We start from the raw sequence: 46999 nt of genomic DNA, 5'->3' as shown, positions 1-46999 counted from the left end.
TCTTCGCGCGGGCGATGCCGTCCTCGTCCATGTCCGCGATGTTCACGTCCCACAGGCATCTCAGCTCCGCGCCGGGGACGCGGTACTCCTGCATCACGTCCAGCGCGCGCTCGAAGTCCTGGGATATCTCGTCGGTGATGACTGACAGCTTCACTGCGCCCTCCGGGTACAAATTCACCCGCTCATAGTATAGGAACGGCCGAGCTTTGTCAAGCAGAGCGCGCTCCCCCAGGCCAAGGGTAACCCTCTCGATACGCCGCGGGAGCGGCTACTCGAGGAGATCCGTCGGAGTCTGATAGTCAGGCAGAGGCTCCTCCGAGAGATTCACTTGCCCCAACAGCTCGCCCCGTCCGTCCCGTCTCGAGTAGGTTTCGAGGAAACCGTAACGAGAGACCCCCTCCGTCAGGTCGCGCTCCCCCAGGCCAAGGGTAACCCTCTCGATACGCCGCGGGAGCGGCTACTCGAGGAGATCGGTCGGAGTCTGATAGTCAGGCAGAGGCTCCTCCGAGAGATTCACTTCCCCCAACAGCTCGCCCCGTCCGTCACGTCTCGAGTAGGTTTCGAGGAAACCGTAACGAGAGACCCCCTCCGTCAGGCCCCGCGCCCCCACCCGCTCGCGACGAAGGGCGCGGCCCATGCATCAGCCCGCGCCCTCCATCGCATGCGCCTGCAATCGCCCGGCTCAAGCCGCCAGGTCCATGCCCCGCGCCGCCACCGTGTTCGCCTCCGACTGCTTGCTCAGGTCGGCTTCCGTGGTCCCCCGGTAGCGCGCCACGTAGGTGTAGTCCGCCCCGTCGCCCGCAATGTAGTCAATGTACGGCGACGAACCGGAGAACCCCACGAGCTGGAAGGCCGTCTCTCCCGCCTTCTTGCGGTAGATGTTCGCCCCCTTCACGCCCGAGGGCTTCCCATTGATGCGCTCGTTCCCCGGGTACGGGCCCCAGTGGACCGTAACCTGCCCCGGCCACGACTCCAGCATCAGGATGGGCAACAGCTCGGTGATCGGCTCCGGCGCCTCCGCGAGGTCCGGCGTCCGAAGGCCGAGCAGTCGTCGAAGCTGGTCGGTCATCCCCGGGTGGTTGTTGACCCGGCGCACGAGCGGCCGCAGGATCTCGATCGCCTCGGCGCGCTTTGTATTCCTGAGGCCCGACGCGGCCGACGCGAGGCCCGCCTGCTGTTGGTAGCTCTGGTACGCGATGCCGAACGCGTCCGACGCGTCCGAGATAGGCGTCACGTCATCCGCTACCAGGCCCACCTGGGCCTTGTTGACGTCGAGGACGCTCGCGAAGTTCGCGAGCCAGTCCATCAGTTCACGATCGTTGTTCGGAAAGTAGTTTCGGGGCATCCAAGCCCTCCTTCGATTGATGTCAACACGCTCCGTTCAGACCTCCTGAAGCCCGTCCCCATTCGCTATCGAAACGTCCCCATTCGGCATGGAAACGTCCCTGTTCGCTATAGAAACGTCCCCATTCGCCATGGAAACGTCCCCATTCGCCATGGAAACGTCCCCATTCGGTATAGAAACGTCCCCATTCGCTATGGAAACGTCCCCATTCGCTTTGGGGCGCGGCCTGTTCGGGTCCGCCTGGAGCCTCAGGAAGTCAAGGAGCGTGCTGCGCTTCTATTCTAGGCAGACGAGCGCCTGATCTTTAGGGGTGTTTTTTCGAGGATGGAGGTTTTTCGCGATCATCGCTTCGCTAGTCACCTAACGCCCGATCACACGACAATTCCTCTTGCATCGCACCGTGTCCGGGTTGTATAATGACCGTACTGGAACCGGATGGGGTCGTACCCGGTGCCGAGCAGACCTTGCGCCGCGACTCTGTTGCATCATACTGCCGACAGCCGGACTTACGACGGGGCGTTTGACATGGATGTTTTCGACGCCATCACGCGCAGCCGCATCATGGCCCGAGTCAGGAACGCCGACACGAAACCCGAGATCGTCGTGCGTGCGCTATTGCATCGCCTTGGTTTTCGGTTTCGCTTGCACAGACGCGACCTCCCCGGGCGCCCTGACATCGTGCTGCCGAAACATAGGACCGTCGTGCTCGTTCACGGATGTTTCTGGCACTCACACGCCGACTGCAAGAAGGGAACGATCCCGCGAACCAACAGGCAGTTCTGGACTGACAAGCTTTCCGGAAATGTCGCCCGCGACAGACAGACGACTCAACGCCTGTCGCACTTAGGATGGCGAGTGGTGGTCATATGGGAATGCGAGACACGTAACCCGGACCGACTCATGGATCGATTGACCGCTGAACTGGGGGAGTAGCACATGACTAGTCCGACAGCCGACCTCGAAACCCTGCCCCTTCCCTGTCCGGAATCAGACCATTGCGCCTCTGAATCAGTCTATCTTGACTATCAGTCAGGCATTCGGTACGTCGACGTACGCAACCAGGACTCGGACCCCTTCCCGCAAAACAAGGTGCTGAGTTTGTTCTCCGGTGCCGGAGGCCTGGACCTGGGTCTGGAGATGGCCGGATTCGATACGGTTGCGTGCGTTGAGATTGATCCCGACTGTCGCGCCACGCTTGCGCACAACCGACCACATTGGGCGCTGGCGTCGGGTTGCGGTGAATCCGTCAAAGGCGACATCCGCGCAATAACACCAGAACATCTACTGGAAGTTGGTGGCCTCGAGATCGGTGAACCTGCACTGGTGGTCGGCGGTCCACCGTGCCAGCCATTCAGCAATATTGGGAAGAAAGAAGGCGAGGCGGATTCAGTCAACGGTACGCTTTACGCCGACTTTCTACGCGTTGTGGCCGGCTGCCTGCCTAAGGCACTGATATTCGAGAACGTAGAGGGATTCAGCCACGGCAGGAACCAGAGAATACTGGGGAAGATGACCGGCGAACTCAAGTCATTGGGGTACAGCTTGTCATCAATGACCGTCAATGCGGCGGACTACGGCGTGCCGCAACAGCGGCGGCGTTTCATCATCCTTGGCTATCGAGGAGACCGGATGCCAGCATTCCCATATCCTCTCAACTTTCCGGATGAAAGGGCACATGCGGTCTTTGCATCCAGGGTCGGATGTCGTAAACCCGGCCCCTTCACACCATGGGTAACTGTTCGTGATGCACTCCGTGAATCCTCAGAATGGGACAGATCACGGCGCGACTATTGTCTGATGAACATTTCCGAAGCGGTCAGGGAGCGTATGACACGCATCGGAATCGGAGAGAACTTCAAGGTGCTGCCACACGATATGCGTCCCGAGTGTTGGCGTTCCGGCAAGCATCAGGGGCACGACACATTCGGACGAATGCGACTTGACCGACCCGCTGTCACGATCCGCACTGCGGCATACAACCCCGCGAAGGGAATGTACATTCACCCGTTGGAGGATCGAGGACTTAGCACCCATGAAATGGCTGTCTTTCAATCCTTCCCTCCGGAGTGGGAGTTCGTCTGCCATGGTCGTGAGAGGGTGACACTCGTAGGTGCGGGGCGACAAATAGGAAACGCCGTTCCCCCGCTGCTGGGCCGCGCACTGGGCCTAGCGACGCGTTGGGTACTGACTAGGCCAAAATCTGCTTGAAGGTTTCGTCGATGTCTGTCAGTTTCTTCGTTTCGAATACCGCGTCCACGGCTTTCTGAGGCAGACTCAGAACGGTGGTGATGGAGTGTGTCGCAACCGTAGTGAGTGCCTCACGATCAGCATCCCCTACCTCCGCCGCAACCGCGTAATACGTGAGGCCGGGAGGGTTCGTAACCCAGAGCCTAGTCTGCAAGTGAACATACAAAGCCTTCATCAGGCTGCCTTCGTGGGGAATCTGGAGACGACGATCGGGCCTGAAGGAATACTTTGCAGCGAGGAAGCCTACGATGGACTCAAACTCGCACTTACCTGCGAAGGACGCATAGGCTCCATCCAGTTTTCTAATGGTATCTTGATTCATCGCTCCTATCGGTCTGGGAAGTTCTAAGTTCTCGATGCTATCGTGCCGGAGTATGACGAAGTCCGGATTCGACGTTATAAGGCTTACTTGCGATGTATTCCTCACTTCATCGCGCAGATGGACGACCATTTCCTTGAGATCTTTGACGTAGAGGGCCGCCACGTCGAACTGACTGATGTTCGGCATCGTAAGGGCCACCTTGCACGTTTTTTCGGTCACGTGTATATTCCAAGCACGCACGGCAAGCAGCCACTCGTACCAGTCACCGTGCGCGTTGCTGAGCGCCTGTGGTGTAACGCTACTGTTCTCCTTCAAGACAGCGTCGTCCAAGCTCTGCATGCAGTTCGCGATCTCTGTGTCATCTCCGGGCAGACCCCCAGCAAAGACCTCTACGAAAGTGCCCAGCTTGTCAATCCTCGGCTTCCCATCTCTCATCGCAACACATGCCATCGGCTCAACTCCTCGTCACCATCCAAGCTAACACATATTCATTCTACCGGCTACTATCGGGAATCTCAAGGCCACACACTGCACCAAATATCCAACCTCTAACCGCGCCTGGGACCAGTTGAGTAACACAACTCCACTGCGTTAGGATGGCCTCGGCACATAACATCGGCCACGTCACTCGATCAGGCGGAAGCGGTCGAGGAGGGAGTCGTCGCCGGCTAGGTCCTGCGCGTATTCCAGATGCTTGAGCGCCTCAGCGTTGGAGGGGTCGAGGCTCAATACCCGACGGAACTGGAATACGGCCTGCGCGTACCTCTTCTCCGCGTAGAGCTCCATCCCCCGCGCGAGGGCCTCATCCCGCCGCGCCTCTGAGAGCTTCGCGCGGACCTCATCGGACGGGCGGCGCTCCCATGCCTGCTCCCACAGGCGGGCCGCTTCCGCGCACGCCCCGGAAGCCGAGGCCTCCTCCGCCGCGCGCGCCAGCCGTTCGGAGGCGTCGGCCTTCGCCTGAGCCACCAGGCGGCGCGCCTCAGCGTTGCACGGGTCGAGGTCGAGGAGCGAGCCGAGCGCGTCGAGCGCGTCTTCCGGCAGGCCCGACTGGAGCGTGTTGCGCACGAGGTCGAGCATCCGCGCGGACGCCTGCTTCCGCGCCTCGATCAGCTCCGGCGCGGCCCCGGGCGCGAGGCGCGCCCTGCCCCATGCCTCGTCGAGCAGGCGCACCGCCCCGGGGAGGTCGCCCTCCTCCAGCGCCTGATCCGCGAGGCGGACCGAATCCCTGACGACGCCGGCCGCCGCCTCCGCCAGCATCGAGGCGGCCTCCGCGTTCGACGGATCGAGGCGGAGCACCGTCTCGAGGGCCGCCGACGCCTCCTCGCGCCGTCCCTCGTCAATGAGTCCGCGCACCGATGAGAGAAGCTCCTGCGCCCGCCGGGGATCGGCCTCCCGGCCGAGCGACGCGTCCATCTCGACCACCAGGAGCGAGCCGTCGGCGCACGAGACCGCGAGGTACTTGCCCGACTGCGACCACGCCGCCGATAGGACTCTCGCCGGGGCGTGGAACGAGTGGAAGACCTCGCCCGAATCCGAGACGCACTCGACCGGCCAGTCCCCTTCCCCGTCGTCCCGCGCAACCGCGATCTTCGAGGCGTCGGCCGACGCGATCAGGGCGGTGACCTCGCCCGCCCCCATCAGGCTCCACCGCTTCTCGCCGTCCTCGAGCATCACCGCCAGGCCGGACTCCGTGCCGAACAGGGCGCATCGTCCCTGCGCCGGAAGGGAGAGCGCGGTCACCTTCCCGCTCGAATCGAACTGCCAGACGAGCCGGCGGTCGGCCGCGTGGAGCGCTACCATCCCCTGCTCGGTGCCGTAGAGGAGGAGGGAGCCGTCCGGCGAGATCTGAACGCGCGAGATCGCCCCGCCGATGTCGAGCGTCCAATCGACCGATCCGTCAGTAAAGGCGAGGGTGAGGGCGTATGCCGACTGGAGCATGTCCGTCGAGGCGACCGCGGCCTCGGCGCCCGAGGCGGAGAGCGACGCGCCGAGGAATACGTCGCGCCTGTCCGCCAGGAGGCGCGACTTTTGGCCCGCGCGGAAGGCGTACAGGCAGTCGTCGGTGGCGGCGAGGACCACGTCGGCCGCCTCGGAGAGGTCCCAGCAGACCGGGGTCTCGACGGAGAAGCCGCCGACCGCCTGCCACTCGCCCGCGAGAGACAGTGAGCCGAGCTCGTAGGCGCGCGGGCGGTCCGGGTCCGGCACGGCGAGCGTCACGGACCCGTTGTCGGCGACGGCAAACCGGGATACGGGCAGGTGGCCCCGAACCCGGCGCTGAAGGATCGGCACTGCGGACGGCGCGTCGCTCATGGGGCGCGGCTCCTGGCGGGGGATGCCCGCGTCTACAGGGTGACGGTCTTGCCGGAGACGGACGACTTCTCGGCGGCGTCGAGCATGGCGGTCACCTCGAGGGCATCGGCCGTGGAACAGGGCGGCTCGGCCCCCCGGAAGAACTCCACGATGTGCTCGAGCTGGTCTGAATAGAGCCTCTTCGAATCAACGATGAACGGCTTCACCAGTTTCTTGTCCCTTACCAGGCCGCCGTACGAGTAGACCCCCGTAGTGAGCTCCACCAGCCCCCGGCGGGCCTCCGGGTAGTCCACCACGGCGACGACGCCCGCCTCGTCCTTGCGCGCGAAGACGGCGCGGGCGCCCCTTCCCATCACGCGCTCGAGCATCTCGAAGGCGTGGACTCCGTACCAGACTATGGAACTTCCGGCGGGGGCGACACCGACCGGCCCGTACATCGAAGCGTACATCGCCTCCGGGACCTCCTTCGCCGCCTGCTCTACCTGGGGCACATAACGCAGGGAAGAGGAGGAGAACATCCGGACGCCCTTCTCCTCGGCGAGCTGAACGATCGCCCTTGCGTTCTCGATGGTGTCCGCAAGCGGCTTGTCCACGAAAACGGGGCGCTTGAGATCGGCGACCCTGCGGAAGTACTCGAGGTGGTAAGAGGCGTCGTTGATCTCCAGCATGACGGCATCGCATCCGTCCACGGCCTCGTCGAAGTCGGTCGTGACTTTGACGCCCCACTCCTCCAGCTGGGCCTGCCGCTTGTCGAGGCCCTCCGCGTTCTGGAAGGGGGTCTCGAACCTGAGGCAGGTGACGGCCTCCATGCCCTCGACCTTCTGGTCCTCGGGGCAGTCGGGGGCCTGCATCCTTCGGGCAAACTCGACCGTGTGGCTGGTATCGAGTCCTATGAGCGCTACTCTGATCTCTTCGGGCATAGTCAATCCTCCGATGTGCTGTTGGCGGTTCGTTCGGTCGGGCCGGCGCTCGACATGCGGGCGCGGTGGGCGGCCCACGTTCGCAAGCCGTCAATCTGTTCCTTCATTGTGCTGGAGAGCGGGACGGAGACGGACGCGGCGCAGGCGATGTCGTCGGTACTCAAGTCGCGCCCCTCGGCGAATGCGTCGTATAGGGCGGACACCACGGCGGCCTCGATCTCCGCTCCGCTGAACCCGGGCGTGCGGGATGCGAGGAGGGCGAGGTCGAAGTCCCTTGGGTCGCGCCCCCTCTTCCTCAGGTGGATCGCGAAGATGTCGGCGCGCTCCCCCTCCGAAGGAAGGTCTACGAAGAAGATCTCGTCGAAGCGCCCTTTTCGCATCAGTTCTGGCGGGAGCTGGGAGATGTCGTTCGCCGTCGCCACCACGAAGACCGGGGCCGTCTTCTCCTGCAGCCATGTCACGAAAGAGGCGAACACCCTCGAAGTAGTGCCCGCGTCGCTGAAAGGAGAACTCTGCGTGCCCGCGAAACCCTTCTCCAGCTCGTCTATCCAGAGGAGGCACGGCGCCACGGACTCCGCCACGACGATCGCCTTGCGGATGTTCTCCTCCGAAGAGCCGACGAGACCGCTGAAGATGCGCCCCACGTCCAGGCGGAGGAGTGGCAGCTTCCAGAGGGAGGCGGCGGCCTTGCAGCAAAGCGACTTCCCGCAGCCTTGAACGCCGAGCAGTAGAATCCCCTTCGGCTCGGGCAGGCCGAACTCGCGCGCCTTCTCGCCGAACGCCCGCGACCGCGTCTCCATCCAGCGCTTGAGCAGGTCCATGCCGCCGACGTCGGCGAACTCCTCGGACGCGCGGTAGTACTCGAGCATCCCCGACTTGCGGATGATCTGCTCCTTCTCCGACGTGATGGCGTCCACGTCGAACCGCCCCTTCTCGACGAGCGACTTGGCGAAGACGTTCTCCGCCTCGTTGGCGGTCAGTCCCCGGGCGGCCTGGAGCACCTGCTCCCTCTCGACGGGCGCGAGGGAGGGATCGAACCCGGCGTTCCCCTTGACGCCCTGTATGATCCCTTCCAGGAGGCGGTCGAGGTCGTCCATCGCGGGGAGCGGGAAATCGACGACGGTGACGTCCTTCTCCAGCTCGGCGGGGAGCCGGAGGACCGGCGAGACGAGGACCAGCGACTTCGCGCTCGCCTTCAGTGACTGCGCGATGTCACGAAGGCGGCGCACCACTGCCGGGTCCTCGATGAACGGGTGGAAGTCCTTCAGAAGGAAGACCGCCTGCTCGCGCGACTCCTGGACGAAATCGAGCGCGGCGACCGCGTCGCGCGTCGAATCGTCCCGAACGTTGCGCCCCGTGCTCATCCCCTGGGTGACGCTCCACGAGTAGAGGCGCTTCCCCCTGTTCGCCGCGATCTCCCTAAGCGCATCTTCCACGCGTTTCTCCTCCCAGGAGACTACGTAGATGATGGGGTATCGCGCGCGGATCAGGTTCTCGATCTCAACGTTCACGATTCCATGCTTCGCGTTACCGTGCAGTTCGGATCACCTCCGGGTGGGGTGGATGATGAGCATCGGAGGCATTATACCCCGGAGAACACGCGCATAGCAACGCGCTTGAGCAGCCGGTCAGGCTACTTCCTGTGCCTGATCTCGATCCGACACGGCTTCAGGGAAGTCGAGACGGTAATGTTCCCCTCGCCGTCCCGCTTCCATCCGCGGAACGACTTCCCGTCGAGGAGAACCTCGAAGCGGCCGGAAACGCCGCGGAACGTGACGCTCAGCCTCAGTCCACCGGGGTTCGGAATCCGGCTGCCGTCGAGTGATACATAGCCCCTGCCGGCTTCGATATCTAGGTGGTTGCGCCGGTAGAAGACGTTCCTGACGACGATCTTATCCAGCCGACTCGGCACAGATGGCACGATCGATAAGATGCCGTCCTTGTCTGCGCTCAGACCGAGGAACGCGAACGGCAGGAACGCGGTGGCGAGACTGCCGTCAGAGAGGAACTCCCGATCAAGCCCGAGACCGCCCGGCATCGGACTCTGAAGGCGCCCTCGCTCGGGATGACCGTCGTAGTACCGCCGGTAGTAGTCCCTACCTTCGCCGGCCGCCGACTTGACGTCCGCATACCACGCCTCTATCTCCTTCACACGGTCGTAGGCGGCATCCACATCCGACAGTTTGCCTGTGCTCGTGCGGAGCAGCAAATCGTAGAAGGAGGTGAATGGGACAGTGCCTCCGTCCTGCACCTGGTTGCCCCACTCGCGCATCCATTTGAGGTCCGGCGGGTCGCCCTTTCCGTCCTCGAGCCATGCCCAGTAGTACCATTCATTGTTCCTCTTCGTGGTGATGTGCGGGCCGAACCGCCAGCGATAGATGTCCGCACCGACAGACGTGTCCCCTTCGATAATTCTGCTCCCATCGAGCCATGAGAGGATGGAGGAACGCTGGTCCTTCGTGCCGACCCCGTGCGCCAGTGCCCAGAGGTTGAAGTGCAGGAATCCGTAGTCGTGCTTCTTGCCATTCACGTCCACCGCCTTGCAGAACCGACCGGTCTCCGGGACCCAGAAGACGTCCTCGATCCGCTTCCTCACGCGGTCAGCGAGACTGTCCAGAGAACGGGCATCGTCGGCATAGGACAGCCTCGTTTGATCGTCCGGACCCAGCACCTCGACCTTGGACACATGCCAGCCCTTCGCCTTCACGACGCGCTCAAGCTCCGCCATGGAGCGGAGCGCGGAGTAGTAATGGACGCTGCTCTCGATATCGAACACGCCTGCGGGAAGGAGATCCCAATAACTGCCGTACATACTCCTGCCGACCTCACCACCGAGACCTTCCTTGCCCACCATCCATCCGCTGTGAATGAGGCCGTACTTCCGTCCCCCGAGATGATCGTTCATGTAGATCATCGCCTTGCGAAGACGAGGCATGATCTCGCGAAGGAAGTCGTCGTCCCCCGACCACATGTAGTACCGAAACGCGCTGTTGATCAGGATGCCATTCGTTGTGTACAGGCGCACATCGTAGCTCGCGCGCACATAGTTCAGCGAGACGACTACGTCCTCCGCGCCGTCGCCAGCCGGCACGATCTTCAGTTTGGTGATGCGCCTTCCCTCCCTTCCCCACTTCGGGTGCTGGCACATCAAGAAGTAGAGTGGCAATCGCACCGACGAGTCAGTGTGGAAGGAGGCGTATTCGCCAGGGAACTGCCCAGGCGGGAGGTCCGCGAAATCGGCAGATATCGACTTATCTTCACTGAAGAACGGCGAGTCGCTCGTCTTCCAGTAGATCCTGAGGCCACCGATCAGATCACCCGGTTCACGGCCCTCGAGTCCCTTATACTCGATATCGAGCTCTATGATCGGGACCTGGTAGACATCCGCGTCGAAATCCGGCGAAACAAGCTCCGGGCGCGGGCCAACGATCCTTCCCTCGAGGCTGTGATCCACGTATCCCGGCGAGAGATCGATATCCCAGGCCTTCCACTTTCCGCGTTCACCGTCGCTAGGATCGTTGAACTCCCAGCCGTGAGGGAGCGGCGAGGAAGTATCGCGGTTGTACTTCGGCCACGGCCATCCGAGGAGAGGCTTCCAGTGGCCGAGGCGATCCTTCGGTTCCGGACTGAAGATAGCGCCCCACACCTGGCCGTATTTGTTAATCGGCACGCGAAGCAGGTAGTAGTACTGCCAGTCAACGTCGCTACCGCCCTGCCGATCCATACCCATCGCGCCGCGGTCGATCCACGGGAGGTACCAAGCATCCCACTCCACGCACCAAAGATGGTCCGTCGCGCCCAGGACGACTCCTCGACCGTAGTCGTGCAGGGCGCGCTCTCTGTCAACGCTCAGGTGACGCATGAACCACTCGTTAGCGAAGCTGTCCAAGGAGGGATCAGAGGTAACGAATACCGGTAGTCGGGAGAGGTCCGCGGTCGGCGACGCATCGGGCAGGCGGAACAGCGTCTCGGAAGACCCAGCCGTAACGATTAGAACGACCAGAAGGAGCACGAGCGGCATGCACGACCAGTTCACAGGACGCCTCCAGGAAGAGCGGCGCCGGATGACGGACGTCACTCCAGCACCCTCTCCATCATCGTACACTCGAACGTGACGCCGTGCGCGTCGCAGTGTATACCTGTCCTGACGACGCGATAGCCCATCCGCTCGTAGAAAGGTACTGCATTCAGGGAACTGCGGAGATGGACCTCAGCGATACCCGCGTCCCTCGCGGCCGCTTCCGCGTGCCGCATCAGCGACTTCGCGACGCCCCGACGGGCGTACTCAGGTGAAACATACACCATCGAGACCTCACGATCGACAAGGTTGATCTCAACGAAGCCGATCGCCTGTCCTTCCGATTCGGCTACGTAGGTACTGCCCCGGCCGATCATGTCGCGCACCTGCTCGACGGAGAACCCTTCCGACCACGACTCGATCTGAACAGAGTCGTAGTGATCCTTTGACAGCTCCTGAATCGAGGAAGCGAATATCGCGCGCAGCGACTCCGCATCGTCCGTGACCGCCGGGCGTATCGTCATCATGACTCTCAGCCCTCCGTTTCGACCACCTGCCCGGTGTTCAACGATTCGATCGCGGCGTGGATGACGCCCTGCGCGGCCAGACCGTCCGCGCCGGAACCGTCGATCTCATCCGGAGGCACACCTTCGGAAACCTGCTTGAGAAAGCAGTGGATCCTCTCTCGGAACGTATCGCGGAAGTCCCTGTAGCCGCCAAAGACCGGATTGGTGTAGACCCGCTTCACCATGCTGTCCGACGGGAAGAGAGTCGCCTCGCGCCACATATCCTCGAGCACGAAACGACCGTTGATACCGGCGACCTCGCACCGCTCCATCGGATGTCCCCGGCCGATATCGTAGCTGCTTGTGAGATGCCCCACAGCGCCGCCGGCGAACTGCATGTTCATCGAGGCGGTTGACCAGATATTCCGCCCGCCAGCCTTCATCGCGAAACATTGCACACGGGCTATGTCCCCGCAGAAGTATCTCATCATGTCCACTGAATGGGGATTCAGCGCCTTCAGATGATAGTACGGCGACTCGAACTCTCCCTTCTTTCCGATCCAGAGCGCCATGTTGCAGAACAGCAGCTCACCTACGGAGCCCTCGTCGAGCCACTCCCTCGCCAGGCGCGCGGCCGGAGTGAAGCGGTGGTTGAAGTCTATCCCGAAGCACCGTTTGCGGGCGCTTGCAAGGCGCACCATCTCTCTGGCTTGCCCCAGGTCATTGCATATCGGCTTCTCGCACAGGATATGCGCGCCGGCCTCCACGGCCTGAACCGCAGGCTCGAAATGGTCGCTGCAATACTCGTACCCGCCAGTAGTAATGCTGCAGACGTCCGGAGAGAGCGCCGCCAGCATCTCGGGGGCACTGAGGAACCAGGGAACGCCCAGACGCTCCCCGGCGGCCTGAGCGCGCTCGGGAATAATGTCGCACACCCCGACAAGCTCAGCCAGGTCATCATTCTTGTAGATATCGGCATGGAGGTTTCCGATCGGCCCCATTCCGATTACGCATACACGCAACATGACTGGTGGTCAGTCATCAACTGCAGCTATCAGTCCACAGGCATTGGACAATTTCCTGACAATCGCGACTGATTACTCCTTCCTACAGCTCCTTCTGCCCTCGCTGGGTCTGAAGTTCCTTGGCCTGGAGCGCCTCAGCAGCCTTCGGGGATCCGATGTGCAGGGTGTCGTATGCCTGCTGAGACGACTCGAACGGCGCGCCGTGACCGTGCCAGTTGAGGTTCGTGTAGATCGGATTGGTGCGGCCGGTCTCCTTCTCGCGCTTATTGATCCAGGACTGCATTCGGGACTCCAGCATTGCGACTACCTCGGGCTCCTTTTCAGCTATATCGCAGTTTTCGCCAGGATCCTTCACCAGATTGTACAGCTCGACCTCCGGTTTGAAGTGGAAGTCGGGCTCGAGCGCGTGGATCAGCTTCCACTCCGGGGTCCGCCATCCATGCTTCCGCATCCACGTACACTCAGTGATGTAGAACTCGGGCTCCGGCTCTCGGCACTTGCCCTGCATAAGCGGTTCCAGGCTGCGGCCATCGAACTTGGGCTTGACCTTGACGCCGAGCAGATCGAGGATCGTCGGCGTAACATCCTTCATCTGAACGATGTCGCTGAAGCGCTGGCCGGGCTTGACCTTGCCCGGATAGTGAAACACAAGCGGGATGTGTAGCGTCTGGTCGTACATGCTGTGATGGTCGTACCAGCACTCGTGATCGTGAAGCGTCTCGCCGTGATCCGAGTCTATGACGATCAGCGTATCCTCCTCTATGCCCAGCGACTCCACTGTGGCGAAGAGGTTGGCGATGCAGGCATCCATGTAGGCGATGGCGCCGTCGTACTGCGCGATGATATAATCCTTGTCCTTGCAGTGCGGCGGAAACCAACTGGCGAAGTAGTCGCAGAAAGGCTTGAATGCCATTACGGGATCGAGCGATCTGTTGTTCGGGTCGAACTCGTCACCATCGTAGAAGATACGCTCAAACGGCTGCGGCGGCAGATAGGGCGAATGCGGGTCCATGTGCCGCAGGAAGAGAAAGAACGGATTGTCCTCGGCCGCAAGAGCCTTCAACTCAGGAATGGCCACGGCATTGAGATTCTCGGCCTTCCGACTGCGGCCTTCCTCGTTCGACCCCCAGCCTGGAAAATCGAGATACTTCTGGAAGCCTCTCGAAGCCGGGTTGCCGCTGAAACCGACGCAGGTAGTGTTGAAACCCTCGTCGCCCAGTATCTCAGCCAGCGTCTTCATATGGCCGCCAAGCGGTCCCTCGTGCCGCAGCGCAACGACATCCGTGCCGAAGACGTCAAGACCCGTGAACATCGAGGTGTAACCCGGCGTCGTCGGGATGCTCGGGCTATAGCACTGTTCGAACACAGCACCCTTCGAGGCAAGCTTGTCAATGTGCGGCGTGGTCAGCCGATCGTAACCGTAAAGACTCATGTGATCCGCACGCAGGCTGTCAATGCCAAACAAGATCAGATTCGGTCTCTTCTTCATCTCCACTCCGTAAGTCCATGATTGTCTTATGAGCCGGACTCTCACAGCATTGTTCTAGCTCTGCGCGACGATACCTTCCCCGAACACGTGACGTATGATCATCCATTTGTGCCGCGGTCGAACATCACTCACGAGGATAAGCGCCCCACTATGCTGAATGATAGTGCTGCAGGCGTGGAGATCACCGCTATGGAGGATGTGCTTGAGGAATAAGAGCTACCTGCTCGATATGGACGGAGTGCTCGTACGGGGTCGGACACCGATTCCCGGAGCGCAGGACTTCATCGGTCGTCTTCTGGAGACCGAGACGAAATTTCTGATCATGACCAACAATCCGCAGTACACGCCCCGGGATCTCCAGCACCGCCTGGCGAGCGTCGGCCTCTGCGTGCCCGAGGACAGACTCTACACATCGGCCATGGCGACCGCAGGATTCCTGGCGAAACAGCGTCCGAGAGGCACGGCGTTTGCCATCGGGGAATCGGGTCTCACGAGCGCGCTCCACGATGTCGGTTATGTGCTGACCAGTTCCAACCCCGACTACGTGGTGCTCGGGGAGACCAGTTCATACAACTTCGAGCAGGTCACCCAAGCGATCCGTCTGATAGCGGCGGGATCTCGTTTCATTGCCACGAATCCCGATCCGACTGGTCCGTCCGAGAAGGGCGTCACCCCAGCGTGCGGTGCGATGGCCTCGCTCATTGAGGCGGCCACCGGGGTCAAACCTTACTTCATCGGCAAGCCGAACCCCCTCATGATTCGAAGCGCACTGAACTTCCTCGACGCGCACTCCGAGTCGAGCGTGATGGTCGGCGATCGGATGGACACAGATATCGTCACGGGGATCGAGACGGGCATGGAGACGATTCTGGTGCTCACCGGAGTCACCTCCGAGACTGAGGTCGAGCGGTTCGCCTACCGCCCGACTCGAGTGCTTGCCTCGGTGGGAGATATTGAGATCATGTAGGGAATACCAGGTCGAGGACGACGCAGGGTCCGGGTCTTTACGCCTCCCTCAACCGTTCACTATCCCGTCAGTGCATATGCTGCAACCCGACGTGTGCGAAGAACGTTCCGACCGCCAGCATCGAGATGAACCCGAGCGCGACGTAGACTAGTATCGAACCCTTCTCGTGCGCGTACATCTCCTTCAGCAGAGCGAACCCCACCGTGTAGACGAAGCTTCCGGCAACGAGACCGAGCACGATCCCAAGCACAATCGGTGACTCGCCAGGCACGAACACAAGCCCGATCAGCGCCCCGAGCGCGGTCGTGAACTCAATCAGCACCATTATCCCGAGCGCCGTCCACCGCCCATAGCCGGCAAGTCTCGCAATGCTCACAAGCGCCAGGCCCTCCGGGACCTTGTGGTACGAAACCGCTATCAGGATCATCGCCCCAACGGTCGAGGTCGCGGCCGAACCGGCCCCTATTGCAAGGCCGTCCACCGTGCTGTGGATGCCCATCGCCACCATCAAGAGAACACCCAGCCGAAGGTAACCCTTCTCGCTGGCTGAGGCCGCACATGCGGGGCAGACAACGGATACATACCGCCCGATCCCGGCAAACAGGCCAATGCCCGCCAAGAGCGCCGCCGCGGCTATCCACGGGCCAATCAGTTCCACGGTCTCCGGCACGATATGCGCGGAGGTCACCGCGAGAAGCGATCCCGCCGCAAAACTCACCAGTGCGCACAGAACCCTGTGGCCCACCTCTCTGCGGCCGATTGCGAAGAGCCCACCGACGGCGGCCGCAAGAATGGCGATGACAGAGCGAAGGACGACTGTGTTTGACGTTGATAACTCTTGAAGGTTGATGTCACTACCTCCCTTGCAGGCACATCGCGGCTACTTGTATCTCAGCAGGCGCATACCATTCGCTATCACCAGAAGAGCGCTGCCTTCGTGCGCGAAAACCCCAAACGACAGGCGGAGATTCCCCGCCAGAGTCGTGCCGATCAGGGCGACAATCACGAGAAGCGAGAACGCGATGTTCTGGCGTATCACGGAGAGTGTCCTTCTGCTCAGGCGGATCGCGTAGGGCAACCTGCGGAGATCGTCCGACATGAGCGCAACGTCGGCGGCTTCCAAGGCGACATCGGAGCCGGCCGCTCCCATCGCGATCCCCAGACTTGAGACAGCCAGTGCAGGAGCATCGTTCACACCATCGCCCACCACTGCCACTCTGCCGTACTGCCTGATGAGTCTTCGGACGATGTCCACTTTGTCTTCCGGCAGCAACCCCCCGTAGTATTCGTCGGCGCCAAGGCGGAGCGCCGCCCGACGCGCCGCCGACTCGTTGTCTCCGCTGAGCACGAGCAGGCGGGCGATGCCGCTCTTCTGCAGCTGCGCAAACATATCCCGAGCGGACTCCCGAACAGTATCCGCGATCCCGACAACGCCGACGATCCGACCGCGCGTCGCAACGAGAACAGCGGTATTCCCCTCTTCCTCGAGGCGGGCTACCGTCTCGGCCTCAGCCCCGCAGTCTATTCCCAGATTCGACATCAGCCTGGCATTCCCTACCGCGGCCCGCGCGGAGTCGAGCACCCCTGATGCTCCCATGCCCGGCAGAGCTTCGAAAGCCGTGATCTCGTTCGAGGTGATGTCTCTGCGCCTTGCCTCAGCGACAATCGCCGTCGCAATCGGATGTTCTGATCTGCTCTCAACGGCTGCGGCTACCCGTATCACCTCCTCCTCGGTCGAGCCTGCCGAGGGGATGATATGCGTCACCGACGACTTGCCGGTAGTGAGCGTTCCGGTCTTGTCGAACGCAATAGCGGCCAGACGGCCTGCGGTCTCAAGATGAGCTCCACCCTTTATCAGCACCCCGTTCCGCGCGGCGTTTCCGATCGCTGAGATGATCGCCACCGGGGTCGAGATCACAAGAGCGCACGGACAGGCGACAACCAGCAGCGTCAGGCTGATGTAGACCGCTTCGACCCGCGTGACTCCCGCGATAAGCGGCCAGACGCCAGCGACGACGCCTGCAAGGATGATGACGGCAGGAGTGTAGTATCGTCCAAAGATCTCCGTAAAGCGCTGAGTCGGGGCCTTCTCCGCCTGGGCCTCCTCCACGAGATGGATGATCCTAGCAAGTGTATTGTCCGATGAGGTCGCCGTCGCGCGAACCTCAAGCGCGCCCTGCTGGTTGAGGGATCCCGCCATCACTGCGTCGCCAACGGACTTCTCAACTGGGACGGACTCCCCTGTGACCGCAGCCTGGTTAACGGACGAGACGCCGCTCGTGACGATACCGTCCGTCGCGATCTTCTCACCGGGACGTACGACCATCAAGTCGCCAACCTGGAGTCGGGCAATCTCAACCGACTCCTCCTTACCTCCGCGGATGGCAGTCGCCCGCGGAGGAAAGAGGTCCGCCAGAGATCGTATCGAACGCCTTGTACGTTCGATGGAGCGCGCTTCCAGCGTGTTTCCCAGCGCAAACAGGAACATGACGGCCGCGGCCTCGAACCATTCGCCGATCACCATCGCGCCCGCAGCCGCGATCGTCATGAGGACGTTCATGTCCAGAACAAGGGAACGGAGGCTGTAGTAGGCGCCGCGAACGGCGTATGCGCCTACGGCAAGCCCCGCAACAGCATACAGCGCTTGAGACGGGGCGTCCCACCCGGAGAAGGAAGTCAACAAGCCAGCCAGGATCGCGACCCCGGCGATGGCCGTCAACGCGGTCCTTCCGTCAATCTGGAAAAACCCACGGCGATGCGCTTCTGTCCTGTCATCGGCCGCATCGGTACTATCCAGATCGACACCGAGTTCGCGGATTCGCTTCCGGATAGCAGAGATGTCGACTTCAGTGGGTTCGTACTCGACGCTGATCTTCCCCGCAGTGTAGTTGGTCGAAGCCCACAAGACGCCGCGCATTCTGCCGACGCCCTTCTCCACCTTAAGGGCACAGTCGAGACAGTCAAGGCCCACCAGGGTGAGCGTCTCGTGGCGCAGGTTCTGCTCCAACTCGATGCCGATACGCCTCGCTCGCCGTTCGACTTCTTCGATACTTGCTGAATGAGGATCGTACCCGAGAAGAAGGGTCGAGGTTTCGCGGTCAAGATCTGCAGACGATACGCCGCTCATCTGCAGCAGGGCATCCCTCAGCCGCTCCACGCATCGGTCGCACTCCTCTACGGCAGGAGGAAGCACCACCCGAAGACTCAGCGTCTTGGTGACATGCATCAGACAACCCTACGCGGAAGCCTTGGTCTACGGTTGAACGCCGAACAGGGATACCGCATTTCTATAGAGTATTCTCTCCAGATCCTCAGTTCCGAGAGAGGCTTCCTCGTAGGATCCCGCTATAAACCCCGGATGGATCAGATCCAGGTCGGTGCCGAATAGAATACGCTCCGCGCCGGCGATCCCCACCGAACGCCCCACCTTGTCTGTTTCCAGCCCGCTGCAGCAGAACTCCATGTAGACGTTCTCGGTATCCCTGATGACTTCGGCGGCCTCTCTCCAGGCATCCGCGCCGCCGTGTCCCATGATGAACGGCAGTTCGGGGCACTCGCGCGCTACAGACTGAATCTGAGACGGCGTCCCCGCGCCATAGGTGTGTATCAGCACAGGCCTGCGGTATTTCTCAATCTCGCGCAGGAGAGCCAGGGTCTTGGCGGAGTTGATCCCGAGTCTGCAGTACGCCGGATGAATCTTCACCCCGACGAAGTTCGGCCGCGCCAGGTATTCCTCGAGCTCTGCACAAGAGGCTTCGAAGTAGTTCGGATTGACGGTAACATACCCGAGCAGTTCCGGGTGGCCTTGAATGGCATCGGCCATCTGCTTGTTCCCCTCCCGAAAATCATAGACGATCGCGTAACTGGATGACATGATAGTCTTGTTGATGCCACGCCGCCGCATGAGTTCGAGAGAGTACTCGATCCCCCCCCGCCTCATCGGGAACGGCCACTTGCCGTAGTGCGAGTGCACGTCAATGATCGGAATGCCCTCAAAGGGATGATCCAGACTCAAGCTCAAGTCACGAACGCCGATTCCCAGGATGCGCCTCAGGTTGCCGCCGAATATCAGGGTCTTCTGATCATCCGTCAACTCGGCTTCCGCTACGCCATTGAGCGAGGCACGCATCGAGAGCGACGGGCTGTTCGATCCATACACCACCCGATCGGCCCCAATGGCATCGACCGTAACCCGCATTGAATCAGGCGTATCGTTGATCTGCGCCTCCAGGAGCATGCTCGGATGTTCGCGGGCCGCGGCTATGCCCTCGGCGAGATTGAAGTACCCCACCCCTGTGACGATCACGGGCACGGTGGTATCCTTGATTGCAGCCAGCACATCGGTAGGGCCGCCCGCACCCGCGCCGGACACTATCAGGGGCATGCCGAGGCGCTCGCACTCCGCCATAATCGGCTTGGACAATATGGAGTTTATCTTCCATCCTTGCTGCTCTGGAAAGAGCCTCAAGGCGACAAAACCCTCGCTCCTTCGCCTGCCGATCTCCTCCAATACGCCCAGGTGGCGACGGGGATCCACGGTCGCCACCGGCACCAACTCCGGGTTCGCCCGACAGACGGCCAGCGTCTCGTCGTTGCCTTCCGTGAAGTCGTATGCAACCCCCTTGAGCGAGTAGGCTAGAGCCGCCGCAACACCATACCGGCTCATCAAGGACTTCAGCTTCTCCACCGACACATCGGTATCTCGATACGGCATCGAGCCGAAATGCGTATCCGAGTCTATCACCTGGTAGTTCATGCTTCTCTCCGTGCGAAGTGGTGCGCGACCTTTCGGACAGCAGCGACTATGTCATCCACATCCCGGTCGGTGTAGAACTCGTTGCAGGCGAGAATGACGATAGTCCTCAGAATCTCCATCGTGTTGGGGCAATCGCTCTCCCTGTATTCGCGCTTGTTGGCACGGTGACAGGTGAAGGGACATCCGGAGTCGCCGTAGGTCATGGTGTCCAGAAATATCGGGTTCATATATATAGGCTTGCCGATGTACCCAACACCGGCCGGAATCCCTTCCTTCGTGAGAGCCTGGCCGAACTCGACCGGAGTGCACGTCAGCGCCGATTCGTCAATCGTTATCGCGTACTGCCACCAGGAATGCTTGCAGCCTTCCCTCACGACCGGAACCTTGACGCCGGGCGCATCCGAGATGCCTCTCGTAATCGCCTCAGCGATCTTCCTGCGCCTGCGCACGACATCTTCGACCTTCCCGACCTGCGCGGAGGCCACCGCGCCGGTGAGCTCGTTCATACGGTAGTTGATGCCCAGAAACGGGTAGTCGCGAGCGCCGGGCTCCCTGGGCCATCCCTTGTCCGAGAACAGGGCGGCTCTCCGCCCCAGGTCATCATCGTTCGTTACAGTGATCCCACCGTCGCCGGATGCCATGTGCTTCGACTGCTGCAAGCTGAAGCAACCAATGTCTCCCATCGTGCCCACGAGACGACCCTTGTACTCCGCAAGGTATGCCTGGCAGCAGTCCTCGATCACCTTCAGATTGTGTCTGCGCGCGATCTCCAGAATCGGGTCCATATCGGCGGACTGACCGAAAAGATGCACGACAATGATCGCCTTGGTCTTCTCGGTTATCCGCTCCTCAATGCTCTCCGGAAGCATGGTATACGTCTTCGGATCGAGATCCGCGAACACGGGTATGGCATTCTGAAAGAGTATGCCGACCAGAGTGCCCATATCGGTGATCGGAGCCGTGATGATCTCATCCCCCGGATTTGGATTGACCGCTCCGACCGCTATGTGTATGGCGGAAGTGCCGGATGTGGAGGCCACCGAGTGCTTGACCCCGAGCATCTTCGAGAAATCCTCTTCGAACTTCATCACGAACTTACCGCCGTACCGGAACAGATTGCCCGATTCAATAGCTTCTCGAAGATTCAACAACTCCTCTTCGCCGAAACCGCGACCGGACTTCCCGCTCACCGAAGGCAGTGGGTCCGTGCGAACCGGCGTGCCGCCGTCTATCGCCAGTCTCTCCCCGTTCAATGCAGCCACCTCGCATCGTCTGATTTGCGCGGGCGTCGCCGCCCGCATGTCTGGAGTTAGGTTACAGATGCCGCCACAAAAGTCCTCTGCCGAATACTGAACCCGCAGGCGATCAGTCGAGACTGAGGCCCCGGTCGGGAGAACCGGGGCCTCAGGACTTGGGTATGAGGTGACGAGCCACCGATGACGTCTATGCCGCCTTGCGCGGCTCGAACTTCGGCTTGTAGTTCTCGCACTTGTACGAAGCTGAGCTGTCCTGCGGGGACTCAGCCTCAGAGAGGTAGACGTAATCCCCTGAAACCGAGCAGCGCTGGTATGCCTCATCATACAGACCGCAGTCCACGCACCTTCGGAGAACCGTCCAACAGACGGCACACCTCATGCTGCCGACCAGTTCTATGCGGCCGCATAGTGGGCAATGGATATACACTTCCTTGAATCCGTGATCGTCCTTCCGAAGTGCGCATCTGAGCCTGTTGCAGAAGCCCTCCAGTTCTCGGAAAGCCGTGTCACACGTGCTCAACAACTGGTTCATCTCGTCCATCTTGAGATACTCGATGAGCCGCTCGTCGGCCAACTCCGCAAGCTGGTCCGCCGCCTTCTCCAACGCCTGAACGTGCTGCTTGGAGGTTTGTGCCTTGAACGGCTTCGTCTTCTTCTGCGCCTTCCCGATCTGCTTCAGCATCTCCTCGATCACGCGGATGGGCACGCGCAGGAAGGCTTCGGTCTTGGCAGGAACTTCGCGGATCGCGTCCAGAATCTTCTGCGTCTCGCCCACTGAGAGATTCTCGTCCTTGATCTTTCGCAGAAGGCGAGACTGCAGCGACCGATCCGAGTTGAGGCTCTTGAGAAGCCGGGCATGGGCCTCGCTGAATGACGCGCCGGATGAGCCATTGAAAGATTCGACGAGTTCGCGCTGAACCTCGTCCGGAAGTTCTAGAAGTTCAAGATGCCGGCGGAGCGTACTCTCGCTCACTCCCAGCGTCTTTGCACACCTGTCCCACGTCATGAAACTGAGCAGGCTCTCAATAGCCTTTGCGCGGTCAATCGGGTTCAGGTCCTCCCGCTGGAAGTTCTCCAGGAGCGCGTCCGCGGCGGCGTCTTCATCGGTCATATCGCGCACCACCGCCGGAATCTCACTCAGTCCGGCAAGTTGGCTAGCTCGGTATCGGCGCTCACCCATCACTATCTCATACTTGCCGTCCTTTGGCCGCACAACAATCGGTTCCAGAACGCCGCGCTCCCTAATTGACTGCGCCAGTTCCTCCAGACTGCTCTCATAGAAGGTCTGTCTGGGCTGTTTGCTGTTCGTGGTGATCTGTTCGATGCTGATACTCTGCAAGTTTGCACCCCCAAGCGTCCCCGGAGCCAAGACTCCCAAATGATATTATCGGACGGTCCAGTTCTTCTGATAGCCCTTGCCCCGCCTACTGGCCAAAAAACGGCATTTCTACCGGGTTCATGGGGTAGTACTGGCGCGCTAGAATCCCGCGCGCGAGAGTGTGGTTCGAACCGTCATGGCGCCGCCTACGAACCGCACCGTGACGGCACCGTGGTGATCGGTACGGTATATTCGCACTCCACGCGCTTCCAGTCGCGACAGAACCTCTCTCTGAGGGTGGCCAAAGGAGTTGCTGCGCCCGACGCTAATCACCGCAATCTTCGGCCGAGCAGCATCGAGCCAGTCAGCGGAGGTTGCATCGTTGCCGCCATGGTGACCGATCTTGAGCACGTCGCACTTCACGTTCATCCCCGACCGCATGATGTCCATCTCGGCATCATATTCCGCATCACCCGCGAACAGGATGCGATGCCCCTGGGATGAGAAGCGAAGCACCACTGAGCCGTTGTTGACATCATCCTGAGTGCCCGACAGCCGCTGGCTAGGCGGATTCAGCACTTCAGCCTTTGCTCCGTCGCCGAGGTCAAGCGTCTGACCTCTTACGGCCTGCCGGTAGAGAGCTCCACGATCCTTCACCACCTGCAGAAACTCACTGTAGAGGGGCGAAGGATGCGGGATGCACGGATCGAGCACCATACCGACCCGAAACTCGCGCACCACTGCAACGAGTCCCGACAGATGATCCGCATGGGGATGGCTAAGCACCAGCACATCAATGCGATTCACTCCCTTTCGCCTGAGAAACGGCGCGATGACGTTATACCCGACGTCGCTTCCACCGTCAGTCCCACCATCAATGAGCATCGTGCGACCCGAAGGGGTGCGCAGGAAGGCACAGTCTCCCTGACCGACGCTCAGGAACGCAATCTCGAGTGCATCGCCCCCGTGGACAACGAAGACCCTTAGAAGCGCCCAGCCCACGGTCAGCAGGATCAGCAGACCTGCGACTAGCAGTCCCTTACGAGGCATTCTGGTGTCTGTCATTATCACGAACCGGGCCGTGTCTGCGGCGATGAGTCAACTCCACCAACACCATGAGGCCGACATAGTAGGCCAGAATCACTATCCATGACGGTGATCGGACCGACCACGATGCCCACCACAGGTCGCCCATCACCGTCACGACCCAGAGCATCGAGCCCGCCGTCCACGAACTGAACACCGCCAGCGACGGTCCAAGCAATGGTATCCAAGAAGCGCTCAACGAAGCCAAGCCGAAGGCCGTCAACGCCACCACGAGAAGCGCCACCGCCGCATTCGCCGCGATTGACACGACCGAGACATAGTTGAAATAGTACGCCGTGATCGGCGCGGAGCCGACCGTCGCGGCGGCTGAGAGAGTCACGGCCGCGAACACATTCCTCCACGCCCAGATGCCGCCCCTCGCCACCGCACTCTTCACCCCGCCGGAGTTCTGGGATGGCGAGGACACCATCAGCCGCTCCAGAAACGGCGCTATCGTGATGATTGCAAGCACCGCGGCAAACGAGAGCTGAAATCCGACATCGTACAGATTGAGCGGGTTCGCGCCGAGGATCACCAGCCCCGACAACAGCACGATGTTCAACAGATCAGGAGACCGCCACAGGAGATACGCCGATAGAGACGCCGTCACCATGGCCGTGGCCCGCACGATCGAAGGACCCATGCCCACAAGCAGCGCGAAGGCCCACAGCAGCGCAATGAGCAGGATGTGCATCCACGCCCTTGGAACGGTCAGCCTGCGCAATATCCATCGGAATATCAGGAGGATCACGCCGCAGTTGTATCCGGAAGCCGCGAGCAGGTGCATGGTCCCTGTGCGCATGAAGGCTGACTGCACTCCGAGCGGCAACGAAGCGTAGTTGCCGAGCAGGACTCCGATCAGCAAACTACCCCTGTCGCCAGGCAGCATTCGCGCAATCCTGCCCATGATGGCATGCTTCATCACAGCCGCGAGGTGTCTGACGCCACCTCCGGCGAACCCAACGCGAGATATGTCACCGGTCGAGGCAGAGAGCGTGCAGTATATACCCCTCCGCATGAGGTAATCTCCGTAGGACCCGGAATCCGGGTTGGCGGCAGGGCCGGGAACTCGGAGCCGGCCGTGAACCATCACCCGGTCCCCGTGGAAGGGAACGTAGCCCGAACCGGACTCCTCCCAACTTGACCGGTAGATGGAAACCATCGCCCTTCCGGTAACCGGGTATCGGCTCGTGTAGGTCTCTGCCGATTCCGCGCGGACGACGAACCTCACGCTGCCGTCATCCCGCGGCTCAGGGTCGGAGACGATAACCCCTGTGACATGGACCATCTTCCCTTCGGCGAGACGCGATACGTCGTCCGCAGGCACCACCCAAGCGGCGGAAGTCCTGAGCATGCCAAGCAGAAACACTCCGGCAGCGAGCAGTGCCACGGCGCGGGGCAGCTTCCCGGTCGGCATGACGGCCGCCGCCAGGACGAGGGTCGTTCCGAGGAGCAGAGCAACTGAGGGAGGCAGACGCGTCTCGGCCGATAGAACGATACCGGCTATGTACACGACTGCGATTGGAAACAGCGGCCGCCTATGGAGGTTCATGCGAACCTCACAGCTTCACAAATGGACGCATCTTCTCGAGGGTCTTCGGGCCGATGCCCTTGACCTCCTCCAACTCGTCCACCGACTTGAATCCGCCGTGTTCGCGCCGATACTCAAGGATTCTTCCGGACATCGCGGGGCCTACACCCGGGAGCTTCTGGAGTTCTTGCTCACCTGCACTGTTGACACTGACCGTACCGTCGCCAGGATTCTTGAACTTGTCCGATGCCGACGCGGTCGCTCCAGCCGAAGGTGCCGGCGGCTTCCCGCCCGGCCCGGGATCGCCTCCCCTCACAACGGAAGTGGCCGGGGCCGGCGTCTTGCCTTTGAGGGCGATGTACACCTGCTGACCGTCCGAGAGCTTCTCGGCGAGGTTTATCGTCTCCAGGTCGGCACCCGAGGTAGCGCCACCTGCCGCCTCTATCGCGTCCTCAACTCTAGTACCAGGCTCCAGATCGTAGACGCCCGGCTTCGCCACTTCTCCCGCAACGTGAATGCGGAATGCCGGCGGGTCGTCCGGAGCCTCCTCCGCAATCACCGTCTCGACGCCACCCCCGTTCGGCTCGATCAAGCGCACGGGTCCTGTGATCGAACCGGCAGCACGAGATCTAGCCAAGTTCACGACGGACGCGGTGATACCGGCGGCGAGGATGAGGACAAGCACCACGATCTGAGGGCGCTTGTATGCAGGCATTGCGACTACACCTCCAACAGGAAGGGCATGAGATGTTTTTTCACGGCATTCTATCACCTGGGGCGGCGCAGCGCAATGACGCATGTGGCACTGGGCTGCCTGCACAACGATCCGATCGGGGACCGGCCGGACAGTCTCTGAAGACCAGGACCCCGAAGTTCTTCGGTTGATGGAATACTCCCGGCGACAGCGACCAGGCCAGGAACTGATCGTCTTCCACCCCCGGGCCAAGACGGTCTATGCGGAAGAAGTTCACCCGCCAAGAATCGCCATCCCGTGGAGGTGAGTTCGTGGCGCGTCCCTTGAACTCAGTCCATGGGATCGCGTACTCCGCCGTCCACCCACGGTCCACGTCCGTCCGATCGTCCACGGTTCCGTAGACCTTGACGCCGGTGTGCAGACCCAGCACGTTGTACTTGTTGCTAATGGAAGCGCGCCCCTGCCAACCCGCCGCAATGACCATCAGGTCCGCAACAGTGTTCCTAGGGCTGACATTGACCTCCCAGTAGTGCCGTCCCGTCCAGTCGGGGTCGATGAACATCTCGGCCGCCTCCTCAACGTAGATCGGATCGTCGCGCTTCGTATAGGTGCCCCAGATGTCATTGTCCTCAAACTCGAAGGCGACATACAGACACCGATCGTCCCAGAGCGCTCTGACGTACGTCGCGTGAACAGGCTTGTATCCGGCCTGGAAGCACTCCGTGAAGCCACTACCTACCGCCGCGAACGCCCACTCCTTCTCACCGATCACACCGTCAATACGCATGCAGGACGGCGCCCGGTACACGTCGAGATACGACCACTGGTTGGGGCTGACAATCTGCGGCTCTACGGTCACCACCACCTGACCGATCGCCAACAACGCAATAAGGAAAGCTATCATGCCAATCACTCCCTTCACCTCAACCGAGAACAAGAATCGCAAGCAACACAGCCCGAACTCACCGCGGCGACACATGCCCCATCTGAAGGACGCCGACGGATGGCGAGCGAGAGCTACTCTCGGTATAGCCAGCTCTCTGCAGCCCGAAGAAGCTCGATCACCTGCTCATCGGTGGTCTGTTCGAAATGATAGTACCATGAACCGACAGCGTAGAACGGTTCCGGCGTCTCCAGCACGATAAGATCCTCCACTTCGGTTCTGAGGCGCGAGACCGCGTCTGGAGGAGCGACCGGCACCGCGATCGCAACCGTACTCGGCTCATGAGAATAAGCCTCGCGGGCGGCGGCCGCGATCGTTGCACCGGTGGCGATACCGTCATCAACCAGCAGCACCGACTTCCCCTTCAGAGACGGAAAAGGCCGACCGCTTCTGTACACGACCCTCCGGCGAGCAATCTCCTCTCTCTGGAGGGCCACCTCCTCACTGATGTAGGATTCGCTGACACCAAGATGGCGGATCGCCTCCTCGTCGAGTACAACGATGTTCTCGCCGGCGACTGCCCCGACTGCCAGTTCAGACTGACCAGGCGCGCCGATCTTGCGCGGGATGATCACATCGAGCGGCGCCCCCAGTGCAGCTGCAACTTCATACCCGACGACAACGCCGCCTCGCGGAATCGCCAGCACGATGGCATCCGGGGCATCGTAATCCCGCAGTCTACCAGCAAGCCTTCGCCCCGCGTCAACGCGATTGTCGAAGATCATACCGAACTCCCATGGTTCAGGGTGCCAATAGCATTTGAGAAGCGCGCCAAGAAAAGAGCATCCAACGCGGTCCAGGAACTCATTCGGTCAGCGCCTCGGAAGAGACCTCCTCAAACTGCATATCGTACAGTTTCGCATAGACGCCGCCACTATCGAGCAGTTCCTGATGCGTGCCACGCTCCACGATCTCTCCTCCCTCGATCACGAGTATCATGTCCGCCTCGACGATCGTGGAGAGCCTATGAGCTATCACGAAAGACGTCCGCCCCCTCAGCAATTCCCTCAACGCCTGCTGGATGATTACCTCGGTCTGCGTGTCCACGCTCGACGTCGCCTCGTCGAGAATCAAGATTCGAGGATCCGCCAGAAGAGCCCTGGCGAATGAGACCAACTGCTTCTGCCCCGAGGACAGCTTCGTGCCGCCTTCGCGAACATCGGTCTCGTATTTCTGGGGCAGTTCCATGATGAACTCGTGCAAGCCGACCGTCATCGCCACGGCCTCGACCTCTTGATCCGTCGCTTCAAGCCGCCCGTAGCGGATGTTTTCCTTGATGCTCCCCGGAAAGAGGAACGCGTCCTGCAACACCACGCCCATCTGTCGGCGAAGCGACCTGATCGTAACCTCGCGGACGTCGTGACCATCGATGGTGATGCTTCCACCCCGGATGTCGTACTGGCGGCCGAGCAGGTTTATGATCGTTGTCTTGCCCGCGCCGGTCGGGCCGACGAAGGCGACGGTCTGCCCCGGGGCGACATCGAAGCTGACGTCCCTGAGGATCGGCGTCTCATCATAGGCGAAGTCCACCTTCTTGAACTCGACGTATCCATTGATCTGCGGAAGGTCCTTCGCGCTGGGTGAATCCTTGATCTCCTGCTCGGTGTCGAGGATATCGAAGATGCGCTCGGCACCGGCCATCGCGCCCTGCATGGTCTGGTAGAGGGTGCTCATGTCTCGGATAGGCGCATAGAAGAGATTCATGTAGGCGGCGAACTCTACGAGCACGCCAATGGTGAGCACCCCCGCGATGACCTGCAGTCCCCCGTACCAGTAGACCGCGCAGATGCCGCACATGGTCAGCACGGTGATCAACGGGCCGAAGACCGCTTGAATCCTGGCAGCATACAGGACGGCCTGCCGGTTATCTTGGTTGACCTGCTTGAACCGGCGCAGGTTCTCGCCTTCCCGCGAGAACGATTTGACTACACGCACGCCCGACACGTTCTCGGCCACCGATGCGGTGACGGTCGCGACCTTCCTGCGAACGTCCCGATACGCCAGCCTCGCCTTGGCCCGGAAGAGACTCGTCACGATCGCCATGACAGGCACCAGGGAGAAGGTGATGAGCGCCAGTTGCAGGTTCTCCCGTACCAGAATGACCACGATGCCGACGACCATGAAGATATCCGTGATGATCGACAGCGTGCTCGATGTGAGCAGGTCGTTGACGGCATCTACGTCGCTGGTAAGACGCGCGATAATCCGACCGATCTCACGTTTGTCAAAGAAGCTGAGAGATAGATTCTGCAGGTGAGAGAAGACGGTGTGGCGGATATCGTGCAGCACACTCTGACCCAACCTCTGGACGACGATCGTCTGTATTACCTGGAAGACCCAGCGCACGGCGAAAACACCGAGGTACATCAGCGCGACTCTGACCACGACATCCATGTCGCGCTTTCCGATTCCCTCGTCGATCGCCATCTTCCACAGCTTCGGCTGTATCAGTCCGATGCCAGAGGTAGCTAGTACCACAATGGCTGCAAGGGTCAGCAGGCCTTTGTAGGGTTTGACAAAGACGAGCGCTTTGCGCGCCAGCCTCGGATCAAACGCTTTCCCCAGTATTTCATCGTCGTATACGTGCTTGGCCATCTATTCCTCTCCACCGAACTGGAGACGGTAGATCTCTCTGTAGAGGCCGCCCTTCGCGAGCAGTTCCCTGTGCGTACCCATCTCGACCACGCGTCCCTTGTCGAGGACGACGATCTTGTTCGCTCGCTGGACGGTTGATATCCGCTGGGCGATGACGAACGTCGTGCGGGACTCGGTGAGCGATACGAGCGCCTTCTGGATGAGCAGTTCAGTCTCGGTATCAACGCTTGAGGTGGAGTCGTCCATGATCAGGATCGGCGGGTTCATCAGCAGTGCGCGGGCTATCGAGAACCGCTGTTTCTGACCGCCCGAGAGGTTGACCCCCCGCTCGCCGATCTGAGTCTCATATCCCTCAGGGAGTCCCTCGATGAAGTCGTGGATATTCGCCGACTTCGCCGCCTCGATGACTTCCTCCAGGTCGGCATCGGGCTTTCCGTAGGCGATATTCTCCTTCGCCGTGTCGCCGAAGAGAAACGTCTCCTGCGCGACGATACCGATGTGCTTGCGGAGGGACTTCAGCTTGTAGTCCCTGATGTCTACACCATCGATGAGGATCGCCCCTTCGGTCACATCATAGAACCTCGGCAGCAGGTTGATTATCGTGCTCTTGCCGGACCCAGTAGGACCCACGAAGGCGACCATCTCACCCGGCTGTACATCGAGGCTGACGTTGCTAAGCACCTTGCTCCCGTCATCGTAGCTAAACGACACATCGCGGAACTCAACACATCCAGTGCAGGTAGAGAGCACCTTCGTCCCGTCCTTCACGTGCGCTTCAGGGTGAGTATCCAGAATCTCGAAGACTCGGTCCGCCGCCGCGACGGCGTTCTGAGTCATGTTGACGATCCAGCCCGACATCCGCACAGAGCCGATCAGCCGCATCAGGTACGCATTGAATGCCAGCAGTTCGCCGAGCTTCAGCGTCCCGTTGACGACCTGCTTTCCGCCGTACCAGAGTATCAAAGTCGTGGCAACCGCCGTCGTGAAATCCATGAAGGGCATGTACTTAGCGGAGACCACCGCCGTCTCCATATTCCGCTCGAGCAGAGCGTAGGACTGCTTGTCGAACTTCTCGATCTCGTGGTCCTCACGCGCAAACGCCTTCACTACCCGGATGCCCATGAGGTTCTGCTGGATGGCGGTCGTCATATCGCCGCGCTGGTTCTGGACTGCGGTGTAGAGCGGACGGATCGTCCCGCCGAACTTGAAGACCGCCGCGATCAGGAACGGCGATGTGGACAGGGCTACCAGCGCGAGTCTCCAGTTCATCAGGATACAGATGGTAAGCACCCCCAGGAACACGAGGGTATCGGTCACCAGGTGGGTGATGCCGTGACCCAGAAAGCGACTGAGCGCCTGCACGTCGGAAGTCGCCCTCGAGATAAGCTGGCCGGTCTCCGCCTCATCATGGTAGCTGAACGAGAGCCTCTGTATGTGGTCGAAAAGCCTGTTACGGATATCGTAGATCGTCTTCTGGGCGGTAAACTCCGTGAAGTACTGCTGCCCGAACCGAAACACCCCCGTGACGGTCGCCAGGACGACAATCCCCAGAGCGTAGTATGGGAGCATGTGGTAGCGACCGCCCTTGAGGGCATCGTCGACAATGAGCCTAATCAGTTGGGGAGCGAGTAGTTCGAGGCCGGCGACAGTGATCAGGCAGGCGACGGTCAGAAGCAACCAATGCCAGTACCTGAGGGCAAATGTTAGTAATCTTCTGACGGTACGCATAACAAACTCCGCCTGCAACGTTAGACGAGAAACAGAGAACCGTAGGCCAGCGTTGTCAGAGTTCCGGGGGCTACGATCCGCAGCTCATGCGTTGACTTTCCTTTGTGATATTCCCCAGACAGATCGAATCTCCCTCCGTGACATCCGCCGTCAGCACCGCTCGAAAGACTCCGCATCTCAGGACAGATGAAAACCGCATTGCCATGACGAACCCTCTTCTGAATGTCAACCGACTTGTCGGGAAGGGAGCGTACCGTCAATGGCTAGACGCAGTCTGCTTGTGCCCATCTTGATAGCTCTGTGGATCGCCACCGGTCCTTTGCACGCCCAGTCTGACCGCACTTACCCTGAGGTAGGCCCGGGTCTGCAGTACACCCACGAGCGGATCGGCGACGTACCCTGGGCGATACACGTTCTCAAGATTGACCGTCGCTCTCCAGACTTCCGGCTGATCTCCACGCTCGGGCAGGGTACGATCTACGGGCTCAGCGGAATCAGTAAGCATGTGGCTTCGGTGCCCTCGGACCTCGGGACGCCGGCTGCCGCCATCAACGGCGACTTCTACCGGATAGCCGTCGGTCCGTATCAGGGTGATCCGACCGGCCTCCAGATAGTGCTCGGCGAGCTCGTAAGCGCTCCGACCGGGCCCAGCTTCTGGATAGACCCATCCGGCAGGCCTCAGATCGGCGAGGTCCTGTCGCAGATGAAGATCACCTGGCCGGACGGGAGCACGACCCCTATCGGGCTGAACGAGGAGCGCAGGGATGACGCAGCGGTTCTCTACACGCCGACGCTCGGCCCGTCCACCCGCACAACCGGCGGCCGGGAGTTGGTGCTCGAACGCGTCGAGGACCCGTGGCTCCCCATCCGCCCGGGACAAATGTGCAGGGCGCGGGTGCGCGAGGCGAAGGAGAGCAGTGATACGTCGCTCACGCCGGACACGATGATCCTGTCGCTCGGGCCTAAGCTCATGGAGACCGTCCCGTCGGTGAAGGCCGGCGACATCGTCCGTCTCACCATCGCCACATCGCCCGACCTCACCGGCGTGGATGTGGCGGTCGGCGGCGGACCGATCCTCGTGGCGAAGGGGAAGAAGATGCCGTTCGGGCCGAACGAGCCCCGCCACCCACGGACGATGATCGGGTGGAACGCGCACTACCTCTTCTTCGTGGTAGTGGACGGGCGGCAGCCGAGTCTCTCCGCGGGGATGACGAATGCGGAGATGGCCTCTCTCATGCGGCGGCTCGGGTGCACGGACGCGATGAACCTGGACGGCGGAGGGTCCTCAACATTCTGGCTCGGCGGCAGGGTGATGAACGTCCCATCCGACGGACGCGAGCGCAGCCTCGCGAACGCGCTGATCCTGCTCAGAAAGCCCCCGGCTGCTCCGTCCGAATAGCCGAATGCGGTGCCGCTGTTACTCGATGCCGCGTTGAGCGTCCCAACGGCTCGTCGGGAAGCCCCGATTCCTTTTCGGGAAGCCCCGATTTCTTTTCGGGATGCCCCGACTTCTTTTCGGGACGCCCCGATTTCTTTTCGGGATGCCCCGACTTCTTTTCGGGACGCCCCGATTTCCTTTCGGGACGCCCCGATTTCTTTTCGGGATGCCCCGATTTCTTTTCGGGATGCCCCGACTTCTTTTCGGGATGCCCCGACTTCTGGACGCGCTTGCGGCTCCACCGCGCTACTTCACAGCGTAGACGTCAACGCCGCACGAGAAGTAGACCGTGCCGTCCGGGCCGAGGGCGACGTTCTCCACCCTGGCTGGCGCGTCGGCCAGGTGCTCGTGCCCGCCGGTCGCAAGATCGAGGGCGATGATTGAGTTCTCGCTGCCGTAGATGAGCCGGGCGTCTGGAGTGGACGCGATCGAGTTGCAGGTATGCACCGGAATGTCGGAGGGGATGCCTTCGACCCACTTAGGGCTCGCCGAGTCGAAGATGCGCACCTTTCCCGATCCGGTCACCGCCGCACGACCGAGCTTGTCGCTGCACCCCAGTGGTCGTACCGACGTCGCGCCTTCATAGACTTCTTTGTAGACGATCTCACGCGTCGCAACGTCAATGACGCAGAACCCGGCGGATTCGCCCTTCTTGTTCGGCAGACCGTTCCCGGCGAGCGACGTGCCGGCGTAGATGTACTTCGAGTCGACGGCGATGCCGGCCATCGCCTGCTCGCCGAGCGGGTTCTCGATCAGGTCGGTCTTGTCCCTGGCGGGGTCGGTGATGGAAATGGCGCCGCCGTACCTGCCGTATTGCGCCATCCAGCCGGTGTAGAGCTTCCCATCGGGGCCGAAGACCGTGCCGCCGATCGGGCGGATGTACCCTTTGCTGCCGAGATGCGCTATGACGCGCGGGTTCTCGTTGTCCCACTGATTCCACGGCTTGTCGGCGTTGTAACGGACGATGTCACCACCGGCGTAGGCGACCGCGAAGGTCTCCCCGCCGTGGAAGGCGACGTCGTAGACCTCCCCGCCGCCGTCGCAGATCGTGCTGGTATTCGTCACCTTCTTCGTGGCGGGATCCATGAACCAGAGCGTCTGGCCAAAGGTCGGCCCGCCCCACAGGCGGCCCTTCTCGTCCGCCCGGAGGAAATGCGTCTGTCGCGGCGCGGACTCCCCGGGAATGCGCCGGAGGTTCAGCTTCGTGTCGCCGGGTTTCATGACGAAGTAGTCCTGGCCACGCACGCCGAGCAGGTTGCCCTCCCGATCGTATGCGAGCACCCGGCCTCCGCGCAGATTGATATCGGCGATGAAGCGCAGATCCTTCTCGCCAAACCTATAGGTATAGCGACGGTTACCCTGGTAGAGCACGAGCATGTCGTCGTTGCTGGCGTAGCTATCGACGCTCCACGCGCCCTTCTCGGCGGGCGGAGTCGGGAACGGCGCGGGGACCTCGTAGAGCGTCTTGCCCTTGTACGCCTTTCCTCCCGCGAGGAAGTATCCATGCCACGACACACCGTTCAGCACCCCTTTGATGCTCTTCGGCACGGGGATGAAGTCCTTCTTCGCCGGGTCGAAGATCATCGTCGTGTTCTTCTCCTGGCCGAAGCTGCAGAGGATGCGCCCATCCGGGAGCGCGGTGACGTACCGCAGATACATGTTGGGAGGAGCAGGGTTGCCGAGATCCTCGACCGAGTAGGCGTTGAGATCGAGCGCGCCGAGCTTGCCGCCGCCGTAGGTGCCTCCGTAGACGCGCCCGTCGCTCCCGATCGCAAGGTTCCAGATGTAGCTCTCACCAGGGAACTCGGAGACCTGCGTGAACTCCATCTTCCTGAGGTCAAACACCATGAAACGCCCGTCGTAGAACGTCCCAACCACCAGCCGATCGCCCGAGACCTCATTGAGCGCCCACGAACCGGCTCCGGCGGGGGCGGTGAAGACTTTGGCAAAGTCCTTCTCGGGGTCGATGAATATCAGCTCGGCCCCCGCATTCTCGTTCATGTTGCTGAGAACGAGCATGTCGCGGCCCGATGCGCGGTCAATGACCACGCGTCCCGCGAGCACGTTGCGGGCCTGGCACGGCTGGCCGAGGTGCACGATCTCCGCGGAGGCTGTTGCGGCCAGGCAGAGTGCGGCAAGAGCGATAAGCGCGGTAGTGTTCAAAGATCATACTCCTATGCGTTTGTCAGCGCCTGGGCGGCGGCGTACGCCTGCGTTGATTCGATCGGAACGTCATTGAGGATCGATGCCTCGCGGGCGAGGCGCATGCACTCGTCGTATGCGAGGTGCCGATCGATCGGTCTGGGCGTCGGGCCGACGAGCGACTCGAAGTTCAGGCGGTAGATCTTCGCCAACACCTCCGGTGTGAGGGCGATCCCACGCATGATGCCATCCTCCGGCGGGCCGAGCACGAAGTCGGCGCCCTCCGGCACGCGGTACTCATCGGACGTCGAAAGCCAGCGGGTGATGATCCCCAGCCGCTTGCGAGCCTCGTCGTCGGTATGGTTGCTCGATATGTCGGTCCCAAGGATCAGGCGGTCCTGGTAGCGCATGAAGAACTCGCAGGCGGCATCCACGTCCATGGACATGTTGTAGAACATCTCGATGCCCGGGCACACGTCGAGCTTCACGTTCGGGTAACGATCAAGCAGCCGGGCCGCGCGTGGGAGATCGGCGGAAAGGAAGTAGAAGTGCGCGAACACAATGTTCAGGTCCGGGTGGCGCTCGAGGACGTTCCCGACTTCGGTGTAGAGTTGCTCCTTGGGTATCCACGTCTGGTCGTAGCCCCAGTCCCTGGACTTCGCCCAGCCGGGAGTCAACTCTGGATACCAGAACTCCTCAGGGTCGTTGACGTGCCAGATAATCGGGACGCCGAGCGCCTCCACGTGTTCGAAGTACTCCGCGAAGTACGGGCCGTCAATGGGGACGTCCACCATCCGGCGGTGGGTCGGCTTGTTCTCGAGCATCTTAATGCCGTCGCAGCCGATCGCAACCAGGCGCTCTACCTGCTCGACAAGGGACGGCGCTCTGATCTTGCCATCGCTCCAGTAGGACGAGTGATCGAGCCCACCGAAGACGTAGAAGTTGCCGGGGTACTCCACCTTCGTGGCATAGCCGGAGGGATTGTGGTTGATCACTTCGCGGCTGTAGATGCAAACGACGTTCATCCGCTCGACGCCGACCGCGGCCCGGATGCGCTCCATAGCGGCGCGCTCGCTGACATGGCGAAGGTGGACATGGCTGTCGATGATGCGAATGGGACACATGAGACCTATAGGACACGCGGGACTCTGAACGTGTGCCTGCCTGCTTCCGTAATGGTGATCTGCGGTTGGCCGGGGAGCGTGAGATCGGCGGTCATGTCCTCCGGGATCGTGAAGGTCATGATGAACTCGTCGCCAATGATCTTCCACTCGGCCTTGATATCGCCGAGCGGAGTCGGAACGATCCCCCTAGCCCACCTGAGGTCGGCGGTGTTCGGGGCAATCGTCACATGTTTGAACCCCGGCTCTGCGGGTCGGACACCGAGGATGTACGCCGGCAGATAGGCCGTCGGCGCGGAGGCCCATCCGTGGCACAGCGAGTTGTTCGTGTTCCACTGCTCCCAGAAGGTCGTCGCGCCCCAATCGAGCATCACGCCCCAGTTCTTACGCATGTAGTCCAGCGACTCCTGCACCATTCCGTGCCGCAGAAGGGCCTGGAGCCAGTAGTATGCGAAATACGAGCCCGCCGGGACGACCTCTTTGGACGGGTCCATGCAGTACCGCAGGATCTCCATCCGTCGGTCCATGGGCGCGATGTCGTACGCCGCCACGAGCGCGTTTGGCATCTGGCTCGTCTTCGGCGAGAACGCCTGCTTCTCCTCTGACCAGTACTCGGGGTACGCGCCTCTGGCCGGATCGTAGAGCCGAGTGTTGATCGCCGTCTGGAGCGCGGATGCCATTGCGGAGTACTTCTCGATGCCCCCGGAATCCCCCGCGACACGCGCCATGTTCGACGCATGAGTGAGCGTCTCGTAGTAGAAGCAGTTCAGCACGGAGACCGCACCCTCGTACTCGGTCTGCGTCCACTCGATGAACATCCAGCCGGGGACGTTCGAGATCAGGCCGTTCCTGTCCCTGAACTTCTCGAAGAAGCCGATCAGCTTCTCGACCTTCGGGTACATTTCCCGCACGAGCTCAGCGTCGCCCGAGTAGGTGTAGTAGTCCCAGATCGAGCCGACCCAGATCAGGCTGAAGGAGGGGATATACTGATCGAAGACGCCGGGATAGAAGCAGGCGGTCTGGCCGTCATCGCCTTGCGACTGGCCGATCTGAACAATCCCCTGGCGGATGAGCTTGTAGTCGCCGAACGCGTGGTAGTTGCTCATCGCCTCGAGCCGCGCGTCGCCCCACCACTGAGTGCGCTCCCTCCACGGGCAGTCGGTGTAGGCGTCCTCCATGTTGAGCTGGACGGTATATGCTCCGATTCGCCAGATGTCGTTCAGCCGCTTGTCGGAGCACCGGAACTCGCCGTTCCATCGGACGGGATAGGTGCTGAAGTTGACACTCACGGACTCGACGGTCACCGGCTCGGTGATGTCCCGGAAGTCCATCTGCATGTACCGAAACCCACGGCGGTCGAAGACCTCCCATTCCTGGCGGCCCGGCTTGATAACGTACCGGTCGGCGTAGTTGACGCCGTGCCGATTGGGATCGACCTTGCCGTTGGTGAGGAGCTCCCCGTATCCGAGGTCGATCATACCCGTGCCCTTTGTCGAGATCTTGATCCGAGGCATTCCGGCGACCTCCCAGCCGAAGTCGAGGACGAGGTAGACGGCTTTCCCCGCAGCCCGTTCCTCGGGCGAGAGCGGGTAGACGGTGCATAGCCCCCTGCCCTCGTTCAGGGCCTGCCACTTCTTCCGCGCCTCCGATTCCTTCATCCCGCGCGGGGCAATCGGCTGGGCCTTGAAGATATCCTCCACATTCGGCCTCAAGAAAAGCGCCGACGTGTTCGATGCCATCCTGTCGGAAGGCGTCTTCTTCTCGCGCGACATCAGCGGCGCGACGTGGTTCTTCGGCACATCGACGCCCGAGGGATCGGCGACACCGACCTCGACGACGCCGACGGGATGGATCTCCTTCTCATAAAGGAACGGGATCGTTCGCTCGGTCAGGTTGCTCCACGGCAGAGGCCCTCTGATGACGGTCGCACGCTCCCACTTCGAGTCGTCGAAGCCGACCTCGGTCCAACCCTGAGGCGCCTTGTTCGCGTCGAAGACCTCGTAGAACTCCTGCTGGATCGAGATGCGCGGGATATCGCTCTCCCAGGCATCGGCACGCCTCACCCGCCAGAAGTCGTCGGAGACGATACTGAGGCTCTTGTTGCCGGCGTAGGAAACCTTGCCGTCGAAGAGGAATCCGCCGCGCCCGAGGTGGTAGGTGAACGTGTTGATCCCGTAGTGGTGGACGAGCGCCGCGATCGAGTTCTTGCCCTTGTGGAGGCTCTTCGCCAGGTCGTAGGTGTCGTACTGCTGCCAACGCGGGTCGGAGCGCACCGGTCCGCGCCCGACGAGCCTGCCGTTGACGTAGAGCTTGTACCGACTGTCGGCGGAGACGTAGACGATCACCTCCGTCGGCTCGGCGGGCAAGTCCACGACCCTGCGGACGTACATGTAGCTGTTGACCGGTTGCTGAGGACTGGAATCCCAGATCCAGGCGGTATCGGCGGTTATCACAGAAATCTCCTCGGAGAGCGCTGATCCATCACGTCTTGCGACACGAGGAATCCAAGGATCAGATTCCTCGCTCCGCTCAGAATGACAAGACGTGGCGCGGAAGTATCAGTCGCCGAGCATACGAAGCTGCTTCTCTATCAGGGCGACGTGATGCACTTCTTCCATCATGATCTCGTCAATCCTGTGCCGTCCCAGGCGCTCGGGCACCATATCCCGTATTCCCGCATAGAAGACGACCGCGTCCTTCTCTCTGTCGAGCGCAACTTCGAGGATGCGCTTGTACGTCGGATTCTCGCAGAGCATCTCCTGCGGCTTCATCCTCGAGGTGAATATGGCACGATCAGCCATCGCCTTCAAGTACAGTCCTACCTCGTTGTCCGGATCGAACACCGTAGGCTCTTTCTCCTCACGATTCAGCCCGTCGCGCATCTTCGCGAAGAGCTCCGCGTGCGAAACCTCCCAAGCCGCGAGGTCGGTAAGGAGTTGCTTGTGCTGGGGATTCTCGATGCAATCGGCCGCCGCGGAGTAGAACTTGATGCCGTTCTCTTCCACCCGCTGCGCGATCTCAAGGATTTCGTCTGCGCTGAACTGGTTGGACATGTCAGCCTCACTTGTTTGTGGGTTCTACGCCAGAGTATACCACGGAGAGGATGGGAAGGCAAAGAGCCTCACTCCCCCATCAACACTACGCGCCGAACGAGAATCCTCACCCCCACCGACGAGCATGGGTCAATGCGCAGGCGCAAGAGCGGCGTCCCCATCTTCTCCCAGCAGACTACCTCGGACACGTCAATCGTCGGGCTGCCGTCCGAAGGCCACGCCGCCGCCGCCGAGGCAAACTGCGTGAACGCAGGCAGCAGCCCCGTCGCCCAGAAGACCTCCATCTCTCGACCGCCGACGCCCTCCGGGGCACCTCCGAGCAGCCTGCCCTCCACCACAATGCGCCGGATCTGCCGCATCGCAACCTTCAGCTCCGGAAGCACGATCTGCGGATCCCCGCCAGTCGTCACGAACCATGAGCCTGCCGAGTCCCGTTTCTCCATCGACATGTCGGCGAGTGATATCTCCTCCGTCGAAACCCCGCCCTCGGCCAGATCGAGCACACAGGGCATTCTCACGTCCGGTACTTCGAAGCTCTTTCCCGGCGGGTTCAACTTGGGGGTCTTACTCGGCCACGGCTTCGATTCGTTCTCCTGCGCGATCTTCAATTCGTCCGGAGTAAGCACGCTCCACGACACGATCTCCTCCGCCGTCGGAAGCCGCTTGTCCGGCGACTTCTTTCCCACAACCTCGGCAATTGCCTCGAGAAACCCGAAGCCGAACTCCTTCGACGGCTCGACGCATGCGCCCTCGCCCCACTCGTTCCATGCCTCGACAAGCACAACCGGCGATTCGGGGTTCGTGTTCTTCATCGCTCCCTTGAGCATTTTGGCGAAATCCGCCGGATTGTTGTCCGTGTTAATGAACGCACGCTCCACTCCCGCGCGTGGACGATCATCCCAGCCGGAGAACGTTGTCGGCCAGTAGGGAAGTCCCACCTTCGCGCCGCTACGCGCGAGGGTCGGGTAGTGACATTCCGCCATGAGTGCCGCAAGTTCGGGGTACGGGACTGCCTGTGTGTCCCAGGCGATGCTTGGAGGGCGCATCCAGCAATAGGTATACGCACAGAAGGCATCGAAGCCGAGCGACTTGAGCATGGCTATGTACGCCGGGGAACTCCCCGAATAGACCGCCACGAGGTAGAGATCACCTGCGCCCTTCTCCTGTGCCCGCGCCCGCATCGCCTTGAGCGACTCACGCAGCGCATCCTCCCCGCCAAAGCTCATCAGCTGTCCGATATCGTAGATCATGAAGACCGGACGTCCGTCTACCCTCAGGTAGTTTGGCCGATGGAAGTACCTCGAGCAGAGAAGATCGGTCATTTCGAGTACGGCGCGCTTAGACTGATCGAGCGGCCTGAGCCACCAGGAGCCACCGTGGTTGCACCAGTGGACGCAGAACCTGACATCGTTCGCCTGCTTCGATTGGAGAAAGCCCCGATCCAGAGATTCGTAGAGGAACTCCTGCCCGGCGTTGTAGTACCAGTCGAATGCGATAAAGTCCAGGCCATGAGTCGTCATCCAAGGAATGTAGTAACTCCACAATCGCGGATCGGCGTCGTTGTAGAATCCGCACGACGCACGCGGGACGGCGGCCTTCATGATCGCCGTTCGCCATTCGCTCGACTCACCGGCTGGATTCTGGGCGGCGCGGTACCATCCCGGGAAGTAGTATACTCCGACCAGGGGCTTTGCACCCGCGCCAGACGCACGAGCGACTATCATCATCGCGAGAAGCAGCATGGCGATTGTCAACGATCTGTGCATAGCGTATCCTCCGTGGATAGCGCGAAGCGATTGAGCCCGGCACCGCAGCTGTCGTCACACAGGCGGTTCCGTCTGTTTCGGTTCAGGCTTACGGATTGTCTTGCCGGCGACGACGAGGGCGTCTATGACGCTGTATACGTAGGCGACGATGAAGATCAGGCCGGTGATGAGAACGAGCGGGTTCGTGTAGTAGAGCAGGTTGTTCAGGTTGCTGATACCCGACGGATAGCGCTGAAGGAGAGCGTAGGTCGTGACGAACAGGAGAAAGCTTCCAAATATGACCGACGATTTCACGATCTCGCCGTTATAGAACTGGCCCAGCCCGGGTATGAGCGCACTGAAGAACGCGATGCTCGGGCTCCTCTCCTTTGGCGCGTACTCATGGGGGTTGAGAAGCATGTCGCGGGCGAGTGCCTTCTCCCGCTCGCGGTCCGCTATCTCCAGGGTAACCTTTGCAAACTTCTTTTCGAGGGAGTCCCTACCCGGAGCGTACTGGAGGCCCGTGCGGTACTCCGCAAGGGCGGCGTCGAGCTTGCCTGATTCGTGAAGGATGTCCGCAAGCATCTCCCTGAAGACGACATCCTCCCGCGCGATCTCCAGGGCTTTGCGGCACGTATCCTCGGCTTCCAGAACCTGGCCTCTCAGCCGGTGGAGGTTGGCCTGTCCGAGCAGGCGCTCCAACTCACGCTCGCGGTCAAGCTGCTGATCCTTGCCCATCTACGAGACCCCCTGCGACTCATCAGGCGACATGGGTGGAGGACTGCCTTTCTCGGCGCCTGACCAGTATGCCTCGAGCCGATAGAAATCCCTCTCCTCCGGGGCGAAAACGTGGACGATGACATCACCATAGTCGAGAAGGACCCAGGTCGCGTGTTCATACCCCTCGAGGCGCTTCTTCTTTGCACCATTGTCTCGTAGTTTCTCGATGACGGCGTCGGCGATCGTACGGATATGTATGTTGGAGTTGCCGCTCGCGATGATCAGGTACTCTGTCATGATCGTACGCTCGCGAACGTCTAGTCGGACGGGTGCAACGGCCTTCTTTTCGTCCATTGCCTCAAGAATAAGCGAGGCCTTGTCTTCCGATGTCATGCGGTTCCTTTCGTATCGGTGCCGAGCCGTCGTCTACGTCCCGGAAGCCAGAGCCACGTAGTCGCGTCCGACGATAACGGTCACGTCCGCCGGAGCCGTCTCATCCGGCTTAAGTTTTATGGTCTGCGAGTTCAGCAGTGCCGCGAGTTCGCGCGCGCCGTCCTCGCTCCCGTTGTGCCGAATGATCTCGCTGGAGACGTAATCGAAGCTCTCGGCATTACCGACAGACTCGACCGCGTAGCCCTTCTCTCTCAACATTTCGGCAACCCTGGCGGCCGCCCCGCTCACGCCACTGCCGTTCAGAACCTCCACCGTCGGCAGCTCTCCGTTCGGCGGATAGAAGAGGTTCTGGACGACTCGCGCCGTGTCTGCCCTGTCGGCAACCCAATAGCTCAGCCCGCTAATCGTATCCGGAACACCGGGAAGAGTCGCCATCTCCACGGCGGAGAGGTCGAGCTTCGAGGCGAACCTGGCGAGGTGCATAATATCCTTCGGACTCATGTCCGTGCGTACGTTCTTCAGGACGGCGTCCATCATGCCGGGGAGCCTCGGCAGGTTCGCCGGCTCGACCGCTTTTGATGCAAGAGCCTTGAGGAACTTCTGCTGTCGCTGTATGCGGGTGATATCTCCCATCGTATCATGGCGGAAGCGGACGTACTGCATCGCCTTGTCGCCGTCCAAGACCTGAAGGCCCTTCTTGAGGTTGATGTATAACCCACCGCGCCGGTCCGTGTAGCGCATGTTCTTATCAACGTCTATCTCGACGCCACCTAAGGCATCCACCGTGCCCTTGAAGCCTTCTATATTCGTTACAATGTAGTAGTCGGGGCGGACACCCGTCAGTTCCGAGACGAGAAGGCAAGTCGCCGCAGGACCACCGCTTACATACCCGGCGTTGATTTTGCCGTACCTGCCTCCACCATCGAGATCCACGCGCGTATCCCTCGGTATCGAGATCGCCGCAACGCGGTTGGCGTTGAAGTCAATGGAGGCGAGGATGATGGTGTCCGAGAGTCCGCGACCCTGCTTTACACCCGTGTTGTCTTCCCCCAGAACGAGTATCCTGACGACAGGCGCTCCGTCAAACGGCCGGTCGAAGATCTCGCTCACGTTGAAGTTCATGCTGCCCCTGGAGAGATAGAACCCGAGGAACGACCCGACGGCGCCCGCCGCAATCAAGCTGATCAATACCATGATGACCGTGCCGATGCGGCCCATCCCTCGCTGATCTTGCAGTACGTGTAATATGCGTCTCATCATAGGGGTTGCAGGTAGAGACCGTTTCTCCTTATGTATTCTTCCACACCCGCGGGTACGAGATGGCCTATCGGACGCCCCTCGGCGACTCTTTGACGAACATCGGTCGCTGAGACGTGCATCTCGCGCATCGGAGGCATGTCAATACTCGCAAGGAACTTCGCGGGCAACTTACTCTCCAGCTCACCAAGATCGAATCCCTGCCTCGGGAGCGCGACGAACCGGGCTAGTTCCGGCAGCGCCTCCGCTTCATGCCAGTTCTCGATGTCCAGTATCTCGTCGGCTCCCGCTATGAAATATATCTCCGCCTCGGGCCCAAGCTCCTCCCTGAGCGCCCGTAAAGTATCCACCGTGTACGAAGGCCCCGGGCGGTCGATCTCCATCCTCGACACCTCGAACTGCGTATAGCCTGCTATTCCGAGCCGCGTCATCTGATACCGGTGCTCCGCATCGGAGACCGCTCTGCCCGCCTTGTGAGGAGGCTGACCTGCGGGCATGAAGATCACCCGATCGAGGCCGAACCGCAGCCGCGCCTCTTCCGCCGCGGCGATGTGCGCCATGTGCGGCGGATCGAACGTCCCACCCATGACTCCGATCCGACCCCCGTCGCTCATACTCCGAGTACCAGATTGTCCCGGTGAATGACTTCGTCGAAATCCTTGTATCCGAGGATCGCCTCAATGTCCGAACTGCGTTTCCCTTTGATCTTCTCGATCTCATCCGCACTGTAGTTGACGAGTCCGCGGGCGAATTGGTTTCCGCGCACGTCCAAGACACGCACCAGATCGCCGCCTGTGAAGCTTCCCTGGAGACCGGTGATCCCTGCGGCGAGCAAGCTCTTTCCGCCGTCAAGGATCTTCTCCCTCGCGCCGTCGTTCACGGTAATGCTTCCACGACACGCCGCGCCAAATGCGATCCAGCGTTTGCGGCTCCGAAGGCGACCAGCGACGGGAAGGAACTTAGTGCCGACCTGCTTGCCGGCGAGTATGTCCGCGAGGACCGCCGGCCGTCTTCCATCGGCGATGTGCATCGTCACGCCTGAGTTCACTGCGACCTCGGCGGCCTCGATCTTGGTCCTCATGCCGCCGGTCCCGCTGATGCCGTGCGTGCCGCCAGCCATCTCGTAGATGGCAGGGTTGATACGCTCCACGACGGGGATGACCTTCGCGTCCTCGCATTTGCCGGGATCGGAGTCGCAGAGGCCGGGAACGTCAGACAGGATGATGAGTGTACCTGCCTGAAGAGAAGAGGCCACGAGAGCTGCGAGGTTATCGTTGTCCCCGACCCTGATCTCGTCAACCGCCACGGTGTCATTCTCATTGACGATGGGGACTGCGCCGCGGCGTAGAAGAGTGAGCATCGTGTTGCGGGCATTGAGGAATCTCTTGCGGTGACCCAGGTCCTCTTTCGTCAGCAACACCTGCCCGACAGTCAGCCCGTGGGCGTTGAACAGGTCTGCGTACATTGCCATCAGGAGGCCCTGCCCGATAGCCGCCGCCGCCTGCTGCTCTGGAATGGTGCGCGGTCGGACCGTCAACTCCATTCGCTCCATCCCGGCGCGAATCGAGCCGGAAGTGACAAGCACGACCTCACAACCTCGCGACTTTAGCTCGGCGATCTGCGATACGAGTGTGGCGATGTACGCGCGATCGAGACAGCCACTGCCGTCCGTCAGGGTGCTCGATCCGACCTTTACGACTACGCGCTTGACTCGTCTGGTCATAGGGTAGACTGGAGACGGTGGGCCGCCTATCGCTCAGCAGCCTGGAACTGCTTCATTCTACCTCATTTTCAGAGGCGTAGTCAAACTCGATTTCCCCTATCCTGACCGTATCTCCGCGCGCGGCTCCGAGTTCCTCCAGCCGCTTGATCACACCAAGGCGAACCAGCTTGCGGTGGAGGCGCCTCACGGCTTCGTCACTGTCGAGATTCGACATCGCCACCATGCGCACGATCCCTTTGCCCCGCACGACGAACTCGCGCTCGCCGACTCTCTCGGCCTCAAACCGCGATTCGTCCTGCCGCCGGGGGGCGATCCTGACGACCTGATCAGACTCCGACGCTACGGGAACTCCCCGTTCCATCTCTGCCAATCGTTCCATAAGATGGTAGACGACCGGCTTGACGCCCTGTCCGGTTGCGGCGGAGACCTCGAAGACCCTCATGCCTCGCGACTCAAGTGAGCGGGCCAGCGGACCCGCGATCTTCCTCGCACCCGGCACGTCCAACTTGTTCAAGGCGACGACTTGTGGCAGATCGGCGAGAACGGGGCTGTAGAGCGCAAGTTCGCGGTTGATGGCGTCGAAGTCCTCCGACGGGTCGCGGCCGGTGCAGCCGGAGACGTCAATGATGTGGAGCAGCAGGCGCGTGCGCTCTATATGACGCAGGAAGCGATCGCCGAGTCCGGCGCCGGCGTGAGCGCCCTCGATCAGCCCGGGGATGTCCGCCATCACGTACGAGCGCTCCTCATCCACCCGCACGACCCCAAGGTTCGGCACGAGCGTGGTGAAGGGATAGTCCGCAATCCTGGGGCGCGCCGATGATACCTGGGCAATCAGCGTGGACTTTCCAACGTTGGGAAAACCGATCAGCCCAACATCTGCGAGGAGCTTAAGTTCGAGCCGCACGTGGAGTTCCTCGCCAGGCTCGCCGTTCTCGGCGATCCTGGGAGCCTGTTGCGTAGAAGTTGCGAAATGTTGGTTGCCGCGACCGCCGCGACCGCCCCTCGCGATCACAAACGCCTCCCCCTCCGCCATGAGATCGGCGATTAGAGCGTCGGTATCGGTGTCGTAGACCTGCGTGCCGACGGGCAGCTTGAGCACGAGGTCTTCCCCGTTTCGCCCGGTCATGTTGTTCGGGCCGCCGTCGCCGCCTCTCCCGGCCTTGTACTCGCGCTTGTACCGCAGGTCCACGAGCGTCGTCAGCCGCCCATCGGGGAGAAGCACGACATCGCCCCCCTTCCCACCATCGCCTCCGGAGGGCCCTCCGCGCGGGACGAACTTCTCCCGCCGGAACGCTATGACGCCGTTCCCCCCGGAACCGGATCTCAGGCTGACCGTGACTTCGTCAACGAACATCTGTCGTATGTGCCCTGCCGGGCTGCGCATCACCAGAAACACGAAGGGCTCGATCATCGCAATGGACAATCGAGCCCCGAGACGGCTGACCTCCAGTCACTCGGCAGCCGGGTATACGCTGACCTTCCGGACCTTCTTGCCCTCAAACTTCACGGTGCCGGCGATGAGCGCGAACAGCGTGTCGTCGCTCCCCTTGCCGACGTTCTTGCCGGGATGGAGCGGGGTGCCCCGCTGCCTCACGAGGATACTGCCGGCCTTGACCTGCTGTCCGGCGAACTCCTTCACTCCAAGCCTCTGCGGGTTGCTGTCGCGCCCGTTTCGCGAACTGCCTACGCCTTTCTTATGTGCCAATCTGATTCACCTCCAAAGCAAACTGCCGCGACGCCCATCCGATGCCCCGGCGATTCCCACCGGCAAGGCGCGGTACCCGGGCGGTCAGCCCGCGTATTCTATCTTCTCGATCTGAAGAGTGGTGTGCGGCTGGCGATGCCCGTACCTGCGCCGGACGTTCTTCTTCGCCTTGTACTTGAAGCCCACGATCTTCTTGCCCAGGCCGTGCCGGACAACCTTGGCGGTGACCTTCGCGCCCGTGACGACAGGGGTGCCAATCGTCGATCCCTTGTCACCGCTGACGAATAGCACGCTTTCGAGCGTAACGTTCTCGCCCGCCGCCACTTCGAGCTTCTCGACTTCGAGAAGATCCTTCTCGCGAACAGCGTACTGCTTTCCGCCGGTTTTTACGATAGCATACATGAACGAGATTCCTTTCATACCGCCGGTATCCCGACGCTGAGTCCTTCCGCATTCGCAAAATGACGTTGTATGTTATCACAGTCCACGCGCTTTGTCAACAGCTTGAGCAGTCAGGTTTCTGGGTTTACCATACATATGTGACACTTGGGGTTGCGGGAGAAGGACGCTCTCTGGTATGGGTATTGTTGACCGACAAACCGACCAAGGAGGTCCCTATCCCGCATGCCTAGTTTACGACAAATGG

Annotated in this window: 38 protein-coding genes; 4 read left to right on the top strand and 34 right to left on the bottom strand. The window is 61.2% G+C overall.

What is annotated here, in order from left to right:
• Nucleotides 1-682: 682 nt before the first annotated feature.
• On the bottom strand, nt 683-1345 hold the full coding sequence (locus KBC96_11380; protein MBP6964997.1) for a hypothetical protein: 663 nt from the start codon (nt 1343-1345) through the stop codon (nt 683-685).
• A gap of 525 nt (nt 1346-1870) precedes the next feature.
• Here KBC96_11380 and vsr point away from each other — a divergent pair.
• A complete protein-coding gene (vsr, locus tag KBC96_11375) occupies nt 1871-2278 on the top strand; it encodes a DNA mismatch endonuclease Vsr (protein ID MBP6964996.1) in 408 nt (135 codons plus the stop codon).
• A 3-nt stretch (nt 2279-2281) separates the two neighbouring features.
• Nucleotides 2282-3553 carry a DNA cytosine methyltransferase gene (locus KBC96_11370; protein ID MBP6964995.1) on the top strand — a complete coding sequence of 424 codons (1272 nt, stop codon included), beginning with the start codon at nt 2282-2284 and terminating at the stop codon, nt 3551-3553.
• On the opposite strand, the gene KBC96_11365 is transcribed toward KBC96_11370, so the two are convergent.
• From KBC96_11365 to KBC96_11330, 8 genes are all read right to left on the bottom strand, one after another.
• Nucleotides 3534-4364, bottom strand: coding sequence for a Cfr10I/Bse634I family restriction endonuclease (locus KBC96_11365; protein MBP6964994.1), 831 nt, complete (start codon nt 4362-4364; stop codon nt 3534-3536). The genes KBC96_11370 and KBC96_11365 overlap by 20 nt on opposite strands.
• Before the next feature lie 174 nt (nt 4365-4538).
• Nucleotides 4539-6224, bottom strand: coding sequence for a hypothetical protein (locus KBC96_11360; protein MBP6964993.1), 1686 nt, complete (start codon nt 6222-6224; stop codon nt 4539-4541).
• A 32-nt stretch (nt 6225-6256) separates the two neighbouring features.
• Complete coding sequence (locus tag KBC96_11355; protein MBP6964992.1) at nt 6257-7144, bottom strand: Gfo/Idh/MocA family oxidoreductase; 888 nt, start codon at nt 7142-7144, stop codon at nt 6257-6259.
• Between the two features lie 2 nt (nt 7145-7146).
• Nucleotides 7147-8655 (bottom strand): AAA family ATPase, encoded by a 1509-nt coding sequence (locus KBC96_11350; protein MBP6964991.1) that lies wholly within the window; start codon nt 8653-8655, stop codon nt 7147-7149.
• 122 nt (nt 8656-8777) lie between these two features.
• The gene (locus tag KBC96_11345; GenBank protein MBP6964990.1) at nt 8778-11180 is read right to left on the bottom strand and encodes a hypothetical protein; all 2403 of its coding nucleotides are present in this window, start codon (nt 11178-11180) and stop codon (nt 8778-8780) included.
• Between the two features lie 38 nt (nt 11181-11218).
• The gene (locus KBC96_11340; GenBank protein ID MBP6964989.1) at nt 11219-11689 is read right to left on the bottom strand and encodes a GNAT family N-acetyltransferase; all 471 of its coding nucleotides are present in this window, start codon (nt 11687-11689) and stop codon (nt 11219-11221) included.
• 5 nt (nt 11690-11694) lie between these two features.
• Nucleotides 11695-12693, bottom strand: a complete 999-nt coding sequence (locus KBC96_11335) for a Gfo/Idh/MocA family oxidoreductase (GenBank protein MBP6964988.1) — start codon at nt 12691-12693, stop codon at nt 11695-11697.
• Between the two features lie 82 nt (nt 12694-12775).
• Nucleotides 12776-14182: a sulfatase gene (locus tag KBC96_11330; GenBank protein ID MBP6964987.1), complete on the bottom strand. Its 1407-nt coding sequence runs from the start codon at nt 14180-14182 to the stop codon at nt 12776-12778.
• 229 nt (nt 14183-14411) lie between these two features.
• On the opposite strand from KBC96_11330, the gene KBC96_11325 reads away from it, so the two are divergent.
• Complete coding sequence (locus KBC96_11325) at nt 14412-15149, top strand: HAD family hydrolase (protein MBP6964986.1); 738 nt, start codon at nt 14412-14414, stop codon at nt 15147-15149.
• A 67-nt stretch (nt 15150-15216) separates the two neighbouring features.
• On the opposite strand, the gene KBC96_11320 is transcribed toward KBC96_11325, so the two are convergent.
• The 12 genes from KBC96_11320 to KBC96_11265 form a co-directional block, all read right to left on the bottom strand.
• Nucleotides 15217-15867: a ZIP family metal transporter gene (locus tag KBC96_11320; GenBank protein ID MBP6964985.1), complete on the bottom strand. Its 651-nt coding sequence runs from the start codon at nt 15865-15867 to the stop codon at nt 15217-15219.
• A 162-nt stretch (nt 15868-16029) separates the two neighbouring features.
• Entirely contained in the window at nt 16030-18375 is a 2346-nt protein-coding gene (gene cadA / locus KBC96_11315; GenBank protein ID MBP6964984.1) for a cadmium-translocating P-type ATPase, read from the bottom strand.
• 27 nt (nt 18376-18402) lie between these two features.
• Nucleotides 18403-19905, bottom strand: a complete 1503-nt coding sequence (locus KBC96_11310) for an amidohydrolase family protein (GenBank protein MBP6964983.1) — start codon at nt 19903-19905, stop codon at nt 18403-18405.
• Nucleotides 19902-21206 (bottom strand): DegT/DnrJ/EryC1/StrS family aminotransferase, encoded by a 1305-nt coding sequence (locus KBC96_11305; GenBank protein MBP6964982.1) that lies wholly within the window; start codon nt 21204-21206, stop codon nt 19902-19904. The genes KBC96_11310 and KBC96_11305 overlap by 4 nt, the downstream gene beginning before the upstream one ends.
• A 142-nt stretch (nt 21207-21348) precedes the next feature.
• Complete coding sequence (locus KBC96_11300) at nt 21349-22500, bottom strand: ParB/RepB/Spo0J family partition protein (GenBank protein MBP6964981.1); 1152 nt, start codon at nt 22498-22500, stop codon at nt 21349-21351.
• Nucleotides 22501-22638: 138 nt separating this feature from the next.
• Entirely contained in the window at nt 22639-23544 is a 906-nt protein-coding gene (locus KBC96_11295) for an MBL fold metallo-hydrolase (protein ID MBP6964980.1), read from the bottom strand.
• Entirely contained in the window at nt 23519-25117 is a 1599-nt protein-coding gene (locus KBC96_11290; protein ID MBP6964979.1) for a ComEC family competence protein, read from the bottom strand. The genes KBC96_11295 and KBC96_11290 overlap by 26 nt, the downstream gene beginning before the upstream one ends.
• Before the next feature lie 7 nt (nt 25118-25124).
• Nucleotides 25125-25811 carry a helix-hairpin-helix domain-containing protein gene (locus KBC96_11285; GenBank protein ID MBP6964978.1) on the bottom strand — a complete coding sequence of 229 codons (687 nt, stop codon included), beginning with the start codon at nt 25809-25811 and terminating at the stop codon, nt 25125-25127.
• 40 nt (nt 25812-25851) lie between these two features.
• Complete coding sequence (locus KBC96_11280) at nt 25852-26694, bottom strand: carbohydrate-binding family 9-like protein (GenBank protein MBP6964977.1); 843 nt, start codon at nt 26692-26694, stop codon at nt 25852-25854.
• Nucleotides 26695-26807: 113 nt separating this feature from the next.
• On the bottom strand, nt 26808-27458 hold the full coding sequence (locus KBC96_11275; protein ID MBP6964976.1) for a phosphoribosyltransferase: 651 nt from the start codon (nt 27456-27458) through the stop codon (nt 26808-26810).
• A gap of 79 nt (nt 27459-27537) precedes the next feature.
• Nucleotides 27538-29328, bottom strand: coding sequence for an ABC transporter ATP-binding protein (locus KBC96_11270; protein MBP6964975.1), 1791 nt, complete (start codon nt 29326-29328; stop codon nt 27538-27540).
• Entirely contained in the window at nt 29329-31056 is a 1728-nt protein-coding gene (locus KBC96_11265) for an ABC transporter ATP-binding protein (GenBank protein ID MBP6964974.1), read from the bottom strand. It lies immediately after the preceding gene.
• Nucleotides 31057-31315: 259 nt separating this feature from the next.
• On the opposite strand from KBC96_11265, the gene KBC96_11260 reads away from it, so the two are divergent.
• Nucleotides 31316-32455 (top strand): phosphodiester glycosidase family protein, encoded by a 1140-nt coding sequence (locus tag KBC96_11260; GenBank protein MBP6964973.1) that lies wholly within the window; start codon nt 31316-31318, stop codon nt 32453-32455.
• Between the two features lie 285 nt (nt 32456-32740).
• Here KBC96_11260 and KBC96_11255 read toward each other — a convergent pair whose 3' ends face one another.
• The 13 genes from KBC96_11255 to rplU all read right to left on the bottom strand — a co-directional run bounded on the left by KBC96_11255 (nt 32741) and on the right by rplU (nt 46755).
• Complete coding sequence (locus KBC96_11255; GenBank protein ID MBP6964972.1) at nt 32741-34657, bottom strand: hypothetical protein; 1917 nt, start codon at nt 34655-34657, stop codon at nt 32741-32743.
• Nucleotides 34658-34668: 11 nt separating this feature from the next.
• Nucleotides 34669-35697 carry an amidohydrolase family protein gene (locus KBC96_11250; protein ID MBP6964971.1) on the bottom strand — a complete coding sequence of 343 codons (1029 nt, stop codon included), beginning with the start codon at nt 35695-35697 and terminating at the stop codon, nt 34669-34671.
• A gap of 68 nt (nt 35698-35765) precedes the next feature.
• Nucleotides 35766-38210, bottom strand: coding sequence for a family 78 glycoside hydrolase catalytic domain (locus tag KBC96_11245; protein MBP6964970.1), 2445 nt, complete (start codon nt 38208-38210; stop codon nt 35766-35768).
• 105 nt (nt 38211-38315) lie between these two features.
• Nucleotides 38316-38810, bottom strand: a complete 495-nt coding sequence (locus KBC96_11240) for a ferritin family protein (GenBank protein ID MBP6964969.1) — start codon at nt 38808-38810, stop codon at nt 38316-38318.
• Nucleotides 38811-38878: 68 nt separating this feature from the next.
• Nucleotides 38879-40576 (bottom strand): glycoside hydrolase family 99-like domain-containing protein, encoded by a 1698-nt coding sequence (locus KBC96_11235; GenBank protein MBP6964968.1) that lies wholly within the window; start codon nt 40574-40576, stop codon nt 38879-38881.
• 54 nt (nt 40577-40630) lie between these two features.
• Entirely contained in the window at nt 40631-41293 is a 663-nt protein-coding gene (locus tag KBC96_11230) for a hypothetical protein (protein MBP6964967.1), read from the bottom strand.
• Entirely contained in the window at nt 41294-41668 is a 375-nt protein-coding gene (rsfS, locus tag KBC96_11225; protein ID MBP6964966.1) for a ribosome silencing factor, read from the bottom strand. It abuts the gene before it with no gap.
• A gap of 33 nt (nt 41669-41701) precedes the next feature.
• On the bottom strand, nt 41702-42886 hold the full coding sequence (locus tag KBC96_11220; GenBank protein MBP6964965.1) for an LCP family protein: 1185 nt from the start codon (nt 42884-42886) through the stop codon (nt 41702-41704).
• 38 nt (nt 42887-42924) lie between these two features.
• The gene (nadD, locus tag KBC96_11215) at nt 42925-43539 is read right to left on the bottom strand and encodes a nicotinate-nucleotide adenylyltransferase (GenBank protein MBP6964964.1); all 615 of its coding nucleotides are present in this window, start codon (nt 43537-43539) and stop codon (nt 42925-42927) included.
• Nucleotides 43536-44648, bottom strand: coding sequence for a glutamate 5-kinase (proB, locus tag KBC96_11210; protein MBP6964963.1), 1113 nt, complete (start codon nt 44646-44648; stop codon nt 43536-43538). The genes nadD and proB overlap by 4 nt, the downstream gene beginning before the upstream one ends.
• Nucleotides 44649-44700: 52 nt before the next feature.
• Nucleotides 44701-46002, bottom strand: a complete 1302-nt coding sequence (gene obgE / locus KBC96_11205) for a GTPase ObgE (protein MBP6964962.1) — start codon at nt 46000-46002, stop codon at nt 44701-44703.
• Nucleotides 46003-46098: 96 nt separating this feature from the next.
• Nucleotides 46099-46353, bottom strand: coding sequence for a 50S ribosomal protein L27 (rpmA, locus tag KBC96_11200; GenBank protein ID MBP6964961.1), 255 nt, complete (start codon nt 46351-46353; stop codon nt 46099-46101).
• Nucleotides 46354-46437: 84 nt separating this feature from the next.
• Nucleotides 46438-46755: a 50S ribosomal protein L21 gene (gene rplU, locus KBC96_11195; protein ID MBP6964960.1), complete on the bottom strand. Its 318-nt coding sequence runs from the start codon at nt 46753-46755 to the stop codon at nt 46438-46440.
• Between the last annotated feature and the right edge of the window lie 244 nt (nt 46756-46999).

This window comes from Armatimonadota bacterium (genome assembly GCA_017993055.1).
Taxonomy (GTDB): domain Bacteria; phylum Armatimonadota; class UBA5829; order DTJY01; family DTJY01; genus JAGONM01.
The sequence above is the reverse complement of the archived record's forward strand: the minus strand, read 5'-3'. Positions and strand labels throughout refer to the sequence as shown.

Bases quoted from the DNA above. Each gene is read 5' to 3' on its own strand.
- KBC96_11380 (MBP6964997.1), bottom strand. From the start codon at position 1,345: ATGCCCCGAAACTACTTTCCGAACAACGATCGTGAACTGATGGACTGG.
- vsr (MBP6964996.1), top strand. From the start codon at position 1,871: ATGGATGTTTTCGACGCCATCACGCGCAGCCGCATCATGGCCCGAGTC.
- KBC96_11370 (MBP6964995.1), top strand. From the start codon at position 2,282: ATGACTAGTCCGACAGCCGACCTCGAAACCCTGCCCCTTCCCTGTCCG.
- KBC96_11365 (MBP6964994.1), bottom strand. From the start codon at position 4,364: ATGGCATGTGTTGCGATGAGAGATGGGAAGCCGAGGATTGACAAGCTG.
- KBC96_11360 (MBP6964993.1), bottom strand. From the start codon at position 6,224: ATGAGCGACGCGCCGTCCGCAGTGCCGATCCTTCAGCGCCGGGTTCGG.
- KBC96_11355 (MBP6964992.1), bottom strand. From the start codon at position 7,144: ATGCCCGAAGAGATCAGAGTAGCGCTCATAGGACTCGATACCAGCCAC.
- KBC96_11340 (MBP6964989.1), bottom strand. From the start codon at position 11,689: ATGATGACGATACGCCCGGCGGTCACGGACGATGCGGAGTCGCTGCGC.
- KBC96_11335 (MBP6964988.1), bottom strand. From the start codon at position 12,693: ATGTTGCGTGTATGCGTAATCGGAATGGGGCCGATCGGAAACCTCCAT.
- KBC96_11330 (MBP6964987.1), bottom strand. From the start codon at position 14,182: ATGAAGAAGAGACCGAATCTGATCTTGTTTGGCATTGACAGCCTGCGT.
- KBC96_11325 (MBP6964986.1), top strand. From the start codon at position 14,412: ATGGACGGAGTGCTCGTACGGGGTCGGACACCGATTCCCGGAGCGCAG.
- cadA (MBP6964984.1), bottom strand. From the start codon at position 18,375: ATGCATGTCACCAAGACGCTGAGTCTTCGGGTGGTGCTTCCTCCTGCC.
- KBC96_11310 (MBP6964983.1), bottom strand. From the start codon at position 19,905: ATGAACTACCAGGTGATAGACTCGGATACGCATTTCGGCTCGATGCCG.
- KBC96_11305 (MBP6964982.1), bottom strand. From the start codon at position 21,206: ATGCGGGCGGCGACGCCCGCGCAAATCAGACGATGCGAGGTGGCTGCA.
- KBC96_11295 (MBP6964980.1), bottom strand. From the start codon at position 23,544: ATGACAGACACCAGAATGCCTCGTAAGGGACTGCTAGTCGCAGGTCTG.
- KBC96_11290 (MBP6964979.1), bottom strand. From the start codon at position 25,117: ATGAACCTCCATAGGCGGCCGCTGTTTCCAATCGCAGTCGTGTACATA.
- KBC96_11285 (MBP6964978.1), bottom strand. From the start codon at position 25,811: ATGCCTGCATACAAGCGCCCTCAGATCGTGGTGCTTGTCCTCATCCTC.
- KBC96_11280 (MBP6964977.1), bottom strand. From the start codon at position 26,694: ATGATAGCTTTCCTTATTGCGTTGTTGGCGATCGGTCAGGTGGTGGTG.
- KBC96_11275 (MBP6964976.1), bottom strand. From the start codon at position 27,458: ATGATCTTCGACAATCGCGTTGACGCGGGGCGAAGGCTTGCTGGTAGA.
- KBC96_11270 (MBP6964975.1), bottom strand. From the start codon at position 29,328: ATGGCCAAGCACGTATACGACGATGAAATACTGGGGAAAGCGTTTGAT.
- KBC96_11265 (MBP6964974.1), bottom strand. From the start codon at position 31,056: ATGCGTACCGTCAGAAGATTACTAACATTTGCCCTCAGGTACTGGCAT.
- KBC96_11260 (MBP6964973.1), top strand. From the start codon at position 31,316: ATGGCTAGACGCAGTCTGCTTGTGCCCATCTTGATAGCTCTGTGGATC.
- KBC96_11250 (MBP6964971.1), bottom strand. From the start codon at position 35,697: ATGGAGCGCATCCGGGCCGCGGTCGGCGTCGAGCGGATGAACGTCGTT.
- KBC96_11240 (MBP6964969.1), bottom strand. From the start codon at position 38,810: ATGTCCAACCAGTTCAGCGCAGACGAAATCCTTGAGATCGCGCAGCGG.
- KBC96_11235 (MBP6964968.1), bottom strand. From the start codon at position 40,576: ATGCACAGATCGTTGACAATCGCCATGCTGCTTCTCGCGATGATGATA.
- KBC96_11230 (MBP6964967.1), bottom strand. From the start codon at position 41,293: ATGGGCAAGGATCAGCAGCTTGACCGCGAGCGTGAGTTGGAGCGCCTG.
- rsfS (MBP6964966.1), bottom strand. From the start codon at position 41,668: ATGACATCGGAAGACAAGGCCTCGCTTATTCTTGAGGCAATGGACGAA.
- KBC96_11220 (MBP6964965.1), bottom strand. From the start codon at position 42,886: ATGGGCCGCATCGGCACGGTCATCATGGTATTGATCAGCTTGATTGCG.
- nadD (MBP6964964.1), bottom strand. From the start codon at position 43,539: ATGAGCGACGGGGGTCGGATCGGAGTCATGGGTGGGACGTTCGATCCG.
- proB (MBP6964963.1), bottom strand. From the start codon at position 44,648: ATGACCAGACGAGTCAAGCGCGTAGTCGTAAAGGTCGGATCGAGCACC.
- obgE (MBP6964962.1), bottom strand. From the start codon at position 46,002: ATGTTCGTTGACGAAGTCACGGTCAGCCTGAGATCCGGTTCCGGGGGG.
- rplU (MBP6964960.1), bottom strand. From the start codon at position 46,755: ATGTATGCTATCGTAAAAACCGGCGGAAAGCAGTACGCTGTTCGCGAG.